Raw genomic sequence first — 57,671 nt, 5'->3', positions numbered from 1 at the left:
AGTTGGAATATAGATGTCGTGCAAACCTTCAAAGCTTTCGCTTAAAGATGTGTTGATTTCAACAATAACTTTTTCAGCAAAAATTGCGAAACTTGCAGAGTTACCCACAGAAGTTGTTGGAATAATGCCGCCATCTTCAGTAATTGCAATTGCTTCAATCACCGCAACATCTGGACGTTTAAGTTGCTGGTTACGCATTTGCTCAACAGTTTCTGATAAATGTTGATCAATAAACATAACTTCGCCGTTGTTAATCGCACGACGTAAAGTATTGTCTACCTGAAATGGCATACGACGAGATAAAACGCCTGCTTCCGTGAGTTGTTTGTCTAAGTCATTACCTAAGCTAGCACCCGTAATTAATGTGATTTTTAACGGATTCTTTTTTGCAAGCTCTACAAGTGCTTGAGGAACAGCTTTAGCTTCGCCAGCACGAGTAAAACCACTCATACCAACAGTCATTCCATTTTCGATGAATTGCGCAGCTTGTTCAGCACTGATGACCTTGTCATGAAGAGAAGCTAGGCGAATACGACTTAAAGACATTGGACATCCTCAATATTGTCAAAACATACCGGATTTTAGCTATGAAAAAATGAAAAGTGCATAGGTGTTAGGCTAAGGTCTAATTTTTTAAATAAATGGCGGTATAAATTTATTTTATGAATTTTAATGTATTGATTTATTTAGTATTTAATAAATTTTAAAATAGCGCTTTAAATGATCAATTGATCAAATTAGAAGCGCTCACTTAAAGTTTGTTTAATTTTTTCCAAAGGATTTGGCGTTGTGTTTTCTTCGGCCGCTGGTTTTGGAATAGGTAATGAAATAATCACTTCTAAACCGCCTTGTTCACGGTTATGAATTTGAATTTCACCTTGATGAATGTCGACAATACGCTTAACAATTGCAAGGCCTAAACCACTGCCTTGAATGGTTCTAGCAGAATTACCTCTTACAAATGGTTGCATTAATTCTTCAATCTGATCTTCTGGAATACCTTCACCATGGTCGGCAACCGTAATTAAAATATGTTCATTTTCAACTTTTGCACTGAGTTCGATTGGCTCCGCACCATAACGTTTTGCGTTATTAATGAGGTTGGCAATCAGACGTTTTAAAGAAAGGCTACGTGCAGGAATAATCGGAACATCTTGCACCTCAAAACGAATATCAAGCGGTTTAAATTGAACAATTAATTCTTGCAATAATATATTGATATTGGTGTCTTTTAATTCTTCATCTGAACCATCCCGCATATACGAGATGAACTGATTCAAAATTGCATCCATATCATCTACATCATAGACCAAACCTTCACGTAGAAATTCATCAGGCAACATTTCAGCGGTTAAACGAATACGTGTAAGCGGGGTTCTTAAATCGTGTGAAATACCCGCTAGCATAATCCGTCTTTCACGCTCGGTCTGCTCAAGTGTATACACCATGCGGTTAAATGCTTGGTTTACCTGGCGAATTTCTAAAGGGCCATGGTTAGTATCTAAATATGGTGCTGTTCCAGACTTACTATATTCGTTGGCGGCATTTTGCAAACGACGTAATGGGCGGTTCATTTGACGAATCAAAATTAAAATAATGATGGCCGAAACTAATGGCACACCCACAACCCAACCAATTAATAGCTCAGGACTATAGTTTGCATAGGTTTTTAAAGGCTCACGAACCCAATTGCCATGCATTTCTGGTGTTTGAATCCAGATGCGTGGGCTAGGTTTAAACTGGAAGTAAACTGTAACGTCTTTTGCGCCGATTTCATTTGCAAGTTTTTGTTCAACTTGGTTGGTAAAAAACTCCGCAATGACTTTATCGCGAACGCTTGGATACTCTTTAGGGTCGGTTATATATTCAATGCCAACCCGATTACGCAACCAAGTATCAACATCAACTTCGGTATCGCGATGAAAAATACGAATATTAGGGTTGTTCACTAGCTCGAGTTCAACAGCCAAATAACGGGCATGCTGTTGAATTTCGGGTAAATAGAGGGTTCGCCAAAAAAACCACAATGACATAAAGAGGCTAAAGAACACCACCAGCAGTACCAAAATTGTGGTACGCATGGCAGCAGAACGTGGCTTAATTTTGTCGAGAAAACGTTCCCATCTCGTCCGTTTACGCTCTGAATACGCAACGTAGTCGGTAAAGTTTTGCGGTGGTATTGGCTCTAAACTCACTCTAATTTATCTCAAGCTTATTCAGCACCATCTGGAACAAATACATAACCTACACCCCATACCGTTTGAATATAACGTGCGCGTGCTGGGTTATCTTCAATTAAACGACGTAGACGAGACACTTGAACGTCAATTGAGCGCTCCATTGCACCCCATTCACGGCCACGAGCCAAGTTCATAAGTTTGTCGCGCGTTAACGGTTCACGTGGATGCTGTACCAATGCTTTCAATACGGCAAATTCACCCGTGGTCAAAGTAACGATTTGTCCTTCACGAGTAAGCGTACGTGTAGATAAATCTAAAGACCATGGACCAAAGCTAACCACTTCAACTTGTTGGCTTGGAGCACCCGGAACTTCACGAACCTGACGACGTAATACTGCGCGAATACGTGCTAAAAGCTCATTTGGGTTGAATGGTTTCGGTAAATAGTCATCTGCACCAGCTTCAAGACCAGCAATACGGTCAGAGTCGCTACCACGTGCAGTTAGCATAATAATAGGTGTATCAATGTTTGACTGACGTAAACGACGACAGATACTTAAACCATCTTCAACGGGCAACATAAAGTCGAGTACGATAAGTGAAAATAACTCACGTTGTAATAAACGATCCATTTGTGAGGCATCGTGGGCAGTTTTTACAACAAAGCCTTTATCTTCCAAAAAACGTTGCAAGAGGGTACGTAAACGCACATCGTCATCGACCACTAAAATGCGTTCGACACGATCCGTTTCGTTATGTACGGTTTCAGGATGTTCAGCAGGTACAACTAAACTCATGATGTACTCCCTTTTAAAGTCATAATTTATATATTATTGGATCGGTTAGGCTTATTGCCAACAAGCCCTCAGTATAATGCCGATGTTCTTGTTAAGACTATGTATCAATTTGCTCAAAATTACAATTTTCGTAGGGGCTTGAAACCAAAAAACAACATCTTATGCCCATAATTTAGCAAAGCCTTAAAGAAAAAACCAAGCATTCGGTCACTCATTAAATTCTATTCGATTAAATTTTAATAAATAATTGTTTCAAATAGATTATTTTAAAAATTAACACTACTTTTTAAAGTTTGTTTTCTAAGAGGTTGAGAACTCATTCAAATATTAAAGCTTAATAATCTATTTAGACAGATAAGAAAAACTATAATTTTGTTCATTCTGATACTGTATCAATATGTTCATTTTCTCGTAATTTATATTAAAAATTTCATTTTACTTAACGGATATCCTATAAATTTCAGATTTTTTAAAAAGTAAAATATGGGTTTGAAGACCAAAATGAATAGCTAAAACGTTTTTTATGAAGTAAAGAATGTGAAAAATTCACAGTCAATACAAAAAAACGTTTTGAATACGCAAACAAGTGTGGATTTTATAGTCTTGGTCTTTATAATCAGTGCTTTTAAACTTTATCCTTGTGGGATCAAACACGATGACTGACTTAGTTCAGCAGTTGGCAAGTGAGCTTGCCGTACGTCCAAACCAAGTAGAAGCTGCCATCCGCTTAATTGATGAAGGTGCCAGTGTTCCATTCATTGCCCGTTACCGTAAAGAAGTAACACAAGGTTTAGATGATACGCAGTTACGCCAATTAGATACTCGTTTAGCGTATTTACGTGATTTATATGAGCGCCGTGAAAAGGTCATTCAGTCATTGCAAGAACAGAATAAATTGAATGATGACTTGTTGGCGCGGGTGAATGCAGCCGAAACAAAAAATGCTTTAGAAGAAATTTATGCGCCGTACCGTCCTAAACGTACGAGCAAGTCTTTCAAGGCGAAAGAAGCGGGTCTGGGGCCAATTGCCGAAAAAATTATTTCAGAACAAATTGATCCGGCAGAAGCATTAGCTGGTTTTAGTCATGAAGACTATCCAGATGTAGAAAGTCAGTTAGACGCAATCCAGCATATTTTGATTGATGATTGGGCACAAAACATTGCGCTTACTACAGAATTAAAAGCGACTTTTGCAAAAACAGCAGTGCTAAAAAGTACTGTTGCTTCTGAAGAAAAGAAAGAAGTGGGCAAAAAGTTCCGCGATTACTTTGAATTTTCTGAAGGCCTCAACAAATTACCTTCTCATCGTTTATTGGCAATGTTACGTGGCCGTCAAGAAAACGTACTTGGTTTAAAAGTAGATGGTGAAGATGATGCACCATTGGCACGTATTGAAACTGAATACAACCTAGATCAAGTTCAGCCACAAGCTCGCCAAGACTTCTTGAAGCAAACTGCAAAATTATTCTGGTTAGGTAAAGTTCGTCCTCAAATCGAGCATTCATTACTGACAGAAAAACGTCTTGCTGCCGAAGCAGAAGCAATGCAGGTATTTGCTGAAAACCTTCGTCACTTATTGTTATCAGCGCCAGCTGGTAGCCGTACGACTTTGGGTGTTGACCCTGGTATTCGTACTGGTGTGAAACTGGCTGTTGTAAGCGATGCTGGTGATGTACTTGCTCACAGCACGATTTACCCATTTGCGCCTAAAGAAGACAAAGAAGGCTCTATTGCTGAGCTTGCACGTCTATGCCGTGAATATAATGTCGAGCTTATTGCGATTGGTAACGGTACTGCGAGCCGTGAAACAGAAGCTGTAGTTGCAGAAATGATGGCTGCAAATACAGACCTTAAATTAACACGTGTGACTGTAAGCGAAGCAGGTGCATCTGTTTACTCTGCAAGCGAACTTGCTGCAGCAGAACTTCCAGAGCTTGATGTTTCAATTCGTGGCGCAGTATCTATTGCGCGCCGTTTACAAGACCCACTTGCTGAACTTGTGAAGATTGACCCGAAATCGATTGGTGTAGGTCAGTATCAACACGACGTAAATCAAACTGGTTTAGCAAAAACGCTTGATGCAGTGGTAGAAGACTGTGTGAACGCTGTTGGTGTTGATGTAAATACTGCTTCACCAGCAATCTTGGCTTACATTGCAGGTTTAAATAAAGCGATTGCTCAGCAAATCGTTGAATACCGTAAAGAACATGGCCGTTTTGATAACCGTCAAGCATTGAAAAGCGTACCACGTTTAGGCGAGCGTACTTTTGAACAAGCAGCTGGTTTCTTACGTATCCAAAATGGTTCTGAACCTTTAGATGCTTCTGCTGTTCACCCTGAAAGTTATGGTCTTGTCGAGAAAATTGTTGCAGCAAAAGCGACAACTGTTAAAGACATTATTGGTAATACTGAAATTATTCGTCAGGTGAAAGCAGAAGAGTTTGTCGATGATAAATTCGGTTTGCCGACTATTCAGGATGTTTTAGCAGAACTTGAAAAACCAGGACGTGACCCACGTCCAGAATTCCGCACAGCTAAATTCCGTGAAGACATTACTGAAGTTGCTCAGTTGACTGAAGGTATGCAGCTTGAAGGCGTTGTAACGAATGTGACGAATTTTGGTGCTTTTGTTGATATTGGCGTACACCAAGATGGTTTAGTTCATATCTCTGAATTAGCGAATGAATTCGTTTCTGACCCGCATAAAGTGGTAAAACCAGGGCAAATCGTACAAGTGCGTGTGATGCAAGTTGATGCTGAGCGTAATCGTGTGAACTTGAGTATGCGTGCAGAAGGTGCAGCTCCTGTTAAGGCACAGCGTCCACCGCGTCGTGAGCAAAATAACGAACAGCGTTCTGAGCGTAAGCCGCAAGGTAAGCGTCCTCAACAACCACGTAAAGATCAGGTTGAACGTCCACAACGTAGCAAGCAAGAGAAACCTCAAGAGCAAAAAATTGGTGGTTTTGGTGCATTGTTACTGCAAGCTGGAATTAAAGGTTCTAAATAAGAGCCTTTAGAACATCTAAAAAAACCTCCCAAACGGGAGGTTTTTTATTATTTTTAAAGTTTGCTTTAGAAATTGTGAAATTCGGTTTTTCAGAAATCGCAGTGGTAAAGATGAGGTGAATCTTAAGATCAACAAAAACGGTGTGAAATCTACAATCAACTATACAACGTTATAGCATAACTCAACTTTAACCCTTTTCCGATGTCAGACAATATCGATAAAGCCTTGAGGTAAGTTCATCACTTTCAGGCAGTTATATTAAAAATTGATTGTTTTTTTATATTATAAATGGTTGTTTTTATGCCGGCTTTAGAACTGAAAAATAGATTTCATTTAAACGATCTCCTTTCGGGAGTGGTCGTATTTCTCGTGGCCTTACCCTTATGTTTGGGTATTGCCTTAGCCTCAGGTGCTCCAATCATTTCTGGTATTATTGCCGGAATTGTTGGTGGAATTATTGTTGGCCTGCTGAGTGGTTCTCACATCAGTGTCTCTGGCCCAGCAGCAGGGTTGACTGCGGTCATCCTTGTACAACTCGACCAATTAGGCGGCAATTATGCCGCCTTTTTATTGTGTATTGTATTTGCAGGAATTTTACAAATTCTGTTTGGTGTATTTAAGTTGGGTTTCTTTGCCAACTTTATTCCAAACAATGTCATTTTAGGATTACTGGCTGCCATTGGTGCCATTCTTATTGTGACGCAGCTACCGTATTTATTTGGGTTGACTGATTTTTCATGGAAAGACGTTTGGACTGCTACACCAGATACGGTTATCCAAAAGTTTGACACTGGCGCGGCGTTGATTGGACTGCTGAGCTTATTTTTAATTTTAGCTTGGGACAGCAGTCCACTTAAAAAATTAGCACTACCTTCAGCTTTAATTGCTGTAGTCATTGCTGCAGTTTTAAATTTTGTCTTAATGAATATTGGCTCATCTTGGGTAGTCCAAACCAATAATTTGATTCAACTACCAAATATATTACAAGCACCAGAAGAGGTATTGGTTTTTCCAGACTTTAGCTATCTGGCTGAACCATTGATTTATACCGGAGCAATTACACTCGCGATTGTGGCGTCTTTAGAGACATTACTAAACTTAGAAGCCGCAGACAAACTTGATCCTCAAAAGCGCTCATCTCCACCTAACCGTGAACTGTGGGCACAAGGTGCGGGGAATATTGTTTCAGGTTTAATTGGCGGAATGCCAGTCACTTCAGTCATTGTCCGCAGTTCTGTAAATGCAAATACAGGCGCACGTAGTAAATATTCCACGATTATTCACGGCATATTATTGCTGCTAGCTGTTTTATTCTTTGTTCAACTCATGAACATGATTCCATTGTCTGCACTCGCAGCGATTTTAATTGTGACTGGTTTTAAACTGACTCATCCAAAGTTATTCAAACAGCTTTATCAAAAAGGCTGGAAACAGTTTTTACCTTTCATTATCACTCTCGTTGCAATTTTACTGACAGACTTGTTAACCGGAATTTTGGTGGGTTTATTTACCAGTAGCGCGTTTATTTTGTATGGCAACTTTAATAAAGGTGTTCGCGTATATAAAGAAAAGCATTTACATGGAATTGTGACGCGTATTGAGCTTCCATCACAGGTCACTTTTCTGAATCGTTCAGCGCTCATTTCTGCATTAGAGCATGTTCATAAAGATCAGCAGTTGATTATTGATGCCACTCAATGTGATTCGATTGATCCCGATATCTATCAGGTCATTCAAGACTATCAAAATGAGACGGCAGTTAAACGCCAAGTCGATCTTAAGCTTATTGGATTTAAGCAGCACTATGAAGAGGTGGATGATGCAGTTTTGGATATTTACATTAGTACGAGAGATCTACAGCGCAAATTAAGTCCGCAGCAGGTCGTTACTCTACTTAAAGAAGGTAATGAACGCTTTGTAAAAAATGAACGTTTACAACGTGATATTTACCGTCAAATTCGTGTCACCGCAGATGAAGGTCAGCACCCAATTGCTGCCGTGTTGGGATGTATGGACTCTCGGGCTCCAACTGAAATGATTTTTGACGTGGGGATTGGTGATCTATTTAGTTTAAGGATTGCCGGTAATATTGCAGGTCAAAAGGTATTAGGCTCACTTGAGTTTGCTTGTCAGGCCAAAGGTTCAAAAGTCATTTTAGTTTTAGGTCATACAGACTGTGGTGCAGTGACCAGTGCATGTCAGCTACGTTTACAGCAAAAGCAAGTTTCTGATGTCAAAGAGATGCCGCATATTCAATATGTGCTTGGCCCACTCATGCGTTCGGTAGAAAGTGTATATGACATTATGCAGCCACGTGAGTTAAACAAAGCTTTTATTAATCAGGTGACAGCAATGAATGTTCACTACAATATTCAATATATTATTAATAACAGCACAGTACTGAAAGACCTGCTAGATCGTGGTGAGATTGCAATTATTGGTGCGATTTATGATGTTAAAACAGGGCATGTTGAGTTTTTAGATGCTTAAATAGGATTAATAAAAAAGCGCCTAATGAGAGGCGCTTTTTTATTTTTAAATAACCTTAATATGGCAGATTACCAATGCTCACCAGGGAAAAGACGTGCATAAGCTTTTTGTGCCCAATTTAGTTTTTCAGTCTTTTTACCTTTTGCTGCATCTGAACTTGGGAATAGACGGAAACCGATCGACATAAACATGTTATTAATACCAGGTGCCACCGAATACGTCATAGAAGCTAAACGGCCTAAGTTTGTGGCAATACGTTTCGGACGTTTCACAATCGCATAAGCAATTAAGTCCGCTGCTTGTTCAGGTGATAGAGTCGGTACATATTTATAAATTTTAGTTGGCGCAATCATTGGAGTACGCACTAAAGGCATATAAATTGAGGTGATTGCAATTTTATGGGCATGAACTTCGGCAGATAGACAACGGCTAAATGCATCAAGTGCAGCTTTAGAAGCGACATAAGCCGAGAAGCGTGTTGCATTTGCTAATACACCAATCGAACTAATATTAATAATTTGTCCGTCTTTACGTTGAATCATGTGCGGTAAAATATTAAGAACCAAACGCACAGCGCCAAAGTAGTTTAATTGCATGGTACGCTCAAAGTCGTGGAAACGGTCATAAGACTCATGAACAGCACGACGAATAGAACGACCAGCGTTATTAATTAAAATATCAATATGATCAACAGAAGCTAGAATCTCTTTAGAAACCTGATCAATCATTTCCATGTTGTTCAGATCACATGGGAAAATTGATGCCTGACCGCCACGGCTTTCAATATCTGCTTTTACTTCTTCTAATGTTTCTTGAGTACGGGCAACCAGTAAAACATGCGCACCAGCGTCAGCAAGTTTATTGGAAATCGTTAAACCGATTCCACTTGAGGCGCCTGTCACTAAAATGACTTTACCTTGTACCTTTTCCTGGAACAGAGCTTCTAATTTTTTATTCACAGCATTTTACCTAAGTAGGGGCAGGGGCTATTTATTCCGGTATGTAATTTTTATTTTTACAACCGTTGGTTCATCCTGATGAACTCCTAAATATTGCCCTATCTTAATAGATGTTTAAAAATTGTCTAGTGTGTAAATATATGAAATTTAACAATTTATTTAGAGTAAAAACTCTAAATTATTACCCTAATCCATTAATTATTTTTAATGGTTAAATGACTTAAAAATAAAAAAGCCTCTATATTCCAGAGGCTTGATTGATGAGTTTAAAATTTATACAGATGAAAGTGCTTGTTCTAAATCGGCAATTAGGTCATCTACATGCTCAATACCAATAGATAGGCGAACCATATCTTCACTTACGCCGGCAGCTTTTAGTTCTTGTTCATTGAGCTGGCGGTGAGTTGTGGTTGCGGGGTGGCAAGCTAAACTTTTCGCATCGCCAATGTTCACAAGACGGGTAAATAACTTTAGTGCATCAATAAAACGAGTACCGCCTTCACGGCCATCCTGAACGCCAAAAGATAAAATTGCAGAAGGTTTGCCTTTTACATATTTTTGTGCAAGTTGATGTTGTGGATGATCTTTTAGACCTGCGTAATTGACCCATTTTACTTTCGGATGGTTTTGCAAATATTCCGCAATTTTCTGAGCATTTTCAGTATGACGTTCAATGCGTAAGTTTAGAGTTTCGAGACCCTGTAAAATTAAGAAAACACTGAGCGGGCTAATAGCTGCGCCTGTATTGCGTAATGGCACAACGCGAGCTCGTGCAATATAAGCTGCCTCACCTAATGCTTCGACATAGTTCACACCATGATAGCTTGGGTCGGGTGTATTCAAAACTTTAAAACGTTCTGGATATTTACCCCAAGGAAATTTACCGCTATCGACGATTGCACCGCCAATACTATTACCATGACCACCAATATATTTAGTAAGCGAATGGACAACGATATCAGCCCCATATTGAAATGGTTTTAATAAAGCAGGGGTGGCAACCGTGTTATCGACAACGACAGGTACACCATATTCATGGGCGATTTTTGAAATTGCTTCTAAATCGATGATATTGCCGAGCGGATTACCAATTGACTCGACAAAAACAAGCTTAGTTTTATCATCTATTAAGTTACGTAAGCTTTCGGGTTTTTGATAATCGAAAAAGCGGACTTCGATTCCCTGTTTTGGCAGCGTATGGGCAAATAAGTTGTATGTACCGCCATATAAAGTTGAGACTGAAGCAATATTGTCTCCCGCCTCAGTAATGGTTTGAATGGCATAGGTAATTGCTGCCATTCCGGATGCTAAAGCTAGAGCACCAATGCCACCTTCGAGAGCAGCAAGGCGTTGCTCAAGCACAGCAGTGGTCGGGTTCATAATACGGGTATAAATATTGCCTTGAACTTTTAAGTCGAAAAGGTCTGCACCGTGTTGGGTATTATCAAATGCATATGAAGTTGTTTGATAAATTGGAACAGCTACTGCTTTTGTTGTTGCTTCAGGAGTGTAGCCAGCGTGAATGGCTAAGGTTTCGTCTCGGTATGTATTTGACATTGTTATCATCGAAGTGGTTAAAGAATAATCCAGATTTTTTAGCATACTCTTTATTCATGATTTAGATATTTTTATGTAAAGTTCAGCATTTTTAAGTATAAAAGAGCTTATTTTATTTTTTTCGAATCACTCAATTAAATTTACATGAAGTTGAGAGAACGCCACAAAAACTTACTGGCGGTCTGCCGTCCGCAAGAACACTATAAAAGTACAAGTAATTCAATTCATGATAAAAAAGCTGGAGAAGTGAACTAATGAGTACTCAAAAAGTATCTGATATTATCATTGAGGTACTGGAACAAGCAGGTGTTCAACGTTGCTACGGTATTGTGGGTGACACCTTAAACCATGTCACTGACTCCATGTCTAAGAGTAAAATTGAATGGATTCATGTGCGCCACGAAGAGGTTGGTGGTTTTGCAGCAGGTACAGATGCTTTACTTAGTGGTCACTTGACGGCATGTGCAGGATCGTGTGGGCCAGGAAGCCTACACTTCATTAATGGTTTATATGAATCGCATCGTAATCGTGCGCCTGTAATTTTGATTGCAAGCCAGATTTCTACCGAGATGGCAGGATTTGTCGACTTTCCACAATATGTCGATTTTAAATCGGTTTATGCAAAAAATTCGGTTTTTTGTGAAGAGATTACCCAACCTTCACAAGCCAGACATATTATGAGCATGGCGTGTCAGGCTGCGCTAACCAAACGTGGTGTCGCGGTGGTTATTGTTCCTGCTAATATCAGTGCAGCGTCGGCTGAGGCGGGTCTACCTTTTGTACCGCGCCAAACTAATCCCGATATTTTGCCGAATAAGTCCGAACTCAACCAGATTGTTCACCTGATTTCACAGCATCAAAGAATTGGAATTTATGCAGGTGCTGGGTGTGAGGATGCGCATGACCAACTAGTGGCTTTTGCAGAGAAGTTAAAAGCTCCTGTAGCACATACTTCACGTGCTAAGGATTTTGTCGAATACGACAATCCATACAATATGGGCATGACGGGTATTTTTGGTAATAAAGCGGGTTATCACACCCTCATGGATTGCGATTTGCTGATCTTGCTAGGTACCGATTTCGCATGGGCACAGTATTATCCAAGCCATGCCAAAATCTTGCAAATTGATATTGATCCGACCCATTTGGGGCGTCGCCATCCGATTACATTAGGTGCCGTGGGTAAAATTTCATCTACACTCGATGCATTATTGCCACTGCTTGAAACACGTCATGAGCGTGATTTTCTAGATCATTGTCTTGCGTTGAAACATGAGAGCGATGAAATACGTCGTAAAGAAGAGCGGGTAGGTAAAGATGGGCTGATTCATCCACAATATCTGGTGTCTTTACTCAACCGTTATGCAGATCAAGATGCAATTTTCTTCGGAGATGGTGGCTCACCGATGGTATGGGTATTAAGGCATATTGACGTAAATGGAAAACGTCGAACCTTTACCAGCTTGTTACATGGCACTATGGCCAATGCCATGCCGCAAGCACTTGGAGCCCAAAAAGCATTCCCGAACCGCCAGATCATTGCATTATGTGGAGATGGTGGCTTAGCCATGTTACTGGGAGATCTGCTCACCACAATTCAAGAAAAACTGCCAATCAAGATTGTGGTATTTAATAATAGTTCGCTCAATTTTGTAGAGCTTGAACAAAAAGTGGAAGGTTTGCTCGACCATTATACTGACCTGCTCAATCCTGATTTCGGTCAGCTTGCTCGCGTAATTGGTTTGCATGGACAGACGATAACGCATGGTAACGGGTTAGAACAGGCAGTGGAAAGTTTTTTAAAACACGATGGTCCTGCTTTACTCGATGTGCATACCAATCCGATGGAGCTGGTAATGCCGCCAGATCCTAACCTGAATCAGGTTTCTTCAACCTCTCTCTATGCGATTAAAGCGTTAATGTCGGGTCGGGTAGATGATGTTAAAAATTTGTTAGTCAATAATTTTATTAAATAAATCTATGTAGAAGAACTCATCTTCAAGCACTGTAATAAGCGAAAAATGCATGATTCAAGATCATGCATTTTTTATATCAGGAAACAATTTTGACGTCATTTATCAGTTATAAAAAACGATTAAACTTAATCACGCCTTATTTTTTTGCTGCGTTCAGCATATAATAGCTACTATTTTTCGCTCATTGCGATCTGTTGGTTTTTCAATTGAGGAGTCCTGCGTGGCCCAATATATTTATACGATGAACCGAGTGTCTAAGATGGTTCCGCCAAAGCGCGAAATCTTAAAAGACATCTCTTTATCATTTTTCCCGGGTGCCAAAATTGGTGTGCTCGGTTTGAACGGTGCGGGTAAATCTACCTTGCTTCGTATTATGGCTGGCGTAGATAAAGATTTCTCTGGTGAAGCTCGTGCACAACCTGGAATTAAAATCGGCTATTTAGAGCAAGAACCGCCGCTTGATCCAACTAAAGACGTTCGTGGTAACGTTGAAGATGGCGTACGTGAAGCTCTAGATGCTTTAGAACGTCTTGATCAGGTATTTGCAGAATATGCAGACCCAGATGCAGATTTTGATGCGCTTGCAAAAGAGCAGGAAAAATTAGAATCAATTATCCATGCTTGGGATGCACACAACTTAAATAACCAGCTTGAAATCGCGGCAGATGCCTTGAATCTTCCAGCATGGGATGCAGACGTAAGTAAGCTTTCAGGTGGTGAACGCCGCCGTGTAGCACTTTGCCGTTTATTGCTCTCTAAACCAGATATGTTACTTCTTGACGAACCGACGAACCATTTGGATGCAGAGTCTGTATCGTGGTTAGAGCGTTTCTTAAAAGACTTCCCTGGTACAATTGTTGCGATTACGCATGACCGTTATTTCCTTGATAACGTTGCAGAGTGGATCTTAGAGCTTGACCGTGGGCATGGTATTCCTTACCAAGGTAACTATACTTCTTGGTTGGAGCAAAAAAATGCTCGTTTAGAACAAGAGCAGAAACAAGAAGAATCTTTTGCTAAAGCATTGAAAAAAGAACTTGAATGGGTTCGTCAAAATGCGAAAGGTCAGCAAAAGAAAAACAAAGCGCGTATGGAGCGTTTTGAAGAACTTAACTCACGCGAATTCCAACAGCGTAACGAGACCTCTGAAATCTATATTCCACCTGGTCCACGTTTAGGTAACAAGGTTGTTGAAGTAGAGAACATCAGCAAATCATTTGGTGACCGTTTACTTTACGAAAACTTATCATTTACGGTACCACCAGCAGCGATTGTCGGTATTGTAGGTCCTAACGGTGCGGGTAAAACGACTTTATTCCGCATGATGACAGGCGAGCAAAAACCTGACACTGGTACTGTAACACTGGGTGATTCGGTTAAAGTTGCTTATGTTGGTCAGATTCGTGACACTTTAGATGATAACAAAACAGTTTGGGAAGAAGTTTCTGGCGGTTTAGATATCTTGAAAGTGGGCGATTATGAAATTGCATCACGTGCTTATATTGGTCGCTTTAACTTTAAAGGCCAAGATCAGCAAAAACGCGTAGGTGAATTGTCAGGTGGTGAGCGTAACCGTTTACAACTTGCAAAAATCTTACAGCAAGGTGCAAACGTTATCTTACTGGATGAGCCATCAAACGACTTGGACGTAGAAACTTTACGTGCACTGGAAGATGCAATTTTAGTGTTCCCTGGTACGGTAATGGTTGTATCGCATGACCGTTGGTTCCTTGACCGTATTGCAACTCACATCTTGTCATTTGAAGATGAGCAACCAGAGTTCTATACAGGTAACTATACCGAGTTTGAAGCATATCGCCGTGCTAAGCTTGGTGATGATGCTCAACCACATCGTAAGAAATACAAAAAAATTGGTGGCTAATTACACCTAAATTGAAAAACCAGCCTAAGGGCTGGTTTTTTTATTAGAAGGCAAGTTTACTGAAAGCTTCTTGTAAGCAACGTTCAGCGTCGGGATGACCTTGACTTGCTGCTTTGTTTAACCACTTTTCAGCTTCAGTGTAGTTTTTATCTAAACCAAATTGACCATTTAAATAGCCAATACCAAGTTTAAAAGAAGCGTCAGCATTACCTCTTAAAGCTGCACGGAGGTAACACCACATCGCATTGCGGTCGTTTGGGGTAATATCTAGCCAATTTTGCATACGTTCATGATCTTGTACGGCTAACTCTTCAAAGCGTAAGCCTTGTTCAATTTCATCCTCAGCTTGTGAATGCATATCGGCTGGTAAGTTTTCAAAGGCAAACAAGTGATTAAGCCCATGCTTGATTGTTTTCATATCCATGATAGTCTCCCCTTGTTCCTCAATCTGATTGAATTGACTCACACTTTTAAGCTAGTCCCTTATATTGAAATCTTATGTTTTATTTTGTAAATGTGATATAGCGCATTTGGATGAAAAATGATGAGGTTTTAGCTTACATAAAAGTTACAGATGTTTTTACGCTTAGCGAAATTTATATGTAAACAAAGACTCTCTTGAGTAAATTTAAAACTAGAACATAATTTTTTTGGGAATGCGAAGAATTCAATAAGAGTTATCAATAACAAACAAAAGAAATTTTTTTAAACAAAACCAGCTTTAAAGCTGGTTTTGTATTTAAGTAAAAAGTTTTTATTTATTAAAATCGCCTCTTAAATCAGACCAAATTAATAACGGATAAATAGTTACCACATCAAAAGTCATCGCTAATGGATAGAGTACTTTGCGAGTAGCGCTTTTAAACGGGTGCTTCGTTGTTGTTTCAATTTTTTCTTGTAGTTCAACGGCATATGGTTTTTCTAATTTTTGCTGTATATCTTTTGGATTTTTAGCTTCATACAGTTGGCCTTTGAAAAAAATATTAATATATGGGTACTGATTTTTTTGTTGCTCTAGTACTGCATTAAAATTTTCTCTAAACCCCAATTTTTTTAACATATCTTTTTGTTTTTCGTTGAGATTTCCTAATTGGGTATTATAGCGAACTTGGATTACACCATTGAAATGATTTGCATCTTCCATAGTGAGTATAAGAGGGGAAGGGATATTAAGTGTTCTGTCATTAGCAGGTATAGTTTTAATAATCTTTAAAAATTCAGAACTACCATCAGTCATTAAGTAATTATAGTCTTGACCAACAAAGACAATACCTTGTTTTTGGTCATCTTTAACGGCTTGCCCGAGTGCAATAATCTGATCAGTTTTTAAAATATTTGTCTTAACTTCGGTTGTTTCGCTAGGAAGGGTATTGGACAACATTGTAGTTGCACAACCGCATAAACCGAGGCAAGTTACTAATATGAAAGTAGTTAAAGTTTTATACATACATATTGCTCTAAAAAAATTTTTTTATGCAGAAAAATTTGGAAAATTTCTGAGTAAAAAAGTGAACCTATAATTCAATGTTTTGTAATTTTATTACATGGCGGGAGCCTGCTATAGTGGCTTTGTTCAACTTTTTAGTTTAATGGTGTGCTGTTGCCACGTTCTGCACTTTTCATGTCCGTCTTATTCTGTTTGCTTATATTCCAAAGTTTATGGAATGTGGCAGCGGCATTTTGCGCCCATGAAAATCAGGAAAAAGCATTGCATCATTTTGGACATCATGCTGCTTTGAGTTATGAATCTTCACAACATAGCCATACTGAAAAGACTGGGGTTGAAGGGACTAGTCACAAAGCTCCTTTGAACTTGTCTGATCATCATGATCATTTACCTTCATGTTTTCATGTTGTGATTGTAGAAGCACAAGAAAAAATTGTTTCACCGTTAATACAGTCATCTGAGCCAAAACAACAATATTATTGGTCTAATTCTTATAAGTCTCCTCATATCTCTAAACAAGACCCGCCTCCTGTTTTAACCCTGCTATAGGTGGGGTAGCCGAAAAATAGCCCACCAGAAATATTATTTATTTCAAAGGGTTACTTTATGTCTATTTTTTTATACGAAAAACGTTTCGTCAGTCTGAGCTCATCTTGGATACTTAAATCATTAGTTGCTGCAGTTGCGCTTTCAACTAGTGTGGTAACAACTGCGGCTAATTCAAATCAAAATCTTGCTGAGAATACTCAACCGCAGCGTGTACAGAATGTTTTAACGTTTGAGCAAGTACTAGAGCAGGTTAAGCAATTTCAGACACAAACAGGAATTTGGCAAGCTCAACAAGATATCGCAGAGAGCAATATCAGACAGAGCCAGTTATGGGAAAATCCGACGGTTTCTGTACAGCAAACGGGTTTTAAATCTGGAAAAGATCAGGAACTAGAACTTGGTATATCGCAAAAACTAGATGTTTTTGGTGTACGTTCCGCAGCAAAAAAACTGGCAAGTGTCCAGCAAAATCAAGTTGAGTTAAATCAGGTTTTATATGATGCTCAGCTAAAGCTTGCTGTCAAATATTTATGGTCACAAGTTTCGATTTTGGAGCTTGAACATGAAGTTGCTAAAGCCCAGTTAAGAACGAGTAAGAACCTTTTAGATGCTACTCGTTTACGCTTTCAGGCCGGTAGTATTGCTCAGGTTGATTTAGACCGGACTTTAATGACGCATGTTGAAAACCAACGTTTATATCAGGAAGTTGAATTATCACTAAGTAGTGCCAAAAGAAAATTGGCGAACTTATGGGGTGAGACTGAAGATAACTTCACCTTACGTCCAGATATAAAAAGTGCGTGGCCTTTAAAAAATGAAGGTGACATCGATCAATACTTAAAACAGAATTTGTTAGAACAGTCCATGCGACTTCAAGCCATCCAACAAAATTCTGAAATTAATTATTTAAAAGCAAAAAATCGTCCAACACCTACCGTAAATATGGGCGTGGTTCGTAGCAAAACCGCAGAAACGAGCAGTACCGAAAATCAGATTCGAGTAGGTATTGCGGTTCCCTTAAACATTTTTAATCGCCAGCAATATGCCCTGAAAATTGCCCAAAGCAAACTTGATTTAATTGCCCAACAGCAAAGTTTTTATAAAAAGCAAAGCCTAGATTCTATTCGTACTCTACAGTACGAGTTGGCTGGTTTAAAGCAGCAATATAACTTGATGAATGAGCAACAGATTCCTTTATCAGAGACGGTACAGGAGAAAATGTTGCTTGGCTTCAAAGTCGGTAAATTTGCAATTACTGATGTTCAGCAATCTACCCTGCAATTACAAGAACAACGATTGAAGAAAGTTCAACTCCTTAAATCTGCTTGGCAAAAAGCTATTGAGGCTGAAAGTTTAGCTCTCGGGATTGATCCAAATATGGTGATGTCCGGAGATGCATTAAATCAAATTAATCAAAATTTATGGCAAGACACCTATAAGTTGCCAACAGTTGGAGGGGCAGAGTAATGTCAGTTAAAAAAATGAAAAACCAATGGGTTATTGCTCTTTCGCTGCTGATTGCTTGTCTTGCTTTAAGTGCTTGGTTATTTTTCTCAGGGAAAAAGCAGTCCACTACTGAAAAAAGTGAAGAAGGGCATGCAGAAGGTGAAGCGGGTCATGGAGAGACTGAAAAAGAGGAAGGAAGTTTAAATCTCACTTCCAAGCAACTGGTTGAATATGGTGTGAAGTTAGAGCAAGTAGGGCGCGGAGAAGTTGAGCAGAATCTCTCATACCCTGCCAAACTTGTTGTAAATACAGACCAGCAAGCACATGTCTCTTCAACATTTTCTGCCCGAGTGGATAGTGTAAATGTTGCGCTGGGACAACAAGTTGAAAAGGGACAGGCGCTTGCGACTTTATTTGTACCAGATTTAGTCGATCAACAAGCTAACTTAAGCATGGCGCAAGAAGCGCTAACATTAGCTCAGCAAGATTATCAGCGTGAAAAACAATTGTGGGAGCAAGGTGTTTCAGCACGACAAGATTATCAGCGTGCTTACAATGCTTATCGTCAAGCGCAAATTCAGGTACAAGCTGCAAATAGCCGTTTAAGTGCCTTGGGAGCGACTCGCTCAAGTAAAGGTCGATATGTTTTAACTGCACCTTTAAGCGGTGTAATCAGCAGTAAAGATATTGTGATTGGTGAGCAAATTGGCCCTGAAAAACAGTTATTTGTTATTGATCGCCTAGATCAGCTATGGGTTGAGTTTGTATTGCCAAGTACAAATACCAATATTCAGCCTAATCAGGAAATTGAATTTAAATCGCTGCAAACGAACAATATTTTTAAAGCACAGGTACAAAGTTTAACGTCAGAAGCGGATAGTCAAACTGGTCGTTTACAGGTTCGTGCCAAGGTGCTGACACCTTCAAAAGAATTACGCCCTAATTTAATGGTCAATGTATTACTCAAACAAAATAATGCAGCGACTGTATTACGAATTAACAAGGCAGCGGTACAACAGATTGATGGAAAGAATGTAGTCTTTGTTGCAAAACAGGAGAAGGACAAAATTCATTTTGCTCCTGTTGCTGTAGAGTTAGGCAATTATTCTTCAGATGCACAATGGGTCGAAGTTAAATCCGGAATTACTGAAAAGCAGCAATATGTGACTCAAGGTAGTTTCTTGCTCAAGTCCGAACTTGAAAAAGGGGAGGCTGAGCATGGACATTAATAAACCTGATTTGCCAGCGGCTGAAGGTTTGTTTGATCGGATCATTCAGTTTTCAATTAATAACGCCATTTGGGTCATGATGTTTGTCATTGCTTGGATTGGTGTCGGAATTTATAGCTACCAGAAACTTTCAATTGATGCCGTGCCAGATATCACCAACGTACAGGTACAAATCAATAGTCAAGCTAATGGTTTTACAGCACCGGAAGTTGAGCAAAGGATTACTTATCCGATTGAAAATGCCATGTCCGGCATTCCAAATCTGGAACAGACTCGTTCAATTTCCAGATATGGTCTTTCTCAGGTCACGATTATCTTTAAGGATGGTACTGACATTTACTGGGCAAGACAGTTAATTAATCAACGTTTACAAGAAGCTAAGAGTGCTTTACCCGATAGTATTGATCCACAAATGTCTCCAATTTCAACTGGACTTGGTGAGATTTATCAATGGGTGGTAAAAGCGGAACCTAATGCTAAAAAATCAGATGGTTCAGCCTATAGCGCAATGGATCTGCGTGAAATTCAAGACTGGATTATTCGGCCCCAGTTACAACGTGTACAAGGGGTAGCCGAGGTTAATAGCATTGGTGGATACAACAAAACTTATGTGGTTTCACCAGATCTAACGCGGTTACAACAGTTGCAGATTCCTCTCACCGATTTACAAGATGCGCTTCAAAATAACAATGAAAACCGCGGTGCCGGATTTATTGAAGAGAATGGTCAGCAACTCACAGTTCGTGTTCCGGGTATGCTGACGTCGATACAAGATATCCAGAACGTTACGGTCGCCACGAAAAACGGTTTGCCTATACGTGTTGCTGATGTGGCCTCAGTATCGATTGGTCATGATTTGCGTACTGGTGGTGCTACCTATAATGGACAGGAAACTGTTTTAGGTATCGCCATGATGATGATGGGTGAAAACAGTAAAACCATTGCCAAAGCGATTGATCAAAAAGTTCAGGAAATCCAAAGATCACTCCCTCAGGGTGTGGTGATTGAAACAGTCTATGATCGTAGTAGCCTCGTAGATAAAGCAATTAAAACAGTAGCTAAAAATTTGATTGAAGGAGCGATTTTAGTCATCGTTATCCTGTTCATCTTTTTAGGAAACTTTCGTGCCGCTTTAATTACTGCTTGTATTATTCCATTGGCAATGCTTTTTACCTTAACGGGCATGGCAGAACAAAAAATCAGTGCCAACCTGATGAGTTTGGGAGCTTTAGACTTCGGGATCATTGTCGATGGAGCAGTTGTTATTGTTGAAAACTGTATTCGGCGTTTAGCTGAAGCGCAGCATTTAAAAGGTCGCTTACTAACACGTTCAGAACGCTTTACAGAGGTCTTTCTAGCCGCTAAACAAGCACGACGTCCATTAATATTTGGTCAGATCATCATTATGGTCGTGTACTTACCAATTTTTGCTTTAGCAGGCGTAGAAGCAAAAATGTTCCATCCTATGGCAATGACCGTCGTTTTAGCGTTATTGGGAGCAATTATTTTATCTGTGACCTTTGTGCCGGCAGCTGTTGCTTTATTTGTTACGGGTGAGGTGAAGGAAAAAGAAAGCCGCTGGATGATGACCTTGAAAAAAGGTTATGCAGGCTTACTCGATAAGGCTTATGCCTTCCGATATGTTGTTGTCACAGCAGCGGTCAGCATCTTGATTTTGACAAGTGCAATTGCAACACGAGTGGGTAGTGAGTTCGCACCTCAGTTAAGTGAAGGTGATTTTGCACTGCAACTCATGCGTGCACCGAGCACTGGCATAGAAGAGTCGCTTAAGATTCAGGAGAATGTGGAAAAGCAGTTATTGAAAGCTTTTCCCGAAATTAAAGCCATTTTTGCAAGAACAGGAACAGCCGAGGTTGCTACAGATGTCATGCCTCCTAATATTTCCGATGGTATTGTTTTATTAAAACCACACGATCAATGGCCAAACCCTAAAGAAACGATAGATGAACTGCGTGCCAGAATGCTGCAGTTCGTGAACCAGATTCCTGGTAATAACAGTGAATTTTCACAACCGATTGAACTACGTTTTAATGAGCTTATTTCAGGTGTACGTAGTGATATTGGGGTGAAAATTTTTGGGGACGATATGCAGGTTCTCAATCAGGAAGCGGAAAAAATAGCTCAACAGCTACGTAGCATTCCGGGTGCCAGTGAAGTCAAAGTTGAACAGACTGACGGTTTGCCATTACTAAATGTAGATGTTGATCATGCATTGGCTGCCCAATACGGTCTATCAGTCAAATCTATTCAGGATATTGTGGCTGCCAGTATTGGAGGGCAGAGTGTAGGGCAAATTTTACAGGGAGATAGACGTTTCGATTTTGTGATTCGTTTGCAGGAAAACATGCGTACGCCTCAGCAGTTAGCTCAGTTACCGATTCGCTTACCAAATGGTGGTCTGATTCAGTTACAAGACGTCGCTAAGGTTGAGAATATTCTAGGCCTTGCTCAAGTAAGTCGTGAAAATGGTAAGCGCCGTGTCATTGTGACAGCAAATGTGCGTGACCGTGATCTTGGGTCTTTTGTACAAGAGATGCAAAGCAAACTGGCACAGCAAAAGCTACCTAGCGGTTACTGGTTAGGCTATGGAGGACAGTTTGAGAATCTTGCTTCTGCTACAGCAAGAATGCAAATCGTCGTGCCGATGGCGCTCATCATGATCTTTGTGTTGCTCATGGCTGTATTCAGTAATTTTAAAGACAGCTTACTGGTATTTAGTGGAGTTCCTTTCGCTTTATCTGGTGGATTAGTGGCTTTATGGCTGAGAGATATACCACTTTCGATGTCTGCTGGGGTCGGTTTTATCGCTTTATCGGGTGTTGCAGTATTAAATGGTTTGGTCATGCTCACGTTTATTAAAGAGCTGAGAACAACTTTAGATGTTCATGCGGCAACCTGGAAAGGAGCGGTATTACGATTACGTCCAGTATTAATGACAGCATTTGTTGCTTCACTTGGTTTTATTCCGATGGCTTTGGCAACAGGAACTGGAGCCGAAGTGCAACGACCTTTGGCAACGGTCGTAATCGGTGGCATTATTTCATCTACGATATTAACTTTGGTTTTATTACCGGTCATTTATCGATGGATGAATGAAAGCAAAGCGAAAAGCGCTGAGCATTCATAATGTCATCGTTTTGAGATATCTTTTTTGATGACAGCGTCAATTCAAAAAAGTGTTTGAAAGAGGTAAAGATAGTGATGTTTCCATCGTTATCTTTACCTCACCATAAAGATAAATAATAAGGAGTCCGCAAAATGGGTGGACAACATGGTCATGATCATAGTCATGCTGTAGTGACTGAAGGTAATGCTAAGAAATTAATGATTGCTTTAGCACTGACTTCAACATTTTTAATTGTTGAGGTCGTTGCTGGATTAATTACACAAAGTTTGGCATTACTCTCCGACGCTGCGCATATGTTTACCGATGCCGCTGCTCTGGCAATTGCTCTGATTGCAATTCAGATTGCGAAGCGTCCAGCCGATAATAAACGTACTTTTGGTTATCAGCGCTTTGAAATTTTGGCTGCATTATTTAATGCGCTCATGCTTTTCGTAGTGGCAATTTATATTTTATATGAAGCTTATATTCGCTTCTCTAAGCCGCCTGAAATTCAAAGTGTGGGCATGCTCATTGTGGCAACCATTGGTTTAGTGATTAACCTTATCTCAATGAAAATCCTCATGTCGAGTGCCAATAACAGCTTAAACGTGAAAGGTGCTTATTTAGAGGTGTTGAGTGATGCACTAGGCTCGGTTGGCGTTATTATTGGTGCAGTTGTGATTTACTTCACCAACTGGTACTGGGTCGATACGATTATTGCGGTATTGATTGGTTTTTGGGTATTACCAAGAACTTGGGTTTTACTGAAACAAAGTATTAATATTTTGCTCGAAGGCGTACCTGAAGAAGTCGATATCGAAAAGTTACGTGCAGATTTATTGTCTTTAAATGGTGTTGAAAGTATTCACCAACTCAAGGTATGGGCGATTACTTCTAAAAACATTCATTTAACTGTGCACTTATTTGCGCCTGAAGCTGACCGTACTAAGCTCTATCAAGATGCTGTTGAAATGCTTTCTCATGAGCATGGTATTGGCGAAGTGACATTGCAAATTGAAGATGATGCCGAGATCAATTGTCAGCATATCGCTCAACATGCTTCACATGAACATGATGAGACTGATAAAGAACATTCACATCAGCACTAAGCTGATGTGAATACTTTTTTTAAATTTCCCATTCGTGATTGCAGTCACGACATTTCCAATGTTTTTGTGACTGCATAAATGCTTGCATAGACAATTTAAAGTCCGGCAAATCACGCCAGAACATAAAACCCGCCCCTAGAGTCACAACAAAAACAACGACCGTTGCAATTTGTAGAGAAGTGCCTGCACCATTGCCAAAAATCCACATAAAAATACTAATTACAACCAAGAGTAATAGTACAAAAATGGCAGGAACTAAAATCACTAAGCTCTTAGGCACAACAGGTTTGGCACTGTTAACACCTTGGCTTACTGGCATAATTTTAACACTTTGACATTGAGGGCAACGATATTGCATGACAGCTCCACATTAAATTTGAATCTATTCTAACGGAAATGCAAAGAAAGGAAAAAAATTGTAGGGCTTTTAAAAAGTGATATAAAAGTTAGATATAAAAATACTTTTTTGAAACAAGCATATATGAAAAAATGATGATTTATGCGTACACATAAAAGTTAAAATAGTACCGTAGAGCATGCTAATCTAGATAAAAACCAAGTGTGTTCAACACTGGAAATGAGCTGAAAAGCTAATTAATGGGATGCGAAAGAAATATAAAAAGGAGAGGGACTTGGGTCAAGAAGATGACAATAAGTCGGAGCCTATAACGACATCAACAGTTTCAGGGAACCCTGACCCTATAAAACTGTCATTCTCACGCCGTTTGCTGCATAAGACCTTGCAACATGCTCATGATGCCGTTGGGTTTGCTAGTGATACGACACGTAATCTTGCAGAGGTTGCAGATGCAGCCTTAGATGCTTTAGATCATGTAACAACTCACACAAAGCGTGGGGTCGTTGGCATGACCAATCTGGCAGCAGGAACTGTTAGAGATATGGTGTCTGAAACGAGTGAAACTGCGCGTCAGGTTGCCTTAATTATGGCTCGTACTTTTCTGGGGAAAAGTACGCTGAATTTATATTTACCTGAGATGTTGTTAAACAGTCAAATTCGTAAACGTATAGATCGTTCAGAAATTGATGATATTAAAGTTCAATGTGGCAATGATCGGTTTCAGGTTGAAATCGATGGGCACTATCACCGGTTCCTATATCGGCTGAGTTTAGATTTTCGGGTATTGGAATGCCGTATTGGGCAAGAAAAATTCTTACGTTTACGTCAAATGGATGAAAGCCTAGATGTACAAATTCGGCATGGTGGAACATTGTCGAATTGGGCAGTCCGTCGTATTGGCCGAGTCGGTTTTGAAGTCATTAATATGTTGCCTATTCCATCGCTGATTAATCATTTGATTCGTGATATTCCGGGTATTCAGCGTGATGGTCATCGCATGTGGTTCATTGACCTTGAACAGGCAGGGTTTATTGATTTCATTAATAACCGTTCATGGATGGTAGAAAAACTTTTAAATTTAACCGACTTTAGTATTCTACCGGGACTCAATATTTTGAGGGAAAGCCGTGAACTTGTGCAGCAACTGGTAGATCAATTCGAAATAAAAGGACTACGGGTTCAATCAGGTCGTCTTGAAGTCCAAGTTGGAATTGCGAATTAAATTACATAAACGAGAAGCTGATTGATAATCAGCTTTTTTATTGCGTAGATAAGAAAAAAGCCACTGTCTTCATGCAGTGGCTTTTTAGAATTTGGCGTCCCTACGGGGATTCGAACCCCGGTTACCGCCGTGAAAGGGCGATGTCCTAGGCCTCTAGACGATAGGGACTTATATGAGGCATACATCTGAAAAATATTGGCGTCCCTACGGGGATTCGAACCCCGGTTACCGCCGTGAAAGGGCGATGTCCTAGGCCTCTAGACGATAGGGACGTTTCAGAGGTGGGCGTATATTAGGTCGATTTAATAAAAGTGTCAAATAGTTTTCTAAAGAAATATTAAAAAAAACATTCAAGCGCTTAAAAATAACTCAAATTGTAGAAAATATAGGCATTTATGGCTAATTTTTATTGAAAAGGTTCAATAATTGCTTTGATGACTGCATGGTGTTGTAAGTACCCTACAATTTCATGGGGTTGGTTCGCAAAAGTAAAAATTTCTTGATTGATAATTGGTGGAGTGAAATTAAAAGGTGCTTCACTTAATGGGAAAGCTGTTAAAAAATCATCTTTTGAGTAGAAATTATACCAATCGCCATTGAGGCATTTTGGACGTTCAATCGGAATAGGGAGTTTACTTTGGATCACCCGAAAAGAAAGTGGTGAAGCTAAGGTAACAAAGCGTTGTACTGAAAAGTGATAAGCCGGGTCTGATAACAAGTGAAATGCGATCACGGAACCTAAAGAGTGGGCGACTACAATACAATCTTCATCATCATGCATTTGTTTTAAAATTCTTTGATGAACTTCGTACATAAAATCAGGATTAGATAAGTACATGTAAGTTTCAATCAAGAATTGTTGAATTAAGCTCTCATGTAATTTAGGAAAATTATTTAAAAGAACCACCATTTCTTTAAGAACGCGATCTTTTACTAACTGTGAAGTCAGATATAAACGTTCTGATAAGCTTTCTGCGGGTTGATCGGGAGAAAGAGGAAGATGTGGCACAAAAGGAGTATGTTCCTTAGGTGTGTTGGCTTGTGAGTGTAAATGGATAGGCAAATGAAAGTTAAAGGATTTTGGAAGTAAGGTGTTTAAATCTAATTGATTAGAGAGTTGATATTTCGTCATTAAATCGCCATAAAAAGGCATGTGTATATGTAAATCTCTTAAATTAACTCTACAGTGCAATTGTTTTAAGCCCAGTTTAAAGACTCTTAGCCAGTGCTCTTTTAAACGATGTGCTGTGTAATTTTGTTGATTCATCCCATGGATAAATATAATTTTCATTGTATACAAGGAATTGTTTTTAATATAAATTTTAATCTACAACGGTAGATTCTATAAAGCCAGTATCTAAACAAAAAAAAGTGTAGCTTTTTGCTACACTTTTTAATTACAAGCACTTAGGCCTTATGGCGATAAAAAATAAAATAACTGATATAGCAAAGAGCCGTAAAAATTAAGCAACCTACAAAACCCGCTCGCATTTGAGGGTCCGCTGCCATACTTAAACAGGTAATAAAGCAGAATAGAAAACCTAAAATTGGGACAATAGGAAATAATGGTGCAGCATATTTTAAATCTTTAACCGTATGTCCAGCTCGGTACCAGTGTCTACGGAAATTGAACTGACTTAAACAGATACTCATCCAGACAATAACCATGGTGAAAGCTGCAACGCCGAGTAAGTTTTTAAAGATGGTTTCAGGTGCAAACTGTTCCGATAACAAACCTGGGATTGCGCCAAACATGGTGACTACTAAAGCAACAATAGGTGTCCCACTTTTTGAAAGCTTGGCAAATACACTTGGAAGAAGCTTTTGTTCTGATAAAGACCACATCATGCGTGAAGCGGCATATAAACCTGAATTGGCGGCTGAGAGCAGTGCAGTAATAATTACAAAACGAATGATATCATCTGCATATGGAATACCAATGTAATTAAATACAGTAACGAAAGGACTGCTACTTACACTTTCACTGCTTAAGCCTGCAAGCTGGAAAGGGAGTAATGCACTGATCACAATAATGGTGCCGACAAAGAAAATAAGAAGGCGCCAGATTGCAGCATTAATCGCTTTAGGGACGTTTTGTGCAGGATCTTTAGTTTCACCAGCAGCCACACCAATTAGTTCTGTCCCAGAGAACGCAAAATTCACAATCAGCATGGTAGTAAAGATAGGGAGGAAACCGTGTGGGAACCAGCCTTGGGCTGTTAAATTACTAAACAGAGGAGCAGTTTGAGCGCCATGAAAAGGAATTAAACCAAAAATGGCTAATAACCCAAGCACAATAAAGGCAATAACGGTAACAACCTTAACAAGCGCTAACCAGAACTCAGATTCAGCAAATACTCGAGTTGAACTAATATTTAGTCCAAAAATCGTCACTGCAAAAATAAGTGTCCAGATCCACATTGAAATTTGCGGAAACCATTCCTGCATGAGTAGGGCAGCAGCGGTAAACTCGGTCCCTAGCGTTGCTGTCCATGTTAGCCAATACATCCATGAAATCATGTAACCTGTACTTGGACTAATGTACTTTTGGGCATATGCACCAAAAGAACCAGAAACAGGCATATGCACAGCCAGCTCGCCTAAACAGAGCATAACCATGTAAGCAATTGCACCCCCAAGAATGTAGGCAATAATTGCGCCAATAGGTCCAGTTTGTGAAATGACTTCCCCTGAACCCAAAAATAAACCAGTACCGATTGCACCGCCTAGCGATAACATCACAAGGTGGCGAGTACTCATGGCTCTTTTTAAAGGTGCAGTACTGTTCTGATGCTGAGCATCTAGTTGATTGTCAGATGGCTGCATATTACACATTGAGAGAATTTAAGAAAGACGCTATTTTAGATAAAATAGACAAATGTGCAATCAAGAAGGTGTCAAAGAATAGACAGGAAGGTGACGATAGAGTCTTTAAAAGGAATTTTTAAAATAGAAAATGGCGTCCCTACGGGGATTCGAACCCCGGTTACCGCCGTGAAAGGGCGATGTCCTAGGCCTCTAGACGATAGGGACTTGATGAGGCAAACACAAAGGATCTTGGTGGAGCCAAGCGGGATCGAACCGCTGACCTCTACAATGCCATTGTAGCGCTCTACCAACTGAGCTATGGCCCCAGTTTGTGTGAGCGCAATATTAGGGTGAATGCGCCCACACGTCAACAAAAAAATGAATTAAGCTTCGCTAGTTGCTTCATTTTTCGGCAGTTTTAAGCTTTCATTGAGCTTTTCCCAGTTTTTTACCTCTTTTTTACTCGGTGCACCAACAATTTCTAAAGCATGTCGTAAGCGAGCAAAGGTTAAATCTGGACCAAGCGTAACCATTGATTGCATCACTGGTGTTGAACTGGTTGAGCCAGCAATTGCGATAAAGAAAGCAGGCATAAAATCACGTAGTTTAATACCCATTTGATTTGCCAAGTCCATTAAGGTTTGGCTAACCGTGTCATTATTCCAAGTAAACTGACTTTCAAGACGCCAAATAGCAAATTGTAAGCTTTGGCGAACTTGTTCTTGAGTCAATTTTTTACTTTCAAACATTTCGGCTGTAATTTGTGGCATATGGTTAAAGTAGAAACCAGCCCAATTTACTGCCTCAGAAAGTAAATTAATACGCGGTTGAATTGCAGCAGCAATATCTTCTAATGTATTGCGGTCACTCTTCCAAGTAAGTAAACGGTCTAGTAGCTGGCCTGGTGTTAAACCTTTAATCCATTGACCATTTAACCAATTGAGTTTTTCAACATCGAAAATTGGGCCGCCTAAAGATACACGTTGAATATCAAAATGATCCATCATGTCTTGCAGGGTAAATACTTCACGCTCATCTGGCATTGACCAGCCCATACGGCCTAAATAGTTGAGTAAGGCTTCTGGTAGGACGCCGATATCGCGGTAGTAGTTAATTGATGTTGGATTTTTACGTTTAGATAACTTCGATTTATCTGGATTACGTAGCAAAGGCATATGGCAAAGCGTTGGCATTTCCCAATCAAAGTATTGGTAAAGCAACTGATGCTTCGGTGCAGAAGGAAGCCATTCTTCACCACGCAATACATGAGTGATTTCCATTAAATGGTCATCAACGACATTCGCTAAATGGTAAGTTGGTAAACCATCAGTCTTAAGAAGGACTTGCATGTCGACTTGTGCCCAAGGAATTTCTACTTCCCCACGGAGTAAGTCGTTAAATTTACATACACCTTCTTCTGGAACTTTCATACGGATGACATGAGGTTCGCCTGCTTCTAGGCGGCGAGTTACTTCTTCTTGAGAAAGCTTTAAACCGCGGCCATCATATTTTGGTGTTTCACCGCGAGCCTGCTGTTCGGCACGCATTTGATCAAGTTCTTCTGCTGTCGCGAAACAGTAAAAAGCATGGCCTTTTTCAACAAGTTCTAACGCATATTGCTTATAAATTCCCATACGCTCTGATTGGCGATAAGGCGCGTGTGGGCCACCCACATCTGGACCTTCAGACCAATTTAAACCTAACCAGCGTAAAGAATCTAAAATCATTTTTTCAGATTCTGGTGTAGAGCGAAGTTGGTCGGTATCTTCAATTCTTAAAATAAATTCCCCACCATGTTGTTTCGCAAAACACATATTGAATAAAGCAATGTAGGCAGTACCAACATGTGGGAAACCAGTAGGAGAAGGTGCAATACGAGTACGAACTTTCATAGATAATGGGTCAAAATAAAAATTGAAACTATTATAACGAAAAAGCCCAGTATTCTGACGTTTTTATTTAACGGCAGACTGGGCTTAAGTTGAAACGATGAGGGGTCGTTTCAAATATTAAGAAGTATGTGGCTGGAAGATGGCCTGAACAAAACGTGAGAAACGCTCATGCTGTGCTGCAAGAAAGTTTTGAGTAGGTGTTACACGAATAGTGTTAAGTACTTTTAACTCATCATCTGTAGATGGTAGAGCTATAGTATTGCGTTTTTGCTGGTCGAGTGCTTTTTCAATAAGCGAAGACTGGCGATCAGAAACGCTTTTGGTTGGTGTGTCTTTGAGTGCTGCGGCAACTGATAATTGTGATGCAAAACTGAGCACCAAACCCAAACTCAAAGCTTTTCCATACTTAATTTTCATTTTTACTCATCCCCTCAGTACGTACATTTCGTCTATTTTTTGAGTTTAACCAAATGTAAAATTACGGTAACGCTACGATTCAAACATAAATTTTAATAAAAAAGTAGAACCATGTCACACTTTTTACAAAAAATACCTTTATTTTACGTTGGTATCTTTCAAATGTAGCCTATCTGTATCCATTACGTCTCATTATTTAACAAATTAATGTGTAGATAAAGTGAAGACTATAAATAAACTATAAGAATAATTACAAAACTTTTCGAAATTATGAATAAAAAGTAAGCGTGAATGATATCGTTTAAAGTGATTAATAAACCTTGAATTGTTATAAGTGTTTGATAGAAAAATTAAAATATAAAAATGTAATATAGTTTAAAAGTAAAATTGGTATTTATAAATGAAAAGAATAGTAAAAATTGCGGTCGCTACATATATGGGGTTAGCAGTAAGTGCAGTACAGGCTGCGACTACATTTTTAAATGTTTCTTATGATCCAACGCGTGAATTTTATCAAGAATATAATCAGGCATTTGGAAAATTCTGGAAACAACGCACCGGTCAGGATGTCGATTTTAAACAATCTCATGGGGGCTCCGGAAAACAGGCGCGAGCTGTAGCAACTGGTCTTCAAGCCGATGTAGTAACCTTGGCTTTAGCAAATGATATTGATGAGATTGTTAAAGCTGGATATATCCAGCCAAACTGGCAAAAAGAGTTTCCTAATAACTCTGCGCCTTATACCTCTACAGTGGTGTTTCTGGTTAGAAAAGGTAATCCAAAGAATATCCGTGATTGGAATGATTTAACTAAACCAGGTGTTGAAATTATTACACCTAATCCGAAAACGGGTGGAGCACCGCGCTGGATTTATCTTTCTGCGTGGGGATATGCTTTAAAACAGCCTGGTGGCAATGACGCCAAAGCAAAAGAGCTAGTTAAAAAACTTTATCACAATGTTAAGGTGCTAGATTCGGGAGCCCGTGGTTCGCTTACTACATTTGCTGAGCGTGGAATTGGAGATGTTCTACTTTCTTGGGAAAATGAAGCATTATTGGCAACGAAAGGTCTCGATAAAGATAAATATGAAGTTGTGTACCCATCAATTTCAATTTTGGCAGAGCCTTCTGTTGCGATTGTAGATAAGACAGTCGATAAGGACGGTAACCGTACTTTAGCAAAAGGCTATCTCAACTTTTTATATTCACCGTTAGGGCAAGAGTTGGCTGCGAAACATTATTTTCGTCCACGTAATCCTCAAGTCGCTGCTAAATATGCAGCACAATTTCCAAAAATTAAATTATTTACGATTAATGATGTTTTTGGTGGCTGGGCAAAAGCCCAGCAAACTCACTTTGCCAATGGGGCTATCTTTGATCAGATTTATGATGGGAAACAGTAAATAAAATATGGGCAGCTCCCTAGTTTAAAAACTAATTAAACTTTTCATATTGAAGCAAGTGAACCTGAAAAGGTGAGCTTGCTTTTTATTTTGCTTAAAAAATGCAAAGAAAACGGTTTTCTCTATGAAAAATTAATATTTTCCTACAAAAAGCCGTTTGGTGTTCATCGTAAACAAGGTGATAATGTGCAGTTACATTTTTACGCTATGATTTAACTCCTATGTCGCATATTTCTGTCTTACTTTTTGAGACCGTTGAAAGCTTATTGGCAGATCGCACAACTGGGGTGTATATCGATGCAACCTTTGGACGAGGTGGGCATACACGCTTATTATTGTCGAAACTCGATGAAAACGCTCGAGTATATGCCTTTGATAAAGATCCTCAGGCTCTAGAAGTTGCAGCCGCTTTAGCACAAGAAGACCCGAGATTTACCATTATTCATGCAAGTTTTGCTGATATAAAAGAAAAAATGCAGGAAATTGGGGTGCAAAGTGTCGATGGAATTATGGCAGACTTAGGCGTATCTTCCCCTCAATTAGATCAGGCAGAACGCGGCTTTAGTTTTATGCAAGATGGCCCTTTAGATATGCGTATGGATAACTCTAAAGGTTTGACTGCTGCTGAATGGTTACTTGAAATTGAAGAGGAACAGTTGGCGAATATCATTTATCAATATGGTGAAGAACGATATAGTCGACGTATTGCTAAAGCAATTAAACAAGCTGGAAAATTAGATACGACAGCACAACTGGCTGAACTTGTAAAAACAGCTCATCCAAAATGGGAAAAACATAAGCATCCGGCGACACGTACTTTTCAGGCTATTCGTATTGCTATTAACAAAGAACTAGATGATATTGAAGTGTTTTTACCGCAAGCTGTAGACTTGCTTAAACCAAAGGGGCGTTTGTCTGTGATCAGCTTCCATTCGCTTGAAGACAGGTTGATTAAACAGTTTATTCAAAAAGAATCAACGCTTGCAGAAGATTCTGGTTGGGGAATGCCTCAACAGCAGGTTGATACGAGAAGATTAAAGAAAATTTCACGGGTTCGTGCGAGTGAAGAAGAAGTAAAAGCGAATCCACGTTCACGTAGTGCATGGCTTCGGGTTGCTGAACGCTTGGAACAAAAAGGCGCGTAATGAAAAGCAGTGATGAAATCGAAACCACAGAAAATAAAGTGGTCAAAAAAGTTGTGATATATACAGTCATGGTGGCGTTGGTTTTCATCAGTGCCATGATGGTGGTATTGCAAGTATTTGAATACCGTCATGATTATAGAGAGTTAAGCTCTTATATGCGTGAACGTGATGACCTCAATGCTGAATGGGGACGTTTATTGATTGAGCAACAAACATTTGGTGCGACTGCTCAAATTGGTACGCGTGCTGTGACACAATTACGAATGTTTTCGCCACCGGCTGCAGAAACGGTGGTAATTTCTTTACCGATGACCTCAGAGCAAAATAAGTAAGGCCTTGCTGTATGGTAGATAAGCGAACAAAGCAAACACGAAAAAAACAGCAGTCTATTTCGGAAAAACCAAGTCTTGCCTTTGATATGTGGCGGTTTTATCTGCTCTGGGCAGTGGTGCTCCTGTGTTTTGTGGTATTAATTGCACGTGCATTTTATGTTCAGATCATTAATAAGGACTTTTTACAAAATAAGGTCAATGCCAATATTTTGCGTACTGAACGTGTAGAAGCTATGCGTGGTGTAATTAGTGATCGCCACGGTGTGCCTTTAGCGATCAGTAGTCCAATCATGAAAATTGTGATGGACCCACGTGATTATTTTGAAACTAAACATTTATATGATCAAATTTCGGCTGAACTAAAACAAGATCCAAAAAATCGTAAATTAAAACGCCAATTACCAGATAAAAATTTAAACTTAGATGAGCTTGCCGATGTGGTCGGTGTTGATCGTGCTGATCTTAAGAAACAGATGAATGCGCGTCCGCGTTCTCGTTATTTAGTTTTGAAAAAAGAAGTACCACCGCAACAAGCTGACCTCATTATGAAAGGTAACTTCCAAGGGGTTTATGCAGAAAAAACTTACAAACGCTATTATCCGCAGCCACAACCAAATGCCCAAATTATTGGTTTGACTAATAGTGAGGGTCAAGGTGTTGAAGGCCTGGAAATGCAGTTGAATAAGCAGCTTTCTGGAGTAGATGGCGAACAAAAAATTATTCGTGATAAGCGTGGTAATCGTTTAAAAGTTTCTGAGGTGATTCGTGAGGGTGAGCCGGGTGAGAATATCACTTTAAGTATCGACTCTCGTTTACAGTACATTATGTATCGCGAATTGACCGCAGCGGGTGTTGCGAATAATGCACGTTCAGCAACGGCTATTGCGGTTGATGTTAAAACGGGTGAGATTTTGGCAATGACCAGTTGGCCATCTTATAACCCGAATGATAAGAATGGCTTGTCTAATAAAGATGCTATGCGTAACCGTGGTGCGATCGATATGTTCGAACCGGGTTCAACCATGAAGCCATTTACCATTTCTGCTGCATTAGAAACGGGTCAATACACACCAAATACGATTGTAAATACCTCTCCTGGTTCAATGCGTTTAGGTTGGCATACTATTCGTGATACTCATAACTATGGGGCTTTGACCGTAACAGGTGTGATTATTAAGTCTTCAAACGTGGGTTCTGCAAAAATTGCATTATCACTTCCAAAAGAGACTCTACCGACCTTCTTTAATCGTGTTGGTTTTGGTAAGCGTTCTGCTGTGAAGTTCCCAGGGGAAAGTTCTGGTTTAGTACTTCCTGTAAATAAATTAAACTCTTCTCAAATTGGTACCATGGCTTATGGTTATGGTCTAAACGCAACTATTCTTCAGCTGGCACAAGGCTATGCCATGCTTGCAAATCATGGCGTCAAAATGCCATTAAGCTTGCATAAATTAGATCAGGCACCTAAAGGGGAGCAAGTTCTTAACCCAAAAATTGCTGATCAAGTCTTGTTAATGCTTGAGCAAGTGACTATGCCGGGTGGTACAGCGACACAAGCCAATATTCCAGGCTATCGAGTAGGCGGTAAAACAGGTACTGCTCATAAATTGCGTGCTGATGGTAAAGGCTATTCAAATAGTGAATATCGTGCTTTATTTGCCGGCGTTGCACCAATTAGTGATCCGCGTTTAGCTGTTATTGTGGTTGTGGAAAATCCACAAGGTCGTTACTACGGTGGTTTGGTTGCTGCCCCAGTTTTCGCTCGTATTATGCAAGAGTCACTACGTTTAATGAACGTGCCGCTTGATAAGCCACTTAACACTCCACAAAATCCTATTCGCAGGTAAGCTATGACTGTTTCTTTTCAAGAAATTAATCCAATCGAGATTGATGCACAATGGCCTCAACAGCCATTTCATGGCTTTAATTTAGATAGTCGTAAAGTAGAAGCTGGCCAAATTTTTATTGCCTTGACCAGTTATAGCCAACCTGAAAAAACACGCACATTTGCTGAAGCAGCTTTAACAAATGGGGCACTTGCTGTAATTAGTGAAACCGAATTAGGTGTCGCGAATGAGTGGGTATGTTCTGATGTGCGTCAGCGTATGGGTGAGTGGCAAAAACGTTATTTACAACAAACTGATACGGTTAAACCATTACGGATTATTGCTGTAACAGGTACGAATGGTAAAACGACTATTTCTCGCCTAATTGCTGAGTTAATTAGTTCGCAACAGCAGCGCTGTGCGGTGATGGGAACGACTGGTAATGGTATTTTGCCGGACTTAACGCCTTCTACACATACTACTCTTGATGCTTTGCAGTTACAAAATGAATTACATGCTTATGCTAAGCACGGCGCAACTTTTGCTTCTTTAGAAGCGAGTTCGCATGGTCTTGAGCAGGGCCGATTAAATGGTTGTGATATTGAAATTGCTGTTTATAGTAACTTAAGTCGTGATCACCTCGATTATCATGGCACGCTAGAAGCTTATGCAGAAGCAAAGGCTCGTTTATTCAAGTTTAATTCGTTAAAAGTTGCTGTGATTAATCTAGATGATGCACATGCAGATTTAATGATTAAATCGGCGAAGAATAATCCAGCGCAACCTAAAATTTTGACTTATTCGCTTACTCAAAATACGGCCGATTATTATATTACCGATTTAAGCTATAGCTTGGCGGGTGCAACCTTTAATTTAGTGGGGCAGCAAGGTTCATTTGCTGTAGAAAGTCCATTATTAGGTCATTTTAATGTTGAAAACTTGATTGCGGCGCTGATCGCTGCTGAGCAAGCTGGTTTCGATTTACAAGCATTAGTTAATTTTGTTCCTAAACTGATTGGCGCACCAGGCCGAATGCAGGTCATTCGTGATGATGAGCGACTTTTTGTGGTGGATTATGCGCATACACCGGATGCATTGATTCAAGTGCTTAAAACATTAAAGCGTCACGTTTCGAATCAGCTTTGGGCTGTATTTGGATGTGGTGGTGACCGTGACCGTGGTAAGCGCCCACTCATGACTCAAGCAGCTTTAGATGGTGCAAATCCGGTTATTCTGACTTCAGATAACCCAAGAACAGAAGACCCCGAACAAATCTTTGCTGATATGAAGCAAGGAATAGATTTTTCAGGGCATCGTATGCATGAAATTCATGACCGTCGTGAAGCAATTAAATTTGTTACGCAGCAGGCTCAAGCTGGTGACATTGTGGTGATTGCCGGAAAAGGTCATGAAAATTATCAAGAAATTAATGGTGTGCGTCACTGGTTTGATGATGTGGTTGAAGTGCGTTCTGCGATTGATGCACAACATCATACGGTAGATGCTGCTTACCCTGCACAATAGGAAAAATTATGCATACTTCAACCACCAGTACCGTGCCTTTGGAACCGTGGACAGCTCAACAATTACAACAGGCAACACAGGGTTACTGGCATAAAGACCAGATCCCTCAAACTGAAATTAAACGTATTTTGACTGACTCGCGTCATGCAGAAAGTGGGGATGCCTTTTTAGCATTAAAAGGTGAACGTTTCGATGCGCATAATTTTGTCGCGCAAGTCGCTGCAAATGGTTGCCAAGTCGCTATTGTTGAGCAACCTATAGATGCCAACATTGCTCAACTTGTAGTTGCTGATACTCGTTTAGCTTTGGGGCAACTTGGTGCATATCGCCGTGAACAAAATGCTCAATTGAAAGTTATTGCTTTAACGGGAAGTAGCGGTAAAACCACTACTAAAGAAATGCTAGGAAGCATCTTATCTCGTTTAGCTCCTACATTGATTACCCGAGGCAATTTAAATAATGACCTTGGTGTGCCGATGATGCTTCTTGAGCTTCGCAATGAACATCAATATGCAGTGATGGAACTTGGGGCAAATCATCAAGGTGAAATTGATTACACATCAAAACTTGTTCAACCGCATGTCGCTGGCATTTTAAATATTGGGACTGCTCACTTAGGTGAGTTCGGTGGTCGCGATGGTATTTGCCGTGCTAAATCAGAAATTTATCGTCATATTCTACCTCACGGTGTTGCTATTGTTCCACAACAAGATGACTTTACTACCGAGATTCGTGAAGCAGCAAAAAGTCATCAAATTATGAGTTTTGGTACTGGTGGTGATGTCTTTGCTACAGAGATTGAATTGTTGCCACAATCTGCCAATTTCCAGTTACATACACCTCAAGGTTCAAGTTTTGTAAGGCTGCCATTTGCAGGTGAGCATAATGTGCAAAATGCAACTGCTGCAGTAGCATTTGCTTTGGCATTAGGTGTTAGCCTAGACGATATTGTAAAAGGATTAGAGCAAGCACAAGGCGCGAAAGGCCGTTTGAACTTTATTCAAAAAGCGCCTCATTTATTTATTGATGATACTTATAACGCTAATCCAACATCTATGCGAGCTGCGGCACAAGTATTACTTCAACAAAATGGCATTAAAGTCATGGTGATGGGGGATATTGGGGAACTTGGCGATAGTAGTTGGCAAGAACATCATGATTTAGGTCGCGATCTCGCTCAGCTTCCTTTAGAACATATTATTGCAGTTGGGCAGTTTGCCTCAGCAGCTCTCGAAGGTGCGGGCCTTCATTCTACTAAATTGAAAGCATTTCAGACTCAAGCTGAGGCGCTTCCATTTTTAATCAATCTAATCCAAACACATCAACCCCAGTCCATGAGTTTCCTGTTTAAAGGTTCTCGCTTTACTCATATGGAAACGTTGATGGCTGATTTGATGGAGAAACTTTAAATGCTGTTATGGTTGTTTGAACAACTTGCGGGCTATCACAGTTCGTTTCAGGTTGTTCGTTATTTAACATTACGTTCTTTACTCAGTGTATTAACGTCACTGACCATTGGTTTGGTTCTCGGACCAATCATGATTCGTAAATTACAAGCGTTAAAATACGGTCAGGCAGTAAGTTCGTTTGCTCCTGAAAATCATGCCAAAAAAATGGGTACACCGACAATGGGAGGGGTTTTAATTCTACTCTCAATTGGTATTAGTACTTTATTGTGGGCTGATTTATCTAACCCTTATGTTTGGATTGTACTTGGTGTAATGGTTGTGTTCGGTGCGGTTGGCTGGGCAGATGACTGGATTAAGATTCGATATAAAGATAATGCGGGCTTACCTGCACGTAAGAAATTCTTCTGGACTTCTATTGCCTCACTTGGTGCTGGTATTGCGTTATATTTAATTGCAACTGAACAATCTAATTCAGAATACACAGCAAATATGCTGGATTTATTGATTCCTTTCTTCAAGAATCTTTCAATTCCACTTTCTATTGTTCCATTAGGCTTGGCATTTATTGTATTCACCTATTTAGTAATTAATGGTGCTTCTAATGCGGTTAACTTAACTGACGGTTTAGATGGTTTAGCTATTATGCCGGTGGTTATGGTGGCTTCAGGTTTAGGTGTATTTGCTTATTTATCTGGTGACATCCGTTTCGCTAACTATTTACATATTCCATATGTGAAATATACCTCTGAGCTTGTGGTGATCTGTTCTGCGATGATTGGTGCAGGCTTAGCATTCCTTTGGTATAACGCACATCCAGCACAAGTCTTTATGGGTGATGTGGGCGCTTTAGCTTTAGGTGCAATGCTTGGAACAATTGCCGTGATGGTACGCCAAGAAATCGTATTTGCGATTATGGGCGGTGTTTTTGTGATGGAGGCTGTATCAGTATTCCTGCAAATCGGGTCGTTGCGAATGCGAAATAAGCGCGTATTCTTGATGGCACCTTTACACCATCACTATGAAAAACAAGGCTGGAAAGAAACTCAAGTTGTAATTCGATTCTGGATTATTACGATTATGCTAGTTGTTTTAGGCCTAATGACCTTAAAATTGCGCTAGAACTTATTTTGGTGTCAATATAAAGCCAGTTTCTACTGGCTTTTTTTATTGGAGAGGTAAATGACAAAGGTTGTTGGGCTAGACCAATTATCTGTAATTAACCAAAAAGTGGTTAGTGATGGGGAAGTATTACCTCAAGTTGTACTTAAAGATGGTAGTCAGGTACAAACGGGAACTGTCGCGACAATGCTGCATAATATTGAACTCTATAATGCGGGACAAAGAGGGCAAATTGAAGAAGAGTTGAAGATCGCAATTCCAACTTTAATTAAAGTGGGATTGTTTGATTTGTTTGAAGTAGATGAATGGGTTTCTGGAACAAATGCAGGCCGCACATTTGTTGGAATGCACGCTAAGGCTTATTTGCAACAAAAAGAACAAGAGAATAATTAAACGTGACTACGCAAAATTTAATGTGCCCCGTATGTCGTCAGCGACTTGAGCTGGTAAACAAAACATGGCGGTGTGAACAGGGTCATAGCTATGACATTGCAAAGCAAGGTTATGTGAACTTACATGTCGTACAGCATAAACACAGTAAAAATCCCGGGGATACTCCTGAGTCTGTAGATGCACGCCGTGCCTTTTTACAGGGTGGCTATTATCAGCCTTTACAGCAAGCAGTAGTTCATTGGCTAAAGCATCTTAAAGCTAAAGCTGTACTTGATATTGGCTGTGGTGAGGGATATTACACTAGTGCGATGCAACAGGTTGTTGAGCAGTGTATAGGTGTAGATATTGCAAAAAATGCAGTACAACGTGCTGCAAAGTTAAATGCCAACGTGACTTGGGTTGTGGGTACAGGAGCAACTTTACCTGTAATTGATCAAAGTATAGATGTGTGTACGAGTCTTTTTAGCCCGATTCCACAAGCAGAAATTGCGCGTGTTTTAAAAGATGATGGTTATTTAATTGTTGTTACGCCTGCTTCTGAACATTTGTATGCCATGCGTGAGGCTTTATTTGAGCAAGTTAATCCTCACACACCAGAAAAGTTTGTAGAGCAACTACAAGATTTGTTTGAGTTAAAGCAAGAGCAAATTATTGATGCGCCTTTTGTGCTTGATCAACAAGCCCTAAAGAATCTGATCGCTATGACGCCTTATGCGTATAAGGCATCTCCAGAGCGCCGGATGCAATTAGAACAGCAATCACACCTGAAAGTGACAGCATCTTTTCAAATCTATCTTTTTCAAAAGCGTAATAAAAAAGCCATCTAACGATGGCTTTTTTATTTTTACTCAATTTGGTTAATCAAGTTTTCTAATTCATCTTTATCACGCTTCGGCGCTGTTCCTTGTGAAGGCTTCATTGCTGGAGGTGCTGCCTTAGATGGAATTACAATTTCCTCACCAGGTAGGTCATCAAAGTCATTATTGGTGTTAGCTTTCGGTTGCGGTGGTGCAGGACGATAGAGTGGACGTGCTAATGGTGGTGCAGCACGATATGTTTTCTTATCGCCTATTTCTGTAACGACAGCTTGTTTGTCACGAGAAATAGGTGCCTGAGCATCTTTTTCTAAACGAACCCAAGAAGCTGGAGTACCTTTTAAAGATTGATCCATAAAGTTAATCCAGATTGGTAATGCGGCAATACCACCATACTCACGACGGCCAAGTGTTGTTGGTTGGTCAAAGCCGACCCATGTAATTGCGACTAACTTGCCGTTGAAACCTGCAAACCATGCATCTTTTGCGTCGTTCGTTGTACCTGTTTTACCACCCAAGTCACTACGGCCAATTTTAAGTGCGGCACGACCTGTACCATGCTCAATTACGTCACGTAAGATATTTGCCATATCATAAGCAGAGCTTGATTTTAAAATACGCTGAGCTTGACGATATTGACTATTATTCTTATCAGTTTGTTTTAGGTTGAGCTGTTTGGCCGCCTTTTCTTTCTGTTCCAACTCTTTATTGGTCACTTCAACAACTTGATCATCTGGTGTAGTTGTCTGTGCATCTTCAGTTGTTTCAGGTGCATTAATACATGGAATACATGCATATTCTGGCTTAGCTTCGTAAATCACTTTACCGTATGCATCTTCAATACGTTGAATGAAATGTGGTTGGACACGGTAGCCACCGTTTGCAAACGTTGCATAGCCTGTTGCCATTTGAATTGGCAATACTTGAGGTGTACCTAAAGCAATGGTGTAGTTACGTGGAATCTGATCTTCTTGTAAACCAAAATCCATGAATAACTGACGAGTACGTTCAATCCCTACAGTTTGTAAAAGTCTTACAGAGACGGTATTACGAGACAAATACAAAGCACGGCGTAATGGAATCATACCTAGGTAACGGCCATCAGAGTTCTTTGGTGTCCACTTACCAATGGTAATCGGGCTATCGTTGACCATGCTATAAGGTGTCATACCACGTTCTAATGCTAAAGCATAAAGGAATGGTTTGATGGTCGAACCCGGCTGACGCCAGCCTTGTAAAGCACGGTTAAATTTTGATTGATAGAAATTATAACCACCAACAATTGCTTCAATGGAGCCATCATTTGGATTAATTGCGATAAGCTGACCTTGAACTTTAGGTACTTGAACTAACGACCATGCAGTTTTAGCTTCATTTGGACGTAAACGAACAATATCCTTAACCTTAACAATCTGAGATGCACGTGAAGGTACTCCACCTACGCTATTTGCATTGCGATAGGGGCGGGCCCAAGACATGCCAGACCATTGCACAGTGACTGTTGAACCATCTTGCATTAAGGCTTCAAAAGAGTTGTTATTTACTTTAGTCACTTCTGCAGGGTAGGTATTGGCATAAGCTCTAAATTGGCTTAATGGTTTGTCATGTGCCTCTGCTCCACGCCAGCCATGACGACGGTCATAAGCCTCTAAACCATCTTGTACAGATTTTTCTGCAATAGCCTGACGTTGGGCGTTAATGGTCGTGTAAACCTTATAGCCTGAGTCAATTGCTTGTTCACCAAAGTGTTTTACAAGCTCTGAGCGGACCATTTCACCCGCATATGGGTGAATATTATTTAGGTCACGGTTGGGCATATTCAAGTTGATCGGCTCTGCAACTGCCTTTTGATACTCTGCTTGAGAAATATAACCGAGCTGCAACATACGGCCTAAAATCCAGTTGCGGCGTTCAAGTGCCCGTTCTGGGTTAACCACTGGGTTGTATTTAGATGGTGCTTTCGGTAAGCCAGAAATCATAGCCATTTGAGCAATGCTGAGCTCATTAATACTCTTGTTATAGTAAATTTTTGCAGCAGCTGCGATACCGTAAGCATTTTTACCCAAGAAAATCTTATTCACATAAAGACTTAAGATGTCTTCTTTAGATAAGTTTTGTTCAATTTTTCGGGCCAAAAAGATTTCGGTTAGTTTGCGTTTTAAAGTTCTTTCTGGGCTTAAATAATAGTTTTTTGCAACCTGCATTGTGATGGTAGAACCACCTGTTTGCACATCAGACCCAGTAACACTTTCACTTAAAGCACGGCCTAAACCTTTAAAGCTAATGCCGCTGTGTTCGAAGAAAGAAGAATCTTCTGCTGCTAGGAATGCATGAATAAACGTAGGAGGAATTTGTTTGTATTCAACAGGAATAGAAAGTTTACCACCGTACTCAGCAATAAGTTGGTTGTCGGCTGTATAGACTTGCAAGGGCTTTAAAAGCGGTGCTTTTTTTAGTGAACTCATTTCCGGGAGGGTTGGGGCAATATAGAGATACATGCCATAAAATCCCATCGGAAGTGAGACTAAGATAATAATAATGATCAAAAAAATTGGACGCACGAAGCCCAAACTGGATAGCTTTTTCATGATAAGTAAGCTTTAATAAGATCGAATACAAACTAATTGTGGTCAGTATAGCCTTTAGACATGCGGATTGTTAGATGAGATATTGTATCCGTGTAAAAATAAAGACCGAGATTATTGGTTTGTAATTTTTTTTTGGGGATAAAAAAATAATAGGACAATAGTGTGCTCAGGTTATATCGTAAACCTAATAAGGGGTTAATGGGCGTCGATATTAGTTCGACTTCTGTTAAGTTGTTAGAGCTCTCTGTCAAGAACGGTAAATATTGGGTAGAAAGCTATGCTTTGATGCCTTTACCTGAAAACAGTGTAGTTGAAAAAAATATCTTAAATCCAGAAGCGGTAGCAGAAGCTTTGGAACGGGCGATGAATTTAGCAAATCCCCAAACCACTAACGCTGCAATTGCTGTTCCAACATCGACGGTTATTCATAAAACTATCGAAATGGATGCAGATATGAGCGATGACGAACGTGAAGTTCAGATTCGTGTAGATGCGGAGCAGTACATACCGTTCCCGCTGGATGAGGTGAGCCTTGATTTTGAGGTTTTGCCTGATCGCTTGCTGAATCCAAATCGAGTAAATGTTCTTTTGGTCGCAACAAGAACGGAAAACGTTGAAACACGTGTTGAAGTTCTTGAATTGGCAGATTTGAATCCTAAACTGGCAGATGTCGAGAGTTATGCAGTCGAACGTGCTTTTAGTGTGTTTGCTGATAGCTTGCCGATGGGCGCAAATACGATAGGAATTTTAGATATCGGCCATACCATGACAACACTATCGGTCATGCAAAATGGCAAGATTATTTATACTCGTGAGCAGGTTTTTGGTGGTAAGCAACTTACGCTTGAAATTCAAAGTCGTTATGGCCTCTCTCTAGAAGAAGCAAGCCGAGCTAAAAAAGACCGTACTTTGCCAGATGATTATGAAATTGAGGTACTAGATCCATTTCTAGATGCTGTGGTTCAGCAGGCGGCCCGCTCATTACAATTCTTCTTTTCTTCATCTCAGTTTAACGAAATAGACCATATTTTGCTTGCAGGTGGCAATGCGAATATTCCAGGTCTTGCCAAGCTTTTGCAGCAAAAATTAGGCTACCGTGTCACTATTGCCAACCCATTTTTACAAATGGGTTTTTCTCCTCAAGTCGACGTTCAAAAAATCGAAAATGATGCTTCATCTTTAATGGTGGCATGCGGCTTGGCTTTAAGGAGTTTTGATTAATGGCAACAATTAACTTACTACCTTGGCGTGAAGAGCTGAGGGAACAACGAAAAAAACAATTTATAACTTTATGCTTTGGGGTGGTTGTTTTGGGGATTACAACCGTATTTGGTGGATGGTTCTATTTTGATCATAAATTAGATGATCAAGAACAAGCAAACCAACTTATTAAAAGTACAAATCAAAACCTTGATCAGCAATTAAAAGCATTAAACGGTTTACAAGAGCAGCGTGATGCCATTATTGAGCGTATGAAGTTGATTCAAAATTTGCAGAGTCAACGGCCAGTAGTGGTGCGATTAGTTGATGAGCTCGTTCGAGTCACGCCACCAGCAATGTATCTAACCAAATTCAGTCGAGTGGGGGATAAATTTACGATCGAGGGTAAAGCTGAGAGTCCAAATACGGTAGCTGAATTGCTTCGTAACCTTGAATCGTCTCCTTGGTATCGTAATGCTTTTATGAATTCTTTCTTGGCTAATGAAGATAAAAAAGATAAGACTGCGAGTTCTCTTCTTCCTAGGGTGGAAGATAACTATGGCAGTTTTGTTGTGACTGTCGATTTGGGGGAAATGGGCGTGACCACAACGAATAACGATGCTGATAAGCCAGCCGTAGCAAAAGACACGGGGGCAGCCAAATGAGTCAAGATGAACTGCAAGAATTATCATTAGAGCAATCAGCTTCAAAGAAAAAGAAATTTAATCTCGATAAATTCCTTCAGCAATTTAATACGCTTGATATGAACAACTATGGTAGTTGGCCAATATCTGTAAAAATTACTTGCTGGACTTTTATTTTCTTTGCTGTATTGGCTTTGGGTTATTTTGTTGCTATTCAGCCAAAGCTACAAGCAATTGATAATGCCCAAGCTCAGGAAGGTAATTTATTAAATGAATTTCGAGAAAAAGACTCGAAATTACGTAATCTTCAGCAGTATCAAGTGCAGCTTCAAGAGATGCAGGCAAATTTCAACCAGCAATTAGAACAATTGCCGAAAGAAACAGAGATTCCAAGTTTAGTTGAGGATATTAACTTAACTGGTGTGAACTCTGGATTGAAATTTAAAAATATCCGTTTAGAGGATGAAGTAAAGCAGGAAATTTTTATTGAACAACCAATTGCCATCGAAGCAACAGGCGACTATCACGCTTTCGGTGCTTTCGTAAGTAGTATCTCTGCTTTGCCACGTATTGTGACGATGCATGACTTTGTTGTAGAGGCTGCTCAAGCTAAAGATAGTAAGTCAGATATTCCTGTGCTTAATTATTCTATTAAAGCCAAAACCTATCGATATATAGGAGCACCAGAGGCATCGGCACAACCAGCTAAGGCTGCAGCGGCGACTGCACCAACTAGCCCTAATGCTCAGCCGAAATAGGAGAGTTATGATGAAAATTAAGCAAATTACTCTTTATGTTTTGGCCTGTGCCGCTCTTGTGGGATGTGATTCAAGAATTGACGCAGTCAATCAGCAAATGGCAAGTATTCGTAATCAGCCACCGCTCCCTATTGAGCCAGCGCCGATTTTTACCCCTGTACCACAATTTAATTATGCTGCTCATCAATTAAAAAGCCCGTTTATGCCAAGCTCACTGGCAGCTGAGCTTAAAATTATGGCCGGGAAGCGAGTGTATCCAAATTTCTCACGTGCACCGCAACCATTAGAAAACTATGCACTTGAAGCCTTAAATATGAAAGGAAGCATGCGTAATAATCGTGGTCAAATATTGGCTTTGATTCAGACACCGGATCATCAAATTGAACGGGTACAAGTGGGTAATTATATGGGCATGAATCAGGGCCGTATTACTCATATTAGTCCAACCCAGATTGATCTGGTCGAGATTGTGCCAGATGGTCGAGAAGGCTATGTCGAGAGACCGAGAACTTTGGTCTTGATTGGGCCTGCACCCTAAAACTTAGGGAATAAAAACGAAAAAGTATTTTTAAAGATTATTTAATTGGGGATGGTCAGACAATGAATCAGGTATTCCGTCAGTTTTCTATGGGGGCTGTAGCTGTTGCAATTATGCAGGCTGCATCTGCACAGGTCAGCATGACCAATATAGTACCAACGCAAGTTGCAGGTCAGGGCACAGAAATTAGAGTTATGTTTAATGGATTGCCACCACAGCCACAGGCTTACCAACTTGAAAATCCGTCACGTTTAATATTAGATTTTGATAAAGCTCAACAAAGTTTAAAACAGTCTAAAATTGCTGTTGCGACCAATGAAGCAAGCTCTGTAGATGTAACTTCAGATGATCAACGTTCACGTTTGACTGTAAATTTAAAAGATGCTGGAGCGTTTACAACACGTGTGGAAGGTAATACTTTCATTTTAAAAATTAATTCGGTCCAACCGAATAATAAACCTGTACCAGTAGTTACTGCACAACCACAAGGTATTTCAAACATTGGATTTCAGCGTGGTAGTCAGGGAGAAGGTTTAGTTGTTGTGGATCTTTTGGGAAGTAATACACCTGTAGATGTTCAACAACAAGGCAGTAAAGTTGTTATAAGAACTTTAGGTACAAAAATTCCGGCACATTTGGCGCGTCGTCTAAATGTAAATGATTTTGCAACACCAGTCTCAAGTATTGATGCTTATAATGATAAAGGTGCTGGTGTAATTACTATTCAGTCATCTGGTAGCTACGAATACATGGCATATCAGGCTGAAAATAAGCTCACAATCAGTTTGAAACGACCACAAGATAAAAATGTAACTTCTCTATATAAAACGCCAAATTATTCTGGAAATAAGCTTTCGCTAGATTTTCAAGACATCGAAGTGCGCCGTGTTTTACAGCTCCTTGCTGATTTTACGGGAATCAATATGGTGGCTGCTGATAGTGTGCAAGGTAATATCACGCTACGTTTAAAAGATGTACCTTGGGATCAGGCTCTGGATATTATTTTAAAAACTAAAAATCTTGATAAACGTCGTAATGGGAATGTGATTTGGATTGCTCCTGTTGCAGAGTTGATTAAAGCGGAAGAGGAAGAAGCAAAAGCTGTAGCGCAAAGTGTAAAACTTGCTCCGTTACAGACAGAGTATATTCAACTTAAATACGCTAAAGCTGGCGATATTATGGGTTTAATTACTCAAGGCTCAAATAATAGTAATGGCTTACAACATACTTCTGGTGGAGGAACTTCAACTTCAACCAATTTAAATACTGGCGTTGATAGTCTTGGGAATAATGTGGGTAGTTTACTTAGCCCTCGCGGTACCATTACTCAAGATGACCGAACTAATACTCTTATTATTAATGATACTGCTCAGTCGATTGATCAAATTCGAAAAATGATTGACTTGCTTGATGTGCAAGTTAAACAGGTTATGGTTGAAGCACGTATTGTGAGAGCGTCTACGTCGTTTACCAAAGAACTTGGTGTGAAGTGGGGCATTCTTTCGCAAGGTATTACCAATAATAAAAATTTGTTGGTTGGTGGTAGTGAAACAACTTTATGGAATCTGCGCGAACCTAAAAAAGATGAAACTACAGGTGGCTATAAATATACGATTGAGCGCCCAGATAATTTAAACGTTGATTTGGGGGTTTCTAATCCTGCCGGTAGTATTGCCTTTGGTCTTATTAGTATGTCGGACTTCATGTTGGATCTTGAGCTCTCAGCTTTACAAGCCGATGGTTATGGTGAAGTAATTTCAACGCCTAAAGTGATGACCGCCGATAAGCAAACTGCGAAAGTAGCAACAGGTCAACAAGTTCCATATCAAACTACGACAAATTCTGCTGCAGGCTCAACAGCTACAACATCATTTAAAGATGCATTACTAAGCCTAAATGTAACTCCAAGTATTACGCCTGACGGTAAGATTCAAATGAAATTGGATATTTCTAAGGACTCTGTAGCAGGTGCGGCCCCAAATGGTGAATTAATTCTGAATAAGAATAATATTAATACCAATGTGCTGGTTGATAATGGAGAGACCGTTATTTTAGGTGGTGTATTCGAGCAAACAACGACGAATTCTCAAACCAAAGTTCCGTTTTTTGGTGATATTCCTGTTGTAGGGCATTTATTTAGAAAAGATGTAAAGTCTGATGATAAGCAAGAATTATTGATTTTCGTAACACCACGAATTGTTAATGACACTTTAGCGAGAAATCATTAATATATTTTTTAATGAAAGCAATTGAAATAGGTGGCGCCTTGCCAAGCAAAGCGTTTGAAACCCTGCCAAATATTTATTTGGTAGGGCCCATGGGGGCAGGAAAAACAACCGTTGGACGTCATTTAGCAGAACTATTAGGGCGTGAATTCTTAGATAGTGATCATGAAATTGAGCGCAAGACAGGGGCGACTATTCCCTGGATTTTTGAAAAAGAAGGAGAAGTTGGATTTCGTACCCGTGAAACTGTGGTCTTAAATGAGCTCACTTCACGTAAAGCATTAGTGCTTGCTACGGGTGGTGGGGCGATTACTCAAGCATCTAACCGAGAATTTTTAAAGCAACGTGGAATCGTTATTTATTTATATACTCCTGTTGAATTACAACTACAAAGAACTTATCGGGATAAAAACAGACCCTTATTACAAGTTGAAAATCCTGAACAAAAATTGCGGGATTTATTAAAGATTAGAGACCCCCTGTATAGAGAAGTTGCACATTATACGATTGAAACAAATCAAGGTGCTGCACGTGATCTCGCACAAAAGATTTTGCAACTTATTCTAGCGAACAAGTTAAAATAGACGAACTGACTAGTGGTTTTATAAATTCATGCAAACTTTACATGTTGAATTAGGCGAACGCCGTTATCCTATTTTTATTGGTAGTCAACTTGACCCGAAACAGTTACTCGAGCCATATATACATGGTCAACAGGTCATGATTGTAAGCAATGTTACGGTTGCACCATTATATTTAAGCCACTATCAAGAAGCATTAAAAAGTCTGGGTAAAACGGTTGCGTCTTGTATTTTACCTGACGGCGAAAAATATAAAGATATTCAACATTTAAATTTAATTTTTGATGCATTGCTTGAAGCCGGCTTTAATCGCGATTGTACAGTTTTAGCTTTAGGTGGTGGCGTGATTGGGGATATGGCGGGTTTTGCTTCTGCTTGTTTCCAACGTGGCGTTTGTTTTGTACAGGTTCCTACGACATTGCTTTCACAAGTCGATTCGAGTGTTGGCGGAAAAACAGGAATCAATCATCCGCTTGGCAAGAATATGTTAGGTGCTTTTCAGCAACCACAAGTCGTTTTAGCTGATATGGCACAATTGAATACATTGCCAGAACGTGAGCTTTCGGCCGGTTTAGCTGAAGTGATCAAATATGCACTTTTAGGTGATGCTGATTTCTTGGTTTGGCTTGAAGAAAATATGGATGGCCTTGTTGCTAGATATGCTGATTTACTTGCAGAAGCTGTCTATCGTTCATGTGTTCATAAAGCGCGTATTGTTGCGAATGATGAGAAAGAACAAGGTGAACGCGCTTTACTTAATTTAGGCCATACTTTTGGCCATGCGATTGAGTCGTATCTAGGTTATGGTACTTGGTTGCATGGTGAGGCTGTTGCAACTGGTATGGTGATGGCAGCAGATTTATCACAGCGTTTGGGCTGGATCTCAAATGAAGATGTAGCTCGTACAAAAAAAATCATTCAACGTGCGAATTTGCCGATATCATGTCCACAAATTCCATTGGATGATTTCCTTGGATATATGGCTCATGACAAAAAAGTTCTTAATGGACAATTACGTTTGGTGTTGTTAAAGCAACTTGGACAAGCAGTAATTACCAAGGACTTTGATGTCGAATTGATGAAACAAGCTATTTTGGCGAATCAACACGGATAACAAATAAGGTAAAGCATGACTGTATCACGTACACTTTGGCAGAATGTTCAACAATATATCTGGTTGGTTGGTGGTATTGTCTGCTTATTGCTTGCTTTTATTTTTTGGGTAATTACAGATAGCAAAAAACTGGTTGAAGTTGAAAAGTCCGCTGACTCTGAGGCGCCTGTACAAATTCAACCAGAGAAAGTTGCTACAACACCTAACCTAGGTGCTTTGGCTGATGAGGTTCGTCCACTCGATTTAACTACACGTACTGTGGCTTCGGGTGAGCATGAACCTGAGTTTCGCGGTACAAAGTTTATTAATGAAAATAAAAAACAATGGACGCTTGAGTTATTTCGTGCCTCTGATGAAGATATTATTAAAAACTTTTTAAAAAATCGTACCGACCGTAATAAATTTATTTATTTCCGTTTAAGTGGGGAACAACAAGCAGAGCAGTATGTGTTGGTTTATGGCACGTTTAAACGCTCAGAAGATGCAATTCAGCAATTAACACAAATTAACCTGCAATTACCTGAGTCAGTTAAACCTCAGCCACAACAGTTCTCAAGTTATGCCTCACTGGTAAATGACTTAGGGGCAGATGAGATGAAAGGTGGCAATAATCAGCTTTATGAAGTACGTCTGCGTCCGGCTGCTTTACCTACAATTGATGAGTCATTATTGATGTCAGGAGTAGCTACGGGAACTGCCAATGCTCAGCCTAAAGCTCCTGCAACTAATTCAGCTACAAAAACTACTATTATTCGTCGTGATGCAGAAGGAAATGTGGTTGATGTACAGCAATCAAATTCTAATATTGATCAGCCTAATAGAACACCTCAAACACGAATCAATGAGGGACAACAGAAAAATGCCACAAATGAGGGCATAAAAGGGAATTAATTTATCTAATAATATGCGCAAAAATGGTGCAAACTGATTGTATGATAATATTTTTTGATCAGATGTGGTGCATATTTAGACATTTTTTAACATGATAACGCGAATAAAATAACTATATTTATAATAAATATAAGGATTTAGTCTTACTTTTTCAATATGGCACACTTTTTGCTTTATTGTTGTGCTTATTAATGTGCTGCAAACTATTTTAGCCCTCTAAGAAGTGAATTCTATGCAGAGGCGTGGAGTCCAACTGCTTTAAAAGAGTGCGAAATAAGTCAAAACATTTTTCTAGCAAAAACCAGTGTACGTAAAAATGGAACAGCGTATATTGGCTTATCAGCCCAAAATTTTTTGTTTGCGAAACATTGAGCTAACTGTCATCCGTAGGCACTATCGCAAAAAGAAGTTGTTTGTTTGACGCTCGAAAGAGCCTTATTGAAAGAAGGGTACGCTATGCACATGCCATCGCCTAATACTGTAGCTCCCGCTCAAGGTTTATATCAGCCTGATGAGTTTAAGGATAACTGTGGTTTTGGACTGATTGCCCATATGAAGGGTGAATCAAGTCATCATCTAGTAGAAACCGCGATTCACAGTTTAAGTTGCATGACGCACCGTGGTGGTATTGCCGCAGATGGCAAGACGGGAGATGGTTGCGGCTTATTATTGGCGATGCCAAAGCAATTTTTCCGTGATGAAGCAAAAAAACTAAGTGATATTACACTAAGTGAAATTTTTGCTGTGGGTACGGTATTTTTAAATATTGATCCTGCATTAGCACAGCACTCTAAAAATATTTTAACAAAAGAAATTGAGTCAGAAGGGTTACGTGTACTCGCTTGGCGTATCGTCCCTACAAATAACGATGCATTAGGTGAAATTGCGCTTCAATCTTTACCAGCTTTTGAACAAGTCATTGTGAACTGTCCAATGGGTGTAACTGAGGTTGAATTTAACCGTAAGTTATTCTTGGCGCGTCGCCGTGCGGAACAACAACTTCAAAAAGATCCGTCATTTTACGTGACTACGCTTTGCTCGACAGTTATTAGCTATAAAGGCTTGATGATGCCTGCTGCAATTGCTGAGTTCTATACAGATTTGGCAGATGAGCGCTTAAAATCGCATATCGTGGTATTCCACCAACGTTTCTCTACAAATACATTACCGCGTTGGCCTTTGGCTCAGCCATTCCGTTACCTTGCGCATAATGGTGAAATCAACACGATTACAGCAAACCGTAACTGGGCGTTAGCGCGTACTCCTAAATTTGCAAACCCATTATTGCCAGGCCTTACTGAGCTTAACCCGATTGTAAACCGTACAGGTTCGGATTCTTCAAGCTTGGATAATATGCTTGAGATCTTGGTGGGCGGTGGTATGGATTTATTCCGTGCTTTACGTATGCTCGTACCGCCAGCATGGCAAAACGTTGAAACTCTAGATGCAGACTTGCGTGCATTCTATGAATTCAACTCAAAACATATGGAAGCTTGGGATGGTCCTGCTGGTCTTGTTATTCAAGATGGCCGCCATGCGATTTGTATGCTTGACCGTAATGGCCTGCGCCCTGCACGTTGGGTAATTACTAAAAATGATTATATTACCTTAGCATCTGAAATTGGTGTTTGGGGCTATGAACCTGAAGACGTAGTTTCCAAGGGTCGTGTAGGTCCTGGTCAAATCTTGGTAGTCGATACTTTAACAGGTAAAGTACTTGATACTAAAGATGTTAGTACTCATTTGAAAAACATGCGCCCGTACCGTGAGTGGTTACGTGATCACGCGATTCGCTTAAATGCAAACCCAGAACTTGAAGAGCAACTTGTTGATAAAGGTTTAACTGGTGAAGCATTAAAAGCAGCTCAAAAAATGTTTATGGTGACATTTGAAGAGCGCGACCAGTTGTTACGTCCAATCGCTGAGAGCGGTCAGGAAGCTGTTGGTTCTATGGGTGACGATACGCCAATGGCTGTATTGTCTCGTCAAGTACGTCATGTGACCGACTACTTCCGTCAACAGTTTGCACAGGTGACAAACCCACCAATTGACCCACTGCGTGAATCAATTGTTATGTCACTTGAAACCTGTTTGGGTCGTGAGCAGAACGTATTCGAACAAGGTCCTGAGCATGCTGATCGTATCATCATCTCTAGCCCTGTATTGTCAAATTCAAAAATGCAGCAAATCCGTACAATTGAGCGTGCAGGTTATGAGGCAGTTGATATTGATTTGAACTATGCTGAAACAGAAGGTTTGCAAGCGGCAATTACGCGTATTTGTGAAGAATCTGCACAAGCTGTTCGTGATGGTAAAACCCTAATTGTTTTAACTGATAAAAACATTCGTGAAGGTTACTTACCTGCAAACGCTGCACTTGCAACGGGTGCGGTACACCATTATCTCATTAAAACTGGTTTGCGTACTGATGCAAACATTATGGTTGAAACTGGTTTTGCACGTGATCCACACCAATTTGCGGTATTACTTGGTTTTGGTGCGACTGCTGTTTACCCATACCTTGCATATGACGTAATCAATGACTTGATTGCGAAAGGTGAGCTTTTAGGTGATCCGATTCATGCACAAGCAAACTTCCGTAAAGGTATTGAGAAAGGCTTGTTAAAAGTTCTTTCGAAAATGGGTATCTCGACAGTAGCTTCTTACCGTGGTGGTCAGCTTTTTGAAGCAGTAGGTTTATCTTCTGAAGTTGTAGATCAGTGTTTTTTAGGCGTTCCAAGTCGTATCCAAGGTGCAACATTTGTTGATCTTGAAAATGACCAGAAAAAATTAGCGGCGACAGCTTGGTCAAGTCGTAAACCAATTGATCAGGGTGGTTTGCTTAAATTCGTATTTGGTAAAGAGTACCATGCGTTTAACCCAGATGTGATTAACTCACTACATAAAGCGGTTCGCTCTGGTAAATACGAAGACTTTAAAGAATATGCTGAATTGGTAAATAACCGTCCAGTAGCGACTATTCGTGACTTATTTAAGTTAAAAACAACTAATCCGATCCCAGTTGAACAAGTTGAATCGGTTGAAGATATCTTGCCTCGTTTCGACTCGGCAGGCATGTCTTTAGGTGCGCTTTCTCCAGAAGCACATGAAGCAATTGCAATTGCGATGAACACTATTGGTGGTCGTTCAAACTCTGGTGAGGGTGGTGAAGATCCTGCACGTTACGGCACAATTCGTAACTCGAAAATTAAGCAAATTGCATCTGGTCGTTTCGGTGTAACACCTGCTTACTTAACTTCTGCTGAAGTTTTGCAAATTAAAGTTGCTCAAGGTGCAAAACCAGGTGAAGGTGGTCAGTTACCAGGTGGTAAAGTGAATGGCTTGATTGCGCGTTTACGTTACTCAGTACCGGGTGTGACACTTATTTCACCTCCGCCACACCACGACATTTACTCAATTGAAGATTTGTCGCAACTGATTTTTGACTTGAAACAAGTTAACCCGAAAGCGATGGTATCTGTGAAGTTGGTATCTGAACCGGGTGTAGGTACGATTGCTGCTGGTGTTGCTAAAGCATATGCAGACTTTATTACCATTTCTGGTTATGACGGTGGTACTGCTGCGTCTCCGCTTTCTTCAATTCACCACGCAGGTTCTCCATGGGAGCTTGGCTTGAGTGAAGCGCATCAGGCACTTCGTGTAAATGACTTACGTGGCAAAGTACGTGTACAAACTGATGGTGGTTTAAAGACTGGTCTTGATGTGATCAAGGCAGCAATTTTAGGTGCTGAGAGTTTCGGTTTTGGTTCAACACCAATGATTGCATTAGGTTGTAAATATCTACGTATTTGCCACTTAAACAACTGTGCAACTGGTGTTGCAACTCAACAAGACCATTTACGTCAAGAGCACTATATTGGCGAACCACAAATGCTCATTAACTTCTTCCACTTTATTGCAGAAGAAACACGTGAATGGTTAGCGGCTCTTGGTGTAGCTTCACTTAAAGACTTAATTGGTCGTGTGGACTTACTTGAAGTATTGCCGGGTGAAACTGAAAAACATGCTCACCTTGATTTAAGTGCATTGTTAACTTCTCATCCTGCTGCTGAAGGTAAAGCGCAGTACTGTGAAGTACAAGGTAATGCACCATTTGATAAAGGTGTATTGGCTGAGAAAATGGTTGCAGAAATGCTTCCTGCAATTGAGTCAAGTGCAGGCGGTCAGTTCAACTTTAATGTCGTGAACTGTGACCGTTCAATTGGTGCACGTGTATCGGGTGAGATTGCTCGTCGCTATGGCAACTTGGGTATGGAAGCACATCCGGTTGTAATGAACCTAACAGGTACTGCTGGTCAGTCACTTGGTGTTTGGAATGCTGGTGGTTTACATATCCGTCTTGAAGGTGATGCAAACGACTATGTAGGTAAAGGCATGGCGGGTGGTCGTATCTCGATCTTCCCACCAAAAGGTTCGCCTTTCCAAACACAAAATACAGCAATTATTGGTAATACTTGTTTATATGGCGCAACTGGCGGTAAGTTATTTGCAGCTGGTACGGCAGGTGAGCGTTTCGCCGTTCGTAACTCTGGTGCATTTGCTGTTATTGAAGGTGCAGGTGACCACTGCTGTGAATATATGACTGGTGGTGTTGTGACTGTGCTTGGAAAAGTGGGTCATAACTTCGGTGCAGGTATGACAGGCGGTTTTGCTTATGTGCTTGACCTCGATAATGACTTTGTAGATTACTACAACCACGAGTTAATTGACTTAACCCGTATTTCAACAGAATCTATGGAAGATCATAAAGAGTTCTTGTTGCGTATTATTGACGAGCATATTAAAGAAACTGGTAGTGCTTGGGCTTATAAAATTCGCAATGAGTTCGATTTCTACAGCCGTAAATTCTGGCTTGTAAAACCAAAAGCTGCTAACTTGCAATCGCTTTTGAAAACTACGCAAGCTGATCCACAATAATTCCACGACTGCAAAGACATAGGCAGGTGCGGGCAACAGGGAAATCCGCGCCTACCCACGGAGAGAGACATGGCAGAACGCCTAAATAATGACTTTCAATTTCTGGATGTACCACGTCAAGATCCAGAGAAAAAAGATATTACTGTCCGCAAAGCAGAATTTGTGGAAATTTATAAACCTTTTACTTCGGAAACTGTCACTAATCAGACACACCGTTGTTTAGGTTGTGGTAACCCATATTGCGAATGGAAATGTCCTGTACATAACTACATTCCAAACTGGTTAAAACTCATTGCTGAAGGACAAATTTTCCAGGCTGCTGAGCTTTGCCATCAAACGAACACTTTACCTGAGGTATGTGGTCGTGTGTGTCCGCAGGACCGTTTGTGTGAAGGTGCTTGTACCTTAAATGATGGTTTTGGTGCAGTAACTATTGGGAATGCTGAAAAATATATTAATGACACCGCTTTTGCTTTGGGTTGGCGCCCAGACATGTCCCATGTAAAGTGGACAGGTAAAAAAGTTGCGATCATTGGTGCAGGTCCAGCAGGGCTAGGTTGTGCCGACATTTTAGCCCGCGGTGGTGTTAAGCCAGTTGTATTTGATAAGCGTCCTGAAATTGGTGGCTTACTGACATTTGGTATTCCAGAATTCAAAATGGAAAAGGATGTGATGAAGCGCCGCCGTGAAATTTTCACTGGCATGGGTATTGAATTCCGCTTAAATACTGAAATTGGTAAAGATGTCACGATTGATGAATTACTTGCTGAATATGATGCAGTATTCATGGGAATGGGAACTTATACCTACATGAAAGGTGGTTTCCCGGGTGAAGATCTTGAAGGTGTTTATGATGCGCTAGATTTCTTGATCTCTAACGTGAACCGTTGCCAAGGTTGGGAAAAAGATCCAAGTGAATACATTAGCTTAGACGGTAAAAAAGTTATTGTTCTTGGTGGTGGTGATACCGCTATGGACTGTAACCGTACTTCATTGCGTCAAGGTGCTCATGATGTAACTTGTGCATATCGCCGTGATGAAAGCAATATGCCAGGTTCTGCACGTGAAGTAAAAAATGCGTATGAAGAAGGCGTAAAGTTCTTGTTTAACCGCCAACCAATCGAAATTGTTGGTGAGAATGGCAAAGTGACAGGCGTAAAAGTGGTAACGACGCAGATGGGTGAACCAGATAGTCGTGGCCGCCGTAGCCCTGAGCCAATTCCAGGTTCGGAAGAAATTTTACCGGCAGATGCAGTTTTACTCGCGTTTGGTTTCCGTCCAAGTCCAGCAGACTGGTTTGGTAATGTGAATATTAATCTTGATGGTTCAGGTCGTGTAGTTGCACCAGAGCACCAAGAATTTAAATTCCAGACATCAAACCCGAAAATCTTTGCTGGTGGTGATATGGTGCGTGGTTCAGATCTTGTAGTTACGGCTATTTGGGAAGGTCGCCAAGCTGCTGAAGGTATTTTAGATTATCTTGGTGTTTAATCTAAAAATCATTACTAAAGTTTTTGATAAAGCCTGCTATATGCAGGCTTTATTTTTTACCGTTAATCAGTTTGATGTTTTTGGCAAATACAATAAGCTTTTTTGCCCTTTTTGGCCCCTTAGTTGCAAGAGATACTCAAAACTTCCTTCTTCACTACAGTAGGTGTTGAGCATGAACATCGCAGGTATGACGGCAGAAAAATCATATTTAAATCGTCGAAAAGCGTTGGGTATTACAGTGCGTCGCCTTGAGTTTAATCCTCAAGCAATCAAGCGCTATTATTTTGCA

Annotated in this window: 44 protein-coding genes and 4 tRNA genes (2 of these 48 running past the window's edge); 30 read left to right on the top strand and 18 right to left on the bottom strand. The window is 40.1% G+C overall.

What is annotated here, in order from left to right:
• The 4 genes in view from ABLC00_RS17240 to ompR are tightly spaced (at most 51 nt apart) and all read right to left on the bottom strand, a layout consistent with a single transcriptional unit that may run on beyond the window.
• A protein-coding gene (locus ABLC00_RS17240) for an acetyl-CoA hydrolase/transferase family protein (protein ID WP_004884763.1) crosses the window boundary here: on the bottom strand, positions 1-546 show its 5' end (the start). 969 nt of this gene lie to the left of the window's left edge; 546 of the gene's 1,515 nt are visible here — the first part of the coding sequence; its start codon is at positions 544-546; its stop codon lies off the left edge, out of view.
• 35 nt (positions 547-581) lie between these two features.
• On the bottom strand, positions 582-686 hold the full coding sequence (locus tag ABLC00_RS17235) for a hypothetical protein (protein WP_079377866.1): 105 nt from the start codon (positions 684-686) through the stop codon (positions 582-584).
• Between the two features lie 51 nt (positions 687-737).
• The gene (locus tag ABLC00_RS17230; RefSeq protein WP_002052250.1) at positions 738-2,195 is read right to left on the bottom strand and encodes an ATP-binding protein; all 1,458 of its coding nucleotides are present in this window, start codon (positions 2,193-2,195) and stop codon (positions 738-740) included.
• A 17-nt stretch (positions 2,196-2,212) separates the two neighbouring features.
• Positions 2,213-2,977, bottom strand: coding sequence for a two-component system response regulator OmpR (ompR, locus tag ABLC00_RS17225; RefSeq protein ID WP_000060753.1), 765 nt, complete (start codon positions 2,975-2,977; stop codon positions 2,213-2,215).
• 655 nt (positions 2,978-3,632) lie between these two features.
• On the opposite strand from ompR, the gene ABLC00_RS17220 reads away from it, so the two are divergent.
• Both ABLC00_RS17220 and ABLC00_RS17215 read left to right on the top strand, forming a co-directional pair.
• On the top strand, positions 3,633-5,984 hold the full coding sequence (locus tag ABLC00_RS17220) for a Tex family protein (RefSeq protein WP_006582525.1): 2,352 nt from the start codon (positions 3,633-3,635) through the stop codon (positions 5,982-5,984).
• A gap of 300 nt (positions 5,985-6,284) precedes the next feature.
• Complete coding sequence (locus tag ABLC00_RS17215; protein WP_006582526.1) at positions 6,285-8,474, top strand: bifunctional SulP family inorganic anion transporter/carbonic anhydrase; 2,190 nt, start codon at positions 6,285-6,287, stop codon at positions 8,472-8,474.
• 68 nt (positions 8,475-8,542) lie between these two features.
• On the opposite strand, the gene ABLC00_RS17210 is transcribed toward ABLC00_RS17215, so the two are convergent.
• Both ABLC00_RS17210 and ABLC00_RS17205 read right to left on the bottom strand, forming a co-directional pair.
• Entirely contained in the window at positions 8,543-9,433 is an 891-nt protein-coding gene (locus ABLC00_RS17210) for an SDR family NAD(P)-dependent oxidoreductase (protein ID WP_006582527.1), read from the bottom strand.
• A gap of 273 nt (positions 9,434-9,706) precedes the next feature.
• Positions 9,707-10,990: an O-acetylhomoserine aminocarboxypropyltransferase/cysteine synthase family protein gene (locus tag ABLC00_RS17205; protein WP_033846271.1), complete on the bottom strand. Its 1,284-nt coding sequence runs from the start codon at positions 10,988-10,990 to the stop codon at positions 9,707-9,709.
• A 254-nt stretch (positions 10,991-11,244) separates the two neighbouring features.
• Here ABLC00_RS17205 and ABLC00_RS17200 point away from each other — a divergent pair, with 254 nt between their 5' ends.
• Entirely contained in the window at positions 11,245-12,966 is a 1,722-nt protein-coding gene (locus ABLC00_RS17200; RefSeq protein WP_006582529.1) for a ubiquinone-dependent pyruvate dehydrogenase, read from the top strand.
• Positions 12,967-13,186: 220 nt separating this feature from the next.
• A complete protein-coding gene (gene ettA, locus ABLC00_RS17195) occupies positions 13,187-14,848 on the top strand; it encodes an energy-dependent translational throttle protein EttA (protein ID WP_002052196.1) in 1,662 nt (553 codons plus the stop codon).
• A 43-nt stretch (positions 14,849-14,891) separates the two neighbouring features.
• Here ettA and ABLC00_RS17190 read toward each other — a convergent pair whose 3' ends face one another.
• Both ABLC00_RS17190 and ABLC00_RS17185 read right to left on the bottom strand, forming a co-directional pair.
• Positions 14,892-15,272, bottom strand: coding sequence for a tetratricopeptide repeat protein (locus tag ABLC00_RS17190; RefSeq protein ID WP_004711619.1), 381 nt, complete (start codon positions 15,270-15,272; stop codon positions 14,892-14,894).
• A gap of 330 nt (positions 15,273-15,602) precedes the next feature.
• Positions 15,603-16,295 (bottom strand): hypothetical protein, encoded by a 693-nt coding sequence (locus ABLC00_RS17185; RefSeq protein WP_004711622.1) that lies wholly within the window; start codon positions 16,293-16,295, stop codon positions 15,603-15,605.
• Between the two features lie 153 nt (positions 16,296-16,448).
• Between ABLC00_RS17185 and ABLC00_RS17180 the strand changes: the two genes are divergently transcribed.
• From ABLC00_RS17180 to ABLC00_RS17160, 5 genes are all read left to right on the top strand, one after another.
• Positions 16,449-16,844 (top strand): cation efflux protein, CzcI-like, encoded by a 396-nt coding sequence (locus tag ABLC00_RS17180; RefSeq protein ID WP_025466881.1) that lies wholly within the window; start codon positions 16,449-16,451, stop codon positions 16,842-16,844.
• A 57-nt stretch (positions 16,845-16,901) separates the two neighbouring features.
• Positions 16,902-18,311 carry a TolC family protein gene (locus tag ABLC00_RS17175; protein WP_006582531.1) on the top strand — a complete coding sequence of 470 codons (1,410 nt, stop codon included), beginning with the start codon at positions 16,902-16,904 and terminating at the stop codon, positions 18,309-18,311.
• On the top strand, positions 18,311-19,519 hold the full coding sequence (locus ABLC00_RS17170; protein ID WP_033846221.1) for an efflux RND transporter periplasmic adaptor subunit: 1,209 nt from the start codon (positions 18,311-18,313) through the stop codon (positions 19,517-19,519). The genes ABLC00_RS17175 and ABLC00_RS17170 overlap by 1 nt, the downstream gene beginning before the upstream one ends.
• Positions 19,509-22,667 carry an efflux RND transporter permease subunit gene (locus ABLC00_RS17165; RefSeq protein ID WP_033854108.1) on the top strand — a complete coding sequence of 1,053 codons (3,159 nt, stop codon included), beginning with the start codon at positions 19,509-19,511 and terminating at the stop codon, positions 22,665-22,667. The genes ABLC00_RS17170 and ABLC00_RS17165 overlap by 11 nt, the downstream gene beginning before the upstream one ends.
• A 131-nt stretch (positions 22,668-22,798) precedes the next feature.
• On the top strand, positions 22,799-23,755 hold the full coding sequence (locus ABLC00_RS17160; RefSeq protein WP_002051646.1) for a cation diffusion facilitator family transporter: 957 nt from the start codon (positions 22,799-22,801) through the stop codon (positions 23,753-23,755).
• 19 nt (positions 23,756-23,774) lie between these two features.
• Here ABLC00_RS17160 and ABLC00_RS17155 read toward each other — a convergent pair whose 3' ends face one another.
• Entirely contained in the window at positions 23,775-24,113 is a 339-nt protein-coding gene (locus ABLC00_RS17155; RefSeq protein ID WP_002051673.1) for a membrane protein, read from the bottom strand.
• Between the two features lie 274 nt (positions 24,114-24,387).
• Between ABLC00_RS17155 and ABLC00_RS17150 the strand changes: the two genes are divergently transcribed.
• Positions 24,388-25,335: a hypothetical protein gene (locus ABLC00_RS17150; protein WP_006582534.1), complete on the top strand. Its 948-nt coding sequence runs from the start codon at positions 24,388-24,390 to the stop codon at positions 25,333-25,335.
• A 92-nt stretch (positions 25,336-25,427) separates the two neighbouring features.
• Here the strand turns inward: ABLC00_RS17150 and ABLC00_RS17145 are convergent.
• From ABLC00_RS17145 to ABLC00_RS17110, 8 genes are all read right to left on the bottom strand, one after another.
• Positions 25,428-25,503, bottom strand: a tRNA-Glu gene (locus ABLC00_RS17145).
• A gap of 28 nt (positions 25,504-25,531) precedes the next feature.
• Positions 25,532-25,607: transfer RNA gene (locus tag ABLC00_RS17140), tRNA-Glu, on the bottom strand.
• A 134-nt stretch (positions 25,608-25,741) separates the two neighbouring features.
• Positions 25,742-26,626, bottom strand: a complete 885-nt coding sequence (locus ABLC00_RS17135; protein WP_004711635.1) for a hypothetical protein — start codon at positions 26,624-26,626, stop codon at positions 25,742-25,744.
• Positions 26,627-26,742: 116 nt separating this feature from the next.
• Positions 26,743-28,161 (bottom strand): amino acid permease, encoded by a 1,419-nt coding sequence (locus ABLC00_RS17130; RefSeq protein ID WP_004711637.1) that lies wholly within the window; start codon positions 28,159-28,161, stop codon positions 26,743-26,745.
• 131 nt (positions 28,162-28,292) lie between these two features.
• Positions 28,293-28,368, bottom strand: a tRNA-Glu gene (locus tag ABLC00_RS17125).
• A gap of 25 nt (positions 28,369-28,393) precedes the next feature.
• Positions 28,394-28,469 (bottom strand) — tRNA-Ala (locus ABLC00_RS17120).
• 57 nt (positions 28,470-28,526) lie between these two features.
• Positions 28,527-30,035: a glutamate--tRNA ligase gene (gltX, locus tag ABLC00_RS17115; RefSeq protein WP_006582535.1), complete on the bottom strand. Its 1,509-nt coding sequence runs from the start codon at positions 30,033-30,035 to the stop codon at positions 28,527-28,529.
• Positions 30,036-30,152: 117 nt separating this feature from the next.
• Positions 30,153-30,452, bottom strand: a complete 300-nt coding sequence (locus ABLC00_RS17110; RefSeq protein ID WP_002051642.1) for a hypothetical protein — start codon at positions 30,450-30,452, stop codon at positions 30,153-30,155.
• 400 nt (positions 30,453-30,852) lie between these two features.
• Here ABLC00_RS17110 and ABLC00_RS17105 point away from each other — a divergent pair, with 400 nt between their 5' ends.
• The 9 genes from ABLC00_RS17105 to ABLC00_RS17065 all read left to right on the top strand — a co-directional run bounded on the left by ABLC00_RS17105 (position 30,853) and on the right by ABLC00_RS17065 (position 40,426).
• Positions 30,853-31,854 carry a sulfate ABC transporter substrate-binding protein gene (locus ABLC00_RS17105; RefSeq protein ID WP_006582536.1) on the top strand — a complete coding sequence of 334 codons (1,002 nt, stop codon included), beginning with the start codon at positions 30,853-30,855 and terminating at the stop codon, positions 31,852-31,854.
• Positions 31,855-32,075: 221 nt separating this feature from the next.
• Positions 32,076-32,999: a 16S rRNA (cytosine(1402)-N(4))-methyltransferase RsmH gene (gene rsmH / locus ABLC00_RS17100; RefSeq protein WP_002051672.1), complete on the top strand. Its 924-nt coding sequence runs from the start codon at positions 32,076-32,078 to the stop codon at positions 32,997-32,999.
• Complete coding sequence (locus ABLC00_RS17095) at positions 32,999-33,331, top strand: cell division protein FtsL (protein ID WP_002051754.1); 333 nt, start codon at positions 32,999-33,001, stop codon at positions 33,329-33,331. Before rsmH ends, ABLC00_RS17095 begins: the two co-directional genes overlap by 1 nt.
• Before the next feature lie 11 nt (positions 33,332-33,342).
• Positions 33,343-35,175, top strand: coding sequence for a penicillin-binding protein PBP3 (ftsI, locus tag ABLC00_RS17090; protein ID WP_348941001.1), 1,833 nt, complete (start codon positions 33,343-33,345; stop codon positions 35,173-35,175).
• Between the two features lie 3 nt (positions 35,176-35,178).
• Complete coding sequence (locus tag ABLC00_RS17085; protein WP_006581055.1) at positions 35,179-36,678, top strand: UDP-N-acetylmuramoyl-L-alanyl-D-glutamate--2,6-diaminopimelate ligase; 1,500 nt, start codon at positions 35,179-35,181, stop codon at positions 36,676-36,678.
• 8 nt (positions 36,679-36,686) lie between these two features.
• Entirely contained in the window at positions 36,687-38,087 is a 1,401-nt protein-coding gene (gene murF / locus ABLC00_RS17080) for a UDP-N-acetylmuramoyl-tripeptide--D-alanyl-D-alanine ligase (protein ID WP_033846218.1), read from the top strand.
• On the top strand, positions 38,088-39,206 hold the full coding sequence (mraY, locus tag ABLC00_RS17075) for a phospho-N-acetylmuramoyl-pentapeptide-transferase (RefSeq protein ID WP_006582538.1): 1,119 nt from the start codon (positions 38,088-38,090) through the stop codon (positions 39,204-39,206). It begins immediately after the preceding gene.
• A 60-nt stretch (positions 39,207-39,266) separates the two neighbouring features.
• Positions 39,267-39,599: a hypothetical protein gene (locus ABLC00_RS17070; RefSeq protein WP_002051722.1), complete on the top strand. Its 333-nt coding sequence runs from the start codon at positions 39,267-39,269 to the stop codon at positions 39,597-39,599.
• A 2-nt stretch (positions 39,600-39,601) separates the two neighbouring features.
• Positions 39,602-40,426 (top strand): putative RNA methyltransferase, encoded by an 825-nt coding sequence (locus tag ABLC00_RS17065; protein ID WP_006582539.1) that lies wholly within the window; start codon positions 39,602-39,604, stop codon positions 40,424-40,426.
• Positions 40,427-40,443: 17 nt separating this feature from the next.
• Here ABLC00_RS17065 and ponA read toward each other — a convergent pair whose 3' ends face one another.
• On the bottom strand, positions 40,444-43,002 hold the full coding sequence (gene ponA, locus ABLC00_RS17060) for a penicillin-binding protein PBP1a (protein WP_006582540.1): 2,559 nt from the start codon (positions 43,000-43,002) through the stop codon (positions 40,444-40,446).
• A 162-nt stretch (positions 43,003-43,164) separates the two neighbouring features.
• On the opposite strand from ponA, the gene ABLC00_RS17055 reads away from it, so the two are divergent.
• The 11 genes from ABLC00_RS17055 to ABLC00_RS17005 all read left to right on the top strand — a co-directional run.
• Complete coding sequence (locus ABLC00_RS17055) at positions 43,165-44,223, top strand: pilus assembly protein PilM (RefSeq protein WP_004711654.1); 1,059 nt, start codon at positions 43,165-43,167, stop codon at positions 44,221-44,223.
• Positions 44,223-44,867 (top strand): PilN domain-containing protein, encoded by a 645-nt coding sequence (locus tag ABLC00_RS17050; RefSeq protein WP_006581060.1) that lies wholly within the window; start codon positions 44,223-44,225, stop codon positions 44,865-44,867. The genes ABLC00_RS17055 and ABLC00_RS17050 overlap by 1 nt, the downstream gene beginning before the upstream one ends.
• Positions 44,864-45,604: a type 4a pilus biogenesis protein PilO gene (locus ABLC00_RS17045; RefSeq protein WP_006582541.1), complete on the top strand. Its 741-nt coding sequence runs from the start codon at positions 44,864-44,866 to the stop codon at positions 45,602-45,604. The genes ABLC00_RS17050 and ABLC00_RS17045 overlap by 4 nt, the downstream gene beginning before the upstream one ends.
• 10 nt (positions 45,605-45,614) lie before the next feature.
• Entirely contained in the window at positions 45,615-46,142 is a 528-nt protein-coding gene (locus tag ABLC00_RS17040; RefSeq protein ID WP_006582542.1) for a pilus assembly protein PilP, read from the top strand.
• A 62-nt stretch (positions 46,143-46,204) separates the two neighbouring features.
• Entirely contained in the window at positions 46,205-48,370 is a 2,166-nt protein-coding gene (gene pilQ / locus ABLC00_RS17035; protein WP_004711661.1) for a type IV pilus secretin PilQ family protein, read from the top strand.
• A gap of 11 nt (positions 48,371-48,381) precedes the next feature.
• On the top strand, positions 48,382-48,951 hold the full coding sequence (gene aroK, locus ABLC00_RS17030; RefSeq protein WP_006582544.1) for a shikimate kinase AroK: 570 nt from the start codon (positions 48,382-48,384) through the stop codon (positions 48,949-48,951).
• Between the two features lie 28 nt (positions 48,952-48,979).
• Positions 48,980-50,062, top strand: a complete 1,083-nt coding sequence (aroB, locus tag ABLC00_RS17025) for a 3-dehydroquinate synthase (RefSeq protein WP_006582545.1) — start codon at positions 48,980-48,982, stop codon at positions 50,060-50,062.
• A 15-nt stretch (positions 50,063-50,077) separates the two neighbouring features.
• Positions 50,078-50,953: a hypothetical protein gene (locus ABLC00_RS17020; protein WP_002051731.1), complete on the top strand. Its 876-nt coding sequence runs from the start codon at positions 50,078-50,080 to the stop codon at positions 50,951-50,953.
• A 462-nt stretch (positions 50,954-51,415) separates the two neighbouring features.
• Positions 51,416-55,891, top strand: a complete 4,476-nt coding sequence (gene gltB, locus ABLC00_RS17015) for a glutamate synthase large subunit (protein ID WP_170318180.1) — start codon at positions 51,416-51,418, stop codon at positions 55,889-55,891.
• Between the two features lie 69 nt (positions 55,892-55,960).
• Positions 55,961-57,382 carry a glutamate synthase subunit beta gene (locus ABLC00_RS17010; RefSeq protein WP_006582547.1) on the top strand — a complete coding sequence of 474 codons (1,422 nt, stop codon included), beginning with the start codon at positions 55,961-55,963 and terminating at the stop codon, positions 57,380-57,382.
• Between the two features lie 172 nt (positions 57,383-57,554).
• On the top strand, positions 57,555-57,671 hold the start of the coding sequence (locus tag ABLC00_RS17005) for a metal-dependent hydrolase (protein ID WP_032011719.1). 771 nt of this gene lie beyond the right edge of the window; the window shows 117 of its 888 coding nt (coding positions 1-117); the start codon lies at positions 57,555-57,557; its stop codon lies off the right edge, out of view.

Origin of the sequence: Acinetobacter nosocomialis, assembly GCF_041021905.1 — a bacterium.
Classification (GTDB): Bacteria; Pseudomonadota; Gammaproteobacteria; order Pseudomonadales; family Moraxellaceae; genus Acinetobacter; species Acinetobacter nosocomialis.
The sequence above is the reverse complement of the archived record's forward strand: the minus strand, read 5'-3'. Positions and strand labels throughout refer to the sequence as shown.

Bases quoted from the DNA above. Each gene is read 5' to 3' on its own strand.
- ompR (WP_000060753.1), bottom strand. From the start codon at position 2,977: ATGAGTTTAGTTGTACCTGCTGAACATCCTGAAACCGTACATAACGAA.
- ABLC00_RS17220 (WP_006582525.1), top strand. From the start codon at position 3,633: ATGACTGACTTAGTTCAGCAGTTGGCAAGTGAGCTTGCCGTACGTCCA.
- ABLC00_RS17215 (WP_006582526.1), top strand. From the start codon at position 6,285: ATGCCGGCTTTAGAACTGAAAAATAGATTTCATTTAAACGATCTCCTT.
- ABLC00_RS17205 (WP_033846271.1), bottom strand. From the start codon at position 10,990: ATGTCAAATACATACCGAGACGAAACCTTAGCCATTCACGCTGGCTAC.
- ABLC00_RS17200 (WP_006582529.1), top strand. From the start codon at position 11,245: ATGAGTACTCAAAAAGTATCTGATATTATCATTGAGGTACTGGAACAA.
- ABLC00_RS17190 (WP_004711619.1), bottom strand. From the start codon at position 15,272: ATGGATATGAAAACAATCAAGCATGGGCTTAATCACTTGTTTGCCTTT.
- ABLC00_RS17185 (WP_004711622.1), bottom strand. From the start codon at position 16,295: ATGTATAAAACTTTAACTACTTTCATATTAGTAACTTGCCTCGGTTTA.
- ABLC00_RS17175 (WP_006582531.1), top strand. From the start codon at position 16,902: ATGTCTATTTTTTTATACGAAAAACGTTTCGTCAGTCTGAGCTCATCT.
- ABLC00_RS17170 (WP_033846221.1), top strand. From the start codon at position 18,311: ATGTCAGTTAAAAAAATGAAAAACCAATGGGTTATTGCTCTTTCGCTG.
- ABLC00_RS17165 (WP_033854108.1), top strand. From the start codon at position 19,509: ATGGACATTAATAAACCTGATTTGCCAGCGGCTGAAGGTTTGTTTGAT.
- ABLC00_RS17160 (WP_002051646.1), top strand. From the start codon at position 22,799: ATGGGTGGACAACATGGTCATGATCATAGTCATGCTGTAGTGACTGAA.
- ABLC00_RS17155 (WP_002051673.1), bottom strand. From the start codon at position 24,113: ATGCAATATCGTTGCCCTCAATGTCAAAGTGTTAAAATTATGCCAGTA.
- ABLC00_RS17135 (WP_004711635.1), bottom strand. From the start codon at position 26,626: ATGAAAATTATATTTATCCATGGGATGAATCAACAAAATTACACAGCA.
- ABLC00_RS17130 (WP_004711637.1), bottom strand. From the start codon at position 28,161: ATGCAGCCATCTGACAATCAACTAGATGCTCAGCATCAGAACAGTACT.
- gltX (WP_006582535.1), bottom strand. From the start codon at position 30,035: ATGAAAGTTCGTACTCGTATTGCACCTTCTCCTACTGGTTTCCCACAT.
- ABLC00_RS17110 (WP_002051642.1), bottom strand. From the start codon at position 30,452: ATGAAAATTAAGTATGGAAAAGCTTTGAGTTTGGGTTTGGTGCTCAGT.
- ABLC00_RS17105 (WP_006582536.1), top strand. From the start codon at position 30,853: ATGAAAAGAATAGTAAAAATTGCGGTCGCTACATATATGGGGTTAGCA.
- rsmH (WP_002051672.1), top strand. From the start codon at position 32,076: ATGTCGCATATTTCTGTCTTACTTTTTGAGACCGTTGAAAGCTTATTG.
- ABLC00_RS17095 (WP_002051754.1), top strand. From the start codon at position 32,999: ATGAAAAGCAGTGATGAAATCGAAACCACAGAAAATAAAGTGGTCAAA.
- ftsI (WP_348941001.1), top strand. From the start codon at position 33,343: ATGGTAGATAAGCGAACAAAGCAAACACGAAAAAAACAGCAGTCTATT.
- ABLC00_RS17085 (WP_006581055.1), top strand. From the start codon at position 35,179: ATGACTGTTTCTTTTCAAGAAATTAATCCAATCGAGATTGATGCACAA.
- murF (WP_033846218.1), top strand. From the start codon at position 36,687: ATGCATACTTCAACCACCAGTACCGTGCCTTTGGAACCGTGGACAGCT.
- mraY (WP_006582538.1), top strand. From the start codon at position 38,088: ATGCTGTTATGGTTGTTTGAACAACTTGCGGGCTATCACAGTTCGTTT.
- ABLC00_RS17070 (WP_002051722.1), top strand. From the start codon at position 39,267: ATGACAAAGGTTGTTGGGCTAGACCAATTATCTGTAATTAACCAAAAA.
- ponA (WP_006582540.1), bottom strand. From the start codon at position 43,002: ATGAAAAAGCTATCCAGTTTGGGCTTCGTGCGTCCAATTTTTTTGATC.
- ABLC00_RS17050 (WP_006581060.1), top strand. From the start codon at position 44,223: ATGGCAACAATTAACTTACTACCTTGGCGTGAAGAGCTGAGGGAACAA.
- ABLC00_RS17045 (WP_006582541.1), top strand. From the start codon at position 44,864: ATGAGTCAAGATGAACTGCAAGAATTATCATTAGAGCAATCAGCTTCA.
- ABLC00_RS17040 (WP_006582542.1), top strand. From the start codon at position 45,615: ATGAAAATTAAGCAAATTACTCTTTATGTTTTGGCCTGTGCCGCTCTT.
- pilQ (WP_004711661.1), top strand. From the start codon at position 46,205: ATGAATCAGGTATTCCGTCAGTTTTCTATGGGGGCTGTAGCTGTTGCA.
- aroK (WP_006582544.1), top strand. From the start codon at position 48,382: ATGAAAGCAATTGAAATAGGTGGCGCCTTGCCAAGCAAAGCGTTTGAA.
- aroB (WP_006582545.1), top strand. From the start codon at position 48,980: ATGCAAACTTTACATGTTGAATTAGGCGAACGCCGTTATCCTATTTTT.
- ABLC00_RS17020 (WP_002051731.1), top strand. From the start codon at position 50,078: ATGACTGTATCACGTACACTTTGGCAGAATGTTCAACAATATATCTGG.
- gltB (WP_170318180.1), top strand. From the start codon at position 51,416: ATGCCATCGCCTAATACTGTAGCTCCCGCTCAAGGTTTATATCAGCCT.
- ABLC00_RS17010 (WP_006582547.1), top strand. From the start codon at position 55,961: ATGGCAGAACGCCTAAATAATGACTTTCAATTTCTGGATGTACCACGT.